Consider the following 43,591-nt stretch of genomic DNA (forward strand, 5'->3'; position numbering starts at 1 on the left):
TGCGCTCCGCGCCCTCGTTCCAGGAGAGGATGACGCTGTCGAGACCCTTGCTTATGATAGCGTCGTCGGATGACGCAACAATAGCCGCCAGATGCGCAGCGGTCGAAATGCCGGACTCGTTGGTGTTCATCGTGGTCCACTGGAGAATTTTGGCCGTTCGGGTCGAGGCTACCGGTCCGAGGGTGCGCCGCGCGATCCCTTTTTTCAAGTCGTTAGCACAGCCGATCAGAGTCAGCCTTTATGAGTTTCTTATAGGTTCGAAGGCGCCTGCATGCGCTTCATCGCCGGGCTGTGAGCGAGACCATCGTTGGGGGCCGGTCCATGCATCCCTCATGGGGAAAAACGGCGTCTCCGGCAGCTGTTCTTCGGTGGCTCAAGCCCGTTTCGAGTGTAGCCGCGAGAGTCGGACGCGGAGCGTTTATGGTCGTCGACCTTCTTGCACAGGTTTCGGAGGACATACGTCCAAGAGATGTCCTGCAAAGGGAAGAGGGCAGGGCGGGGCAGGACGGACTTCAATCGAAGGAGAACGTCATGTCCACCCAAACCAATACTGCGCTTGCGACCGTAGTCCCCGAAGACCGCCGTATTAACTTCCTGCCTGAACTTCTCAGCCGGACCTGGCTGTTGCGCGGCGAGAACGCCATCTACGACTTCATGAACCAGCTCTGCGCCGATTATAGCGGCGGCCTGTGGGTCTTCATGGAATACAACGGCCAGCCGCTCTACATGGCGCCGGACACCGACAAGCGCTTCCAGATCAGCTGGTGGGGCAATGGCTACGAGGGGGAGGTGTCGGCCGACGCTGCCGGCATCATCGCCTGCCTGTTCACGTTCTCGCACTTGTCGATGCGTTTCGGGTCCGAGCACCTTGCCCTGGCGTTCGAGCGGCTGCACGACTATGTCGCCGAGCACCCGGAAGCGTCGGCCATCTATGGCGCCATCGACTGACACAGCTTGCTTTGTACGCCGGTTTGGCGTACAAAGCTTTTTGCCATGGAGGGCACGATGCACGCATTCCACAATCCAGCCGATGCGATCGACGAGCCGAACGAGGCGCGGATGCAGTTTCGTACAAAGCCGCGCGTCAAGGACGCCATCCAGCGTGCCGCGGCCTTGTCGGGCGTGGACGATTCCGCCTTCATGATCAGCGCCGCCTATTCCTCGGCCCTGGCGACGATCGCGGCCCACGAAGAGACGCGCTTGCGCGCAGAGGACCATCAGGCCTTCTTCTCCGCCCTCGACAACCCGCCGGAGCCGACAGAGGCGCTGAAGGCCGCGTTCGATCGATACGGTCAGCGGACGCGTTCCGACGCATGACCGAGGCGACAGGTTACGTCATTGCGCCGCTCGATCCGGATAAACACGATCGGGCGGCGTTTTCGTGTGGCGTCGAGGCGGTCGACAACTTCTTCAAACGCACCGCCAACAAGCTGTCGAAGGCCGACAATCTCCGTGTCTTCGTAATGACGGACGCTACCGGGACCGTCGCTGGCTTCTATGCCATCAACGCGCACTCCATCGCGTTCGAAGATCTGCCGCCCCAGTTCGCGCGGACGCGGCCCGGACACGGACGCATCCCGGCAGCCTACATCTCGATGATAGGCGGAGACCAGCGTTTCGCCGGGTCAGGCTTAGGCGCCGATCTCCTGGTGGATTGCCTGACGCGCATCTATCGCATCTCTCGGGACCTGGGCCTGGCCGTGGCCATCCTCGACGTCCTGGACGACGGGGACGATAAGGCCGTTGCCAAGCGCAAGACGCTCTACGAAGGCTTCGGCTTCACCCCGATGCCGAGCCAGCCTTTGCGCCTCTTTATGCCGGTCGCCACGATCGCCAAGCTGTTCGGCACCTGATTTGGATGCCGCCGGTCTATTTCAAGGCGAGGCGGCCGAACATGATGATCACGGCCCCGGCAAGGCAGATCGCCGCGCCTGTGAGGTCCGCCCAGTCGGGAACCTGCTTCTCGACCAGCCACAGCCAGGCGATCGAGGCAGCAATATAGATCGCACCGTAGGCGGCGTAGGCCCGGCCGGCGTTGGAGGCTTCGACCAACGTCAGCAGATAGGCGAAAAGAACCAGGCTGATCGTCCCGGCTATGATCCACATCGCCGACCGGCCGAGTTTCAGCCACGACCAGAAGGCGTAGCAGCCGGCGATTTCCGCGGCGGCGGCCAGCGTGTAGATCAGATAGGTCTTCATGCAACCAGCCTCGCGGGGCGCGGCCTATTTGCAACCGCACTGTCCAGATGCCGCGCATGCCTGCGACTTGCAACCGCTTCCGCCCGAACGTTGGGACCTCATCTTGAGGCGCCAGGCGACGATCACGACCACGATCACAGCCACTCCGAGGCTGCAAGCGATGCGATCGATGCCCAGGGGGCCGTGGAACAGCTGCAGCCCGAACACCGAAAGGCCTGCTGCGGCGGGGATCAACAAGGGAATGCAGCACAGCCCGCACGCGGCGATCGCCCCCAGAATCCATTTGGTCATTGTCGTCTCTCCTATGCGCAGGCCCGATTGGCTTGCGTTCCCCGCTTGTGCTTCCTAAAGTAGCTTTAGGTTCAAGCCTGTTTTTTGAGAAAGGCGCCTTAGATGATTTCCATTGGAGAACTGGCGAGGCGGGCACAATGCACAGTCCCGACCGTACGCTATTACGAGTCGATCGGTCTCCTGCCGAAGGCTCAGCGCCGCGAAGGCGGACATCGCGCCTACGACCGGGCCGACCTCGCACGCCTGAATCTGATACGCCGCTGCCGGGACTGCGACATTCCGATCGAGCGGATACGTGAGCTGGTCTCGCTCAGCGAAGGACAACGTCTGTGCGGAGAAACGGTCGCCTTCTTCGAAGAGCAGCGCCGCGTCATACAGGCCCGTATCGACGCTTTGAAAGAGCTGGACCTGACCTTGTCGCTGCACCTGCAATCGTGTCGGAGCAATTGCTTGCCAAATGGAGACCCATGCGAAATCTTCGACCAGCTGCAGGCGTGATCGGCGGGGCTCGGAGGCAGTGTGAGTTCCCCCGTGTTAACCTTTCGTTAACCATGTGTAATCGCGCTGCGCGCAAGGCCCTGACTCCATTCGGAATCATTTCTGGGGACGATTTATGATGCCCTATTGTCTTGTACCGACTCGGGTTTTTGTCCGGCGCCTTGGTGTGTGAAACCCCGACGCGGGAGGAGGTCAGCTCGGATCGGGCTCGGCAATAACGACCTGCAAGTCATCCAGAACGGCAGCCAGACCAGGCGCGGCGATCAGTTTGCGCACGCGGCCAGCCTTCAGCTTCGAAATCGCGCGGTCATAAATCGCAAGGTTCGTGTGACCGTTGAGGCGGGACGGATAGATGATCCCGTCGGGCCTTGAACTATGCTGATGGAAGGCCACGGACCACTTACGGCCGAGAGTTTGCCGCGATGCCTTTGCGACGTCGGTCGGCACGCCCATGACAATGGCTGCGTCGTCGCGCAGGTCAACAAGCGTCAGCGGCGCGGTCGTCTCGATCTCCGCATAGTGACGATCGTAGAAGTCCGACATCGGAATGGTCAGCTCTCCGATAAGGCCGTCACGTCGGTCACGAAGATAGGCTTCCAGGAAGCAAACCTTCACTGTCTCGCCGAGATAGAGGACGCCAAAACGGTTGACCGGAGTGAGACGACGCGGATCGCTGAAGCGGCTGGGCGTCTTGCCGTAGCCGAGCGGATCCGGAAAACGGGCAAGATAGATCCGGCCGAACGTTTGCCCGGCCGGTATCGTATGAAGTCTCAGCTGTGCCCGGCCGAAGTCTGCGGGCGGCGTGACGGGCGACATTTATGAGAAATCTCGTCCGTCGCCATCCGCTGCCGCGAGAACCTTTTCCGTCAGGCCGCGTTGCAACGCTTCGCGTCCCGTCAAACCATCGAGAGCGCCATGCACCTGGACCATGAAGCGATAGACTCCCCACGGCCCCCCCAGAAGGTCGTGGAGCTGGGGCAGGACCGCGTAGGGTTTACCGTCGGCGCCAACCTGCCACTCCGGGAACCGGAAGCCGCGCTTCGCGCCATCGAGCCCGAGCACCTTGTTCTCCTGGCGCCAGGTGTTGACGGTCACGCGTGTCGTGCCAAGCATCTCTGAGAAGGCTTCGGCGTTCAGCATTTCGGCGCCGGCGAGAATCTCCGCGACCCGCACGCGTCCCCGTTCGCGCGCCGCTGACAGTGCCTGCTGAAGCTCCGGACTTAGCTCCCCCACTTCCTCGACTGCAGGCGCATTTACGTGGACCGGCTCGGGGATGAGCGACGTCATTCCGGCCGCGTCGATATCCAGGACGATGCGCGTCGGCTGTCCAGCCTCGGCGGCGAGTTTCACGGCATCTGCGATCTTCTTGGCGATGGCCAGGCTATAACGCTTCCGGGTGAAGCCACGGAGGGGTTGACCCTTCAGCGCCTCGACCTTTTCCTTTATCTTGGCGGCACGGCTCTTACCCTTGAGCGACGGGACGCCTTTTGTGGCGGCATTGTCGAGGAGGGCGGTCGCCGGCGATGCCCTCCTACCGGACTTCGTGGTCTCACGCGCTGGACCTTGACTTATCTTCTGGCTTGACGTCGGCATGGTCTGAACTCCTGTCGTCACTATGACAAAGTTGGATAAATCCGTCAAGTTCGTTAAGTCGTGTGCTTAGGACACCATCGCGGCATAGCAAGGCCTGCATTCGTACCCAGTCCATCCTTGGCAAGCGGTTCGATGACCTCAATCACATGCGAAATCTCGCCCCGCCGGTCCGGTCCGCAAGGGCAAGCCTCCTCCACTGCGTTACGGCCGCTACGCGGTGCGGGCCGGTCCCTGAGGCGGGGACAGGGATACGCATGATTGCGGTCGAGACCGCAAGCCCAAGGGGATGAGCCCCAAGGGTTCGAATGGAGACCATGCCATGTCCACTGCAGCTTTCACCACCCTCGTCGCCAATGTCGGCCGTATCAACGCCACCCGCACCTTCAACGATGATCGCCAACTCGCCTCCTTCTCGGTCGCCGTCAGCCGCCGCTTCAAGTCGAAAGGCGAGCAGGTCGAGGAAACCGACTGGTACGAAATCAAGGCCAACGCCCCGCACCTGATCACGATGATCGAGCAGCACATCAAGAAAGGCGACCAGCTGATCATCACCGGTGCCCAGTCGCATCGTAGCTTTGAGAAGAACGACGGCTCGAACGGTTTCTCGGTGGAGATTTTCGCCCACGATATCCGCTTCAACATCTCGAAGAAAGCCGACAACACCGCGGACGCGGCCGAGGAAGAACCCGCCTTCTGATAATCGAGGCCCCCGGCTTCGGTCGGGGGTTTTGCTTTTATGGGAGCTGCCAATGTCAACCGATCCAGGACCGGACAACGATGCCATTTTCGACGATGAGGCCTATGCCCGGGACATGCGGGGCTACTGGTCGTGGCTAGAGCGCCAGCCGGACACCGTCGAGTATCTTGCAAATCTGGCCGAGGGGCGAAATCTGGACCGGATGGAGGACGAAGGCGTCGCTTTGGCCAAACGAAAAGGCGGAGGCGGCCAGTTGCAAGATCCACGGTGAGCGGGTAAATACCGGCCATCCAGGGTCGCTGCCTCATATCTGCAGCTCAATAAGTACCGCTCGGTCCATGTGATCGAGAGCCGAACGATCCGAACCAACGGATTGCCGCTGTTCAGTTCCACGCAACGCGTGCGTGGGGCGGGATATTCGGCATGTCGGTCCCCTGAAGCTCCCGTCTCCTTTCTTTTCCTGCGGACCAGAAAAGGAGTGTCAAATGAAGAAACTGAACATCACCCGTCGCGTTCGCCGCACCTTCCACAAAGTGCTGGTGCGCGTTCGCATCCTGAAGCCAAGGCGCGCGGAAGTGCTCAACGGCGGCATGCGCACAATTGCGTCGCGTGCGGCGGGCTTTCAGGCGACCAGGGGCATGACCGACGCAAAAGCCAAGCTCGGACGGGCCCACTGCTTTGAGATCGGCAAGCCGCATCTACTGGCGCGTTTCCTGGCCGACGTCAGGCAATTGATCCGGCGCGGCGATGTCAGGATCAGCCTGAATGGTCGCGTATATAGCCCGGTCTGACGAGGTGTTGCCGATGCGTCGCGTAACGCCCAATTGATCCCGCCCTGCCTCGGCTTGGTGTAGCCTCATTTGGCACGGGGCAGGGAATGGCGTCTGACGGCGATAAACGGCAACCTCTCATAGCGGTCCATGAGCGCGGCGGTCTGGTGTTCGGACTGCGCGAGGGTAAGCTCGTGTCTATCAACGACGTCGAGAGCGGCCTGGCCTGCAACTGCGTCTGTCCGAACCCGTTATGCGGCGACCGTCTGGTGGCGCACAAAGGCCAGAAGCTCGCCTACCATTTCAAGCATCACAACCGGACGGACTGCAAGACCGGCTTCGAGACCGGCCTGCACATGCTTGCGAAAGACGCCTTGGCAGAGGCACTGGAATTTCGTCTCCCGCCCTATACCCGTGGGATCGGCCTGAAGCGCGAGGAGATCATCGGCGAGCGGATGATGAAATTCGACCGGGCGGAGCTGGAGAAGCGGACAGGGCGCCTGGTCCCCGACGTCATACTCTATGTCGACGGGCGGCCTCTGCTGGTCGAACTGGTAGTGACCCATTGGTGCGACCAGACGAAGATCGACATGATGAAGGTCGGTGACCTGAGCTGCGTCGAGGTCAATCTTGGTCCCTACCGCGACATCTGGGACATGGAGAGCCTGCGCGAGATCGTCGTCACAAAGGCCCGGCGAAGCTGGCTCAACAACAGGTATGCCGAGGACAAGGCCGACCGGATTGCAGCTGAGCGGAAGGCAAAGCACGACCAGCGGGTGGCACTTCACGTTGACAGGCTGAAGCGTTTCTACGCGTCCGTTGAAGACCGGGCCGACATCGAGGTCAGGTTCACCGATACCAGCTCTCTGAAGGCCCTTGAACTTGGCAGGGGTATCGGCCTTGAGGTGCCAGGCGATACCTGCTTTCCGGACCGGGTCGGCTGGCAGAAGCGCATTGTCGAGGGTCTGGTGCGCGAAGGTGCCGGCGCCTTTGGTGGCGGCATTCAGTTCAAGACCATCTTCGGCTGGGTGAAGGCCCTGGTCGATCGAAACTTCCCGGAATGGCCGCCCAAGGAGATCCGCGACGAGGTGTTCGCACAGGTGCCGGAGTTCAAATCGTCCTGGGATGTGGTCCGCGCTTACATGGAGAGGCTCGTCGACCTCCGGTTCGCAACGACCTTCCAAAATCGATGGGCCTTGAGTGAGCGGCTCCGGCAACGGATCGGCCAGGAACGAAAGCAAATCAGTCTGCGCGAGGGGCGTCAGGCCAAAATCTCGGGACTGGTTCACGATATTCTTGACCTGGTGCCCGAGGGCGAGAAGCGCGGCTTCGATTATGAAGCCTGGCTCGACGTTCCGTGCGAGTTGGGCCTGACACCGCGAGAGGTTATCGACGAAGACTGCATCATCGAGGCGCATGGGTTTCCCCAGGTCCAGGACAACGAATCCTATTGCGACCTGAAGACGGGCATCGAACGCGTCCACAAGATGCTGACACGTCGCGGCCGTATCGTCGATGACCTGTTCAACCTGCCCGTTGAGAGGCGCATCCCGGACATCCTGGCGGCCGAGGCATTCAAAGCGGAACAGGCGGAGCAGGCGCGTATCCAAAGGGAAATTGAAGTCGGCCTCGCCAGGCAACAGCGATTGATGGATACGCTGAAGACCCGTCATCCCGGCTACGATATCGCGGCCCTGATCGGAGACCGGCGCATCAACGGGTTGCCCGCCCTGGAGGCCGTTCGCGCTGACGAAGGTGTCTACCAGCGGGTGCTGAATGCTTTGGACCAGGAGCTGGAGACACTGGAGGACGAGGCGCGACGACGCTTCGAGGAGGCGGAGCGGAAACGCAAGGTCGAGGTCCTGAAGGCCCAGCTTCTGCAACGCTGCGACGGATTGATGGAGCCACAGCAAGCGCGGCTTTTCCTCACCAGCACCCATCCAGGCTATGGCGGCCGTCCGATCGAGAATTGCGTGGATCAGGCCAGTTTCGACGAGTTGTGGCGGACGGTCTCGAAGCTGTCGAGCCTGGGAAAGTCAGCGCGGCGACGATAGGTTTTTTGGCGTGACCGGGCACCGTCGCAGAGGGAAGGCGAGGGCGATCCCCTTCGGGGCCGGGCTCTTCGCAAGTCAGCCCCGCTTCGCAGGTCTTCGCGCTGCGCGCCTCGATCCCTATCGCGCTGGGGCACCTCCTTTGCCCGAACGACGGCCGGCCGGGACGCGTGTAGGCTTGAGGTCCTCTCGCCGGGCGAAATGTCGTGCATCGATATTGCCTTTCCATTATGACTTGTCGCAAGCCGTACGCGCGGCCCGGGTCGTAGAAAACCCAAGTAGTGCTGGTTGATGTCGGCCATTCCGACACGATCCTCCTTTGACTATGCGGTCGGGGAGCCTGTGGCGTATGCAACAGGCCTCGGCTAAAGGTCACAGGGACCGTGCACTGCCGGTTTTCTAACTCCCCGATCACCAGGATCAGAGGAGGCTCAATGCGGGGGCGTACCGCAGACCGGCCTCTCCGGGGATCACGGCTATGCCTTTCGGGGACTCACCCATCAAGCGCGAGGCGGGCGACGTGGACCGGCATATCGGCGCGCGCCTGCGTGGCCGCCGGACGATGCTGGGCATGTCGATCGAGTCCGTCGCGGTGGCGCTGGGTCTCGCTGCGGACGTTTACGAAAGATACGAGTCGGGCAGCGAACGCATTCCGGCTTCGGTCCTTTTCGAGGTGTCCAAGGTGTTGCGCGTCGCCGTTCGGTTCGTGTTCGATCGCTACGTCCCGGCGGCGGACGCGGCCAAGCTTTGGGCGGATCATCCCCTCGTACCCAGGACGGTGCCTTGATCAAAGGCAGACCAGGTTGTCAGGCCGGCTTCGACTCGTGGGCCGCCTTCATTTGGTAAAGTCGCTCGGGCGGATAGGTATCAACATCCGAATCGACGAGGCCGTGATGGTTGCGGCAGAGCAGAATGAGGTTCTCATAGGCGCGGCATTCCTCGTCGGTCTGGTTGGGGTCGAACCTCGGGCCGCGCGCGGTGGGGGAGCGGATGTGGCAGATATTGGCCATGGCGGTCTTGCCCTCATAAATGTCCTGGCCGCAGCCGTCGAACGCGCATTTATTCCTCGAATGGCTGTGAAGACGATTGGATACCGAGCGCAGAATAGGCTTGCGGTGCCGCGCCACTGACGAGGAAGCACCAGACTTCTTCCCGGTCTGCGCATCGCGGTCGCCATCGTCTGGGTCGCCAAAGGTGCCCTCGCGAACATAGTCGAGAGTCGGATCGGCGGAGAGATACATGGGAAAGTTCGTGGTCCTGAACACGGGTCTGGCGATGTGCTGGACCTTGCGGTCGTACATCACGATCACTTCTGGGTCGACTAGATCCGCCATCGGAACCGTGGCGACGAGCCGCAGCTTATTTCCATCGGATCGCAGATCAAGTTCCGAATTTGGTATCGTGACGGCAGGCCGTGGCCTCCCATGCCCCTTCTCCGAGACGGCGAGGGTGACGAGGGAATGGTCGTAGCCAGGCCTGACGCAAACCTCGATCGTCGCCACGCTCAGATGGTCGCGGAAGCGGACCAGCTGGGCCTTGGGCAGGGCGTAAAACCAAAATCCTGCTGAACCGAACTCCGATCGTAACCCATATCGCGTGACGAGATCCTCCAGCGAGCTGTGGAAGTCGGGCAACCCCTTCAAGTCGAGTTGAGCCGCGGAGTAGTCCCAGATGTCGTTATTCTGCTGCCCGAAAAACTGGAGTCGGTTCACGACGGGCCTATTCATCTCGCCCTGGTAAACGTCGCGCGTTAGGTCCGGTACATGCTGCGGCCCGCCGCCTTTTAGAAACCGGTAGGCGTGACCTTCGAGCGCGATTTCGCCGCTGTGGAGTTGTTCGATCAGGTCTGCAGGCGTCGTCTTCGTCTTGCCGAGATTGAAACGTCCTGCACGCACAGAGTCGAGATCGACCATCGGTAACGGCGCGCGGGCTGGAAGCGGATTGAAGTCCAGCCGGGCACGCAGAAGATTCCATATGCCGTCGCGCTTGACGCCTATGTAGCTTAGCCAGGCGTGCTCCATATTCCGGTCTTCGGTCGGCAGCTCACCGAAGAATTGCTCGACGCGGAGATCGCAGTCCGGATGCCTGTCGAAAGTGTCCATGTTCCCCTGGTCGGCTGTAGAGCGGCTTTCGCGATGGTCTACCCGGCTGACATCACAGTCAACCGACAATACCAGTCCAAGATGGAGTGGCGAGCTGGTCGCTCGCCACAGTCTCTTCAGCCTCATTGACCGCCGAGCGTACCAGATCACCCTGCGTGTCAACGGGCAAGCCGTTTCCCTCGCCTTCGGGCCAAAGGCCCTTCATCTCGGTGACACGCCGGGGCCCGATCTGATCCGCGGCGCGCGTCAATGACGCATCCGAGGAGATCATCATCATGTATACGGAACATCACACAGTCGCTCTGCCCTACGAACTCGATCCGAGGTTCGAGGAACTCTTCGACCTGGTCGAGGCCTTGGAAGCCAAGTGGGCAGCCGAGCGAGAGCAAGACCAGGACTGAATATCATTGTCGGCGCTGCCCGGTTCAAACGGGCGGCGCCTTTTTACTTTGCCTCGCTCCCGATCTGGTAACCTGTAGGCCGGCGCCTAGAGGTGCGATCGGGCTCTGCACAATGGCTGGAGCCAGGGTGATGGAACGGCGCCGGCCCGAGGGGAGACGCCCCAACAGGGGAGCCCTTTCGGACCCGAAAGGGCGCGAGGCACAGACCTAGATTTGCCCGGTCAAACTGGATGGCGGCAGGACCATTGCGGCAGGCCAGGACATTCCCGGGACCGACGATGGACAACAACCGATCGATCAGAAATGACCGTGTTTTTATGCACACCTTACGCCCAGCCGGCGGCGCAGATAGGTAATTGAATTAATTAGGAAAATGCACCCCAAACTATAGGCGTCAAAATAGACGCCTAGAAAGTGCCTGCCGTGCGCCGATTTTGCTTTTCTCAGCGATAACAATGACCTAAAGATTGTAACTAGGCGTCACATCTGACGCCTATAGGAGACGCCGGCCATGCCGAACAAGGACTACAATCGCAATGCCCGGTTCCAGCTGCGCATCGATCCGCGCACCCTGGAGAGCATCCGCCGTAAAGCGGACGCGCGCGGTCTGCCGCTCAACCAGTACATCGCGGAGATACTGGAGCGTGAAGCGGACGACACCAGCGCGTATCATCTTCAGATGGCGGCGAAGCAAAGCTTCATGGCCAATGCCATGCTCAACATGATCGCGTCGCGTCTCCTGCCAGGTGACACCCGCAAGGACGTCACGCGCGCAATCGGTGAACAGGCGAACCGACTCTTCGGCGCCAATCCCGACATTCCCGACGCGATCCTCGCGCGCACAAATGGTGACGACGACGCATTCGTTTCTGACCTTTTTTCGGTCTTCGAACGATATGCTCAGAGCCGCTGGAAAATCAAGGCTGAATAGGTGCTAAGTCATTGATTTTATGTTATACTTTTAGCCTCTCAACAGGTTGAAATTATAGGTGAAATCGGTGATGGACATTGGCGTGACGGCGCAGAAGAAGCGCCCTGAAAACAGCGCGGGCAGCGCGTGGCTTCGCGGCGGTCAAACGCTCGCACATACCTACGACATGATCATGGAGCTGTGGGGGAAGCTGCGGTGGATGCTGCTGTTGTGGGCCGCGTTGTGCTGGGGCATCGCAAGCAACGCGGCGCCAGACGACGATCAGATATATGCCGGCCTACACGTCGTCGCGTGGATCTACCGTACCTTCGGATCGCCCTTTCCGCAGACCTTGAGCGTTCCAGACGGTGAAGGCATCAGGCACGTCGTCACAGCGGCGACGTACGACACGATCCCTTTCATCAAGCTCTCGGTCGATCGCTACTTCGCCTACATGTGGAAAGGCGTCTGGCTGTGGCTCTTCGGTTCGGTCTGCATGGTGGCCTGGCTGTCCTATGCCTTCATCCGGTCCGGCATCCAGAAGCTCGAAAGCCACGACATTCGGGGACAGCAGATCGTCCCGCTCCATGTTCTTGTCGCGCTCATCCGGCGATACAATCTGGCAAAGGCGCGTGAGGTCAATCATGACACCTTGACGGCGCTCGGTCTGCCCAGGGCGGCGACCCGTGCGGACAGCCTCCACGGCGCCTACATGAAGCTCCGGCGTTTTTTAGACGGTGTCGCCCGCATGATCACCGGCGCCCGGATGGCGACGACGACACAGCGCGGCGGCGTCCCGGACGCGGAGAGCCGCGTCGCCGATGGAGACCGCTACGGGCGCCTGCTGACGGAGCTGCGCGCGAACTCGGACGCGCCGCATGTCCTCATCGACGACGAGCGTTGGGAAGAGGAGCGGCTGACGGATCACGAGACCGACCTGTTGGCCGTCGTGAAACAGGAGGCGGCCGGCAAGGGACTGCCGTTCTGCACCACCCCGCGCGGCTTTGTTCGACCCGCGCTCGCTCGCATACCGTACCCCGTAAAGGCGGAGTATGAGCACACCCTGATCGTCGGCGGCACGGGCTCAGGCAAGTCCGTCGCAATCCACGGGCTGATCGACACGATCAAGGCGCGCGGCGACAGTGCGATCATCTACGATCCCGAGGGCGAGTTCATCCGCGCGCATTATCGCGAAGGCATCGACCTCATCTTCAACCCGTTCGATGCGCGCAGCGTGGACTGGTCGCCCTATATGGACCTGAGCGACCTGACGCACTGGCAGTCGAGCGCGGCTGATCTGTATCCTGACCCAAAGACGGGCGATCCCTATTGGACCATCGCGACCCGCTCGATCTATTCCTACGCGGGCTGGTTGCTCGGCACGACGATGCGGGCACGTCACGGCCGTAACCCAACCATCAACGAATTGCTGAACCTCCTGGTGGGGCCGCATGATCGCCTCTATGCGCACCTGAAGGATACGCCGGCGGCGAACACCCTGGGCGAAAAGGCGGGGCCACGGTCGGACAGCTTGCGCAGCGTTCTGATCACCGGCGCGGAACGTCTGAGCCATCTGCTCGGCACCAAAGAGAACTTCTCCATACGCCAGTGGATCAACGATCCGAACCAGAAGGGATTCCTCTTTCTGAGCGCGCCCGAAGACCTGGCCACAACGATCAAGCCGATCCTCGCGCACCTCTCGTCGCTTACCATCACCGCGCTCCTGTCGCGCGACCCTGACCAATCGAAGAAGACGACCTGGATCGTGCTCGACGAGTTCACCTCGCTCGGCAAGATGGACAGCCTGGCGGACAGCCCGGCGCGCCTGCGCAAGTTCGGAGGGTGCATGGTGATCGGCATGCAGCAGGTCAGCCAGATCGAGGAGATCTATGGCGAGCCGAAGGCGCGATCCATCGTCGGGCAGCTGCGCAACAAGCTCATCCTGGCGTGCAACGATCCGCGCACCGGCGAGTTCATGAGCGACCTCATCGGCAAGCGCGAGGTGCGCCGGATCGAGGAGACGACTTCGTACGGCGCGAACAACATCCGCGACGGCGTCGGCCTGTCGCCGAAAGATACGGTCGAGCCGATCGCCATGCCGGAACAGATTCAGCGCCTCGCGACCCGTACGGGCTATGTCATGTTCAGCCCTGGACAGCAGGGCACGTCCTTCCCCGTGTCGCTGGTCACCTATCCCTATGTGATGCGCCCGTCGCTCGCACCGTCGTTCGTTTCGCACAACCGGCGCAATCCCATCGAGATCCATTATCTTCAATCGGTCGCCGCGCGCGATGAAGCGCTTGGCGGCTTGATGGCGCCTGGTGCGCAACCCTTGTCGGCGACCGGCGACGGTCAGCACGCCCTGGACAAAGAGGCGACGCATCACGACCTGGCGGACCTAGCGCCGTTGGAAACCGATGCGGTGCGCTCGGCACCCCACCAGGCGCTGGTAGAAGAGGGCAGCGTAACCGCCTTGACACCGCAGGATGCCAAGGACGCGGCCGCCATACTGAAGCCGGCCGATCCAGGCGACATCCTCGACGCGCTCAACGACCTCGTCAACGGTCCGGGCCTCGGTGAGATCTGACGATGCTGAGCGTGTCTCGTATAGGCTCTCCGGGCGCTGCCGCCGCGTACTACACGCGCGAAGACCATCTGTCGCTGGGCCCTGGCGAGCCCGGCGCTGTCGACACGATCACGATTGTCGACCCCGATGGCGTCCTCATCGACTATTACATGCTCCCAGAAGACGACGGCCAGACCAGGCTCTATTGGGCAGGTGAGGGTGCAGAATATCTTGGCCTTGAGGGCGAGGTGGATGAAAGCGAGCTGCGCGCGGTTCTTTACGGCATCAATCCCGACGCAGACGGCGAAGCGATCAGCAAACGCGAAGGCGCGCTCCGAAAGGCGGCCGACGAGAAAGGTGCCGAAGCGTCCGGTACTCCAGAGATCGAAGCTGGGACCGGTAGCGATCCGGCCAACGAAGAAGCCCAGGCGCGCGACGCGGAAGGCAAAGGCGGGTGGAGTACGCTGTCGCTCGACGAACGTATCGCGCTGGCGGTGCAAAGCAGCGACAAGCATGTGGCGGGATGGGACCTGACATTCAGCGCGCCGAAGTCCGTATCAATCGTCGCGCTGGACGTTGAAGGCGACGAACGCCTTCAAGATGCGCATCGTCAGGCGGTCGACGTGGCGCTCGGCTATGTCGAAAAGCACTTTTCGGTCTATCGGATACGGGAGGGACATGGCGAACGCCGCGAAGAGATCGCCGGCAATCTGTTGATGGCGCGCACCACCCACATGACGTCGCGCGCCGGCGATCCGAACCTTCACGACCACGTCCTCGTGATGAACGCTGTTCGAGACGAGGACGGAACCTGGCGTGCGCTGGAAAGCGAACACATCTTCAAGCATATGAAGCTGGCCGGCGGGGTATACCAGGCCGAGCTTCGCAACCTCGCGCGCGAACTCGGCCATGACGTCCGCGACGGCGACACGCTCAATACATTCGAGCTGTCAGAGGTTCCTGCCGACGCGATCCTGGCGCATTCCAGGCGCCACGCGCAGATCGAGGCCAATCGCAACGAAATGGAAGCGGCGAAGGGGCGCTCGCTCTCCAAGGCCGAAGACGAGGCCGCCGTCCTGAAGGACAGGCCCGCCAAATCAGACAGGTCGCTCGAGGAACTGCGCGCCGGGTGGAGCGCGATCAACGACGACGCGGCATTCAGCGCCGGCGATGTCGCGCGCGGAGCCCTGGCGCGCGAGACGGGCAGGGACAGGTCATTTGCCAGCCCGCCGCCGTTTCTGGACATGATCGATGCGGTGAAGGATTTCTTCCGCGGCACGTCGGCCGCCTTCGCAAAGCCGCTCGACGCGCTCAATTACGGCAAGGAGGCTGCCTTCCACACCACGACCGTGGCGACGCAGCACGATATGCTCTATCGCGCTCTGGTCGCCAACGGCAATCGACTGCGCCTGGATGAATATATCGACACCGGCTTCTTCGACCGGGATGACTTCCAACGCGCCGATAAGACGGTGCTCGCCGGCGTGACGACCGACGACATTGTTGATCGGGAGCGCGGGATCAACCGCCATATAGAAAACCGCCAAGGCAGGGCGCATGGCCTGGCGCCGGACCTCGTAGCCGAAGCCTTGCGCCCGGACGCGCTGCGGGCCCGCGGCATGACGGTCGCGCTCACGCCGGATCAGCTCGGCGCGGTGCAGACATCGCTCTCCTCCAACGACGGTGTGGTGGCGATCCAGGGCTTTGCTGGCACCGGCAAGACGACGGCCTTCGAGACGATGGAAGCAACGCTCGCCGCCGTGCAGGCCATGACCAGCGCGCAGTCCTGGCTCGGCGCTGGAGCCAAGGTGACCATGCTCTTCCAGGACCAGGCAAGGGCGGATGCGTTTGGCGAGGCGAGGGCGCAGGGGCTGAAGGGCGCGGCGCCAACCCATGCCGCCGTAAAAGAACTTGCCGACAAGAACATCGAGTCCGACACGCTTTCGGCCATGCTGTCGCGCTATGCGTTCGCGCGCGACGAGGCGCCCGGCTACATGCGCACCCTTCGCCAGGATCTGAAGGGCTCGACCCTTATCGTCGACGAGGCGTCGATGCTTGGAAACCGTCAATTGGAAACGCTCTTCCAGATGCAGTCCGACCTGAAGATCGACAAGGTTATCCTGTCGGGCGACGTCCGCCAGATCGCGGCCCTGCAGGCAGGCGCACCCTTCAAGATGGGCATGGACCACAATCCGGCCATGGCCCGGGCCGACCTGACGACGATCATGCGGCAGAACGAAAACCCGACCCTGAAGGAAGCCGTCATCGCCTTCGCCGAGGGCAAGTCCGCCGAAGCCATGCGACGGCTGGAACCGTTCATCCACGAAACCGGGCGCGGCGCCGGCGATGACGCGCTGGCGGCCAAGGCGCACGAACTGTGGCGCGACAGTGAGGGGCAGGCCAAGGTCGTCGTTGACACAAACGCCATGCGCGGCCGGATGAACGGGCTCATTCGTGCGGACCTGGTCGCCGCCAGTGTTGTCGCGCGCGACGCCTTCACCCAACCCACCTTTCGAGACGCCGGCCTTTCCAATCACGAGAAGATGGTCAGCCGCCTCTACGAAAAGGGTGAGGTCCTGTTCTTCTTCGGCGACGTGGGACGGTTCAAGGCGGGCGAATCCCTGGAGATCGACGCGCTGAACCATAAGCGCAATCTGATCCTCGGCACGACCCGCGACGGAAATGGGGCTAAGCTGGACCTCGCCCAGCATCAAAAGGGGCGCGACCTGCCGTTCGGCGTCTATTGGCGGACCGAAACCGAGTTCGCCACCGGCGACAAAGTCTTGTTCAACCGGACGGACAAGGAGCGGGGCATCCGGACGAACGACGAGTTCGTCATCAGGGGTTGGGACAAGGACCAGGTCCGCCTGCGCAACAAGGATGGCGGTGAAGATCTGTCAGTGCCGCGAAACGATCCGCAGCTCGAATTCATGACATATGCTTACGCGGTGACGGCCGACAAGGCGCAGGGCAAGTCGTTCGACCGCGTCATAGCGGTCTTGAAATCCATAGGGCAGGGCGATTTCGTCAACCATGCCCGCGCCTACATAATGGCGTCCCGCGCCAAATCCGATTTCGACCTTGTGACCGACAGCTTCCGCGACCTTATGCGGAAGGTCACCGAGCACGATGGCATCAACCTTATCGGTCTCGACAACCTGTTCGGAGGCCGGCCGAAGGCCGGCAAGGCCCTGGATCTCCCCATCGGTGCCGCGAAGGACGAGCCGGGCAACCGCTACAGCACCGACGGCAGCAAGGACATTGGCGACAAGGTCAAGGCCATGGAGCGGCCGCAACCCGAACGCGGCATGTAACCCCCATATCAAACTCAGAACGGAAAGAGAGGCAAAATGCCTGGATATATGATTTGCGGCGAATGTCAGCCGCCGAACTTGGATGAGGCGGCGATGCAGGACCTGCTTCGCCGACACTACACTGACTTCAAGGGCCAGCCTGCGCTCTGCCTATGCACAGACGTCCGCTCGCGCATGTATATTGCGCGCCTGGCCGACCAGTTCGTGCTCAAGCGGTGGCCGGGGAGCGGCCATGAGCATGCCGTCGATTGCGACCGTTACGAGCCGCCGCTCGAAGCTTCCGGTCTCGGGCGGTTGATGGGCTCAGCCATCCGGGAAGAGCGTTGACCGGCGACGTCGAGTTGCGGCTGGGCTTCCCTCTGAAGAAACAACCAAGGAATAGCGCGGCGCCGGCCGAGGCTCACCCTGAAGACACGACCGAGGACGTCCAGGATGGGAAGGTTTCGTCTTCCCGCGCCGGCTTCCGCGCCATTCTTCATTATCTATGGGACCAGGCCGAGTTGACGCACTGGAAGCCCGGGATGAAAGGTAAGCGTAACTGGTGGGTCATCCGTAGCCGGCTGCTGGGCGCGGCGGCGCGCATGACCGCCAAGGGAATGCGGCTGAACCGGCGACTCTTCATTCCCGAACCGTTCAAAGTAGAGGCCAAGGACGAAATCCGCTTGCGCCGCCGGGCCTTGCTGCAAACCGTCGCCAGCCACAAGGCCGCCCGGGAATTGATGATGTTCCTGGTTGAGGTCAAGGAAATCGCGCCGTCGACCTACGGCTACAAGGTGATTGCGAAAAACGTTCCCGACGATCCGCTCTACATGTCCGAGGAGCTTTACGGCACGATCCGCCGCCGCTTCGAGACGGAGCTTGAGATGTTCTCCAGGACCGAAGGGCACGGCCACCTACTTGCTTTCGGCACCCTATCGGTCAAACCCAGCGGAATCGTAACGATCGAAGACCTGACGCTCATGGCGACGACGGCCGAATGGATTCCGGTCTGCGACGAAACCGAGGCCGTGATCGTCGACTATTCGGTCGCGACCGGCCGCGCCTTCGTCAAGCCCCTGAAATACAACATGGGGCCGGGCAGGGCGCTCGCGGCCGTTCTCTTTACCGACAGCCCCGAAAAGCCGACCGCCTTCTACGTGGTCCGGCCGGACGAGACCGAAACGCTGATCAAAGCGCGAGAAGAATTGCTGCAGAGCGCGGCCACCCTTCCAGTCCTGTGGCGCCTGGCTGACGATCCGATACCCAGCTCAGTGATCGACGGAATTCCGACCGTCGGTCGACGGACGGTAGCCGCCGCCTCTTAAGCGAAAGGTCCGTATTGACTCCTGCGGTAATCGAGAACACATATAGAACGTGTTTCCGTGGAGAGTATCATGCAGCCACTTCGGTTCAGGGTGAAAAGCGTCGACGGCGATATCCGCGCCGAAATCGAGCGCGAAGTCTGTCCGTCCGTCGGGCAGTCCCTGCTTGTCTTCGACTACCCATACGTGGCCAGGTTTGTCGTTGAGCAGCTGGAGCCGAGGAAAGACGTTCTGCCGTTCGATCTGCTGGAACCGGCAACGATCGTCCTGCGCAGGGCGGAAGTCATCGAGCAGTCGAACCGTGCCAAGCGCGGTATCGGTATCGACCTGGCGAATGACCTTGTGGCGCGGGTCGAAAAGATTGGCGAACTTGCCCGAACCTACATCACTGAAAAGCTGGCCCTCGAAATCTGCCATGCGGATCTTGTTGAGCTGTGCGCCGGCAGCGGTCTGACGTCAGACATAGCGTCCATCGACCTGTTCCTTTTCCGGGGCATTCCCATGACGGTGGGCGAGCGGGATTGCGACTGGAATGCGTATACGGCCTTCTGTGGCTTCAACGACGATATGTGCGTGCTCTACGTCACCCTGCCGGGTGGCCAGCCATTCGTCATGGAACCGCGCTACCTTGAGCTGATGCGCAAGATCGGCCGCGGCGAAGTCATGGAAGACGAAGCGGTCGAGGATGTCTGCCTCGGCCTGGTCGAGAAGGGGCTCCCGATCACCGACACGGTTCTGCAACGGATCAAGAATGCGGTATCCCTGGCGGTCGAAGGGATTATGCCGCCCTACGATGCAGCCCAGGAGCTGGTGCGCGTAACACAGCCAGCGCATTGTTCAGAGGCGTTGGCCGATACGACAGTGCAATGCGGTTCTAGATAAAGCAGTTGTTCCAGTAGCTGAGTAGAGTGAGCGTATGTGTGGACGTTATGGCGGCCCCAAAGAACATGAGGTCTTTTCCGGCTATCTGGCGGTTCCGCCGCCGTTTCGAAATCTGAAATTACAAGAGACGGAGATGTTGGCGGCGAGAACCGTCCAAGTGTATGCCCGAAATCAGGCCGGCGAACACGTATTGAAGGAGATGCGGTGGGGATTGATCCCGCCTAGCCATGTCTTGGCGCCGGAACTTTACGACGGCAACACCTTCCACGCCCGGCTTGAAACCGTACATGAAAAGCCTGCCTACCGGGAGGCGTGGCTCAAGAAACGGCGCTGCCTGTTTCCGATGGCGCACTTCCAACAAAAGGTCAAAGCGGGTTCCGACTTATTTGGCCGGACGGACAAGACGGTGAAGCTGAACATCACCCGCGCCGATGACAGGCCGATGGGCGTGGCAGGCATCTACAGCGCCATCAAAACGCCGGCGGGCCTTGTCCTGTCGGTCGCCATGCTGACGCGGGCGCCCGGGCCGCGCATGTTAAAGATACATGACCGCGAACCGGTCGTGATCGAGCCCGAGCAGTTTTCCGCCTGGCTCGACGGGGAGGACGATATCGGTCTGGCCGAGCCTTGGGCGGACAATGCCTTCGACTACAAACTGGTTGCTTAGAACAGATCGAGCTGGGGTTTTGGCGTAGGCGCAAAGGCCGGATGGCGCGGTTCAGCCCATGGAGGGTCGAATTTCTGGCCTCGTGCGACCACCTGTAAAGTGCCATTCGCCAAAGGTCTCTGCAGGTCGAGTGCGTCATCGACATCGGCGGAGAGCCAGTAGTCTATGGACGCCGGCGTGCGCAGGATCACCGGCATGGCCTTTGGATGGAAGGTACCGACATCCTTATTCGCCTCCGTTGTCAGAAAGGCATAGAGATCGTCGGTCGATTCACCTTCGGACACTTTCCGCACGCTCGTCCAACTGGGAAGCCATATGCCGGCAAAGAAAAAGAGTGGCCGGTCTTCGGTCAAGGCGAACCATATATTTTCCTTCGATCCGCTGGCCTGATCAGGCTCGCAAAACGAAGTTACCGGTACGACGCAGCGGTTTTCGACGTCCAGCCATTGCCGCCAATGCCAAGAATCCGTTTCCCGGACATTCGTGACCCCATTGTCGTAGTTTTTCCCTTCGAGCGCCTTCGCACTCTTCGGCATCCCCCATCGCGACAGGGCGAGTTCGCGGCCATCGAGGGTATTGCGGACGATTGGTGCATATTCGTTTGGAAATACGTCAGGATGACTGCCGAGATTGTCCGCGTTGACGGCGACGCGCAAATACCTGGCAAACTCACGGATCGCTTCTTTGTTCGACGTCATGGAATAGAGATTGCACATGGCGTCGCCTGTAAGCGTGGTCTGAAGCGCCTATCATCAAGTAATTCAAGGGTCGGGTCAAATGAACCGTGCATTTGGCGCTCAAGGGTGCCGCACGTTCCCAAACCTTAGCCAAAGCGCTTCTTCCACGCCTTCTTTTGATCGGCATAGCCGGAATTGGCTTCGGCGGCTCGCCACTTGTCGTAAAAAATTCTGGCGCTCTCCGCTTTCACGGGATCGCCCGTACCGCGATCAAGGGCGGCATGGCCGTGCTCGGCATCATACTTCTTTCCGCCCTTGTAATTGGCGTAGCGCCGGGCACGCGTATATCCCATCTGCAGAAACTTTCGCGCCATGTCGGCGCCCACGAAGTCCCCATCTTTCAGATAGGTCTCGAAGCGTTCGAAGATCGCAGTACTGGAGGCTTCAGCTATATCCGGCGTCTTGAAACGCCAGAGTGGCACCAGCTCGCTCTTATAAGGCTCGACAATCAAGACGCCCTGTTCCCCTTTGCCGACCTGATAAGCCTCGGGATGCTTACGATAGTCAATGTCCGGCTTCCAGGCATAGCTGGCCTTGTCGAAGTCCAGATAGGAGGGCTTCTGCGTCGAGTCAGGCATCGCTGATCTCGATCCAGGTTGGCGCATGGTCCGATGTCTTCTCCCAGCCGCGGACCTCCCGATCCACGCCCGCCTGGCGCAGTCGCGGAGCCAGCACCGGGCTGCACAAAAGGTGGTCGATCCGCAGGCCGGAATTGCGTTCCCAGCGATTCCGGAAATAGTCCCAGTAGGTGAAAATCTGCGCGTCGGGATGCAGGTGACGCAGGCTATCTGTCCAGCCTTGCGCAACCAGGTTCGCATAGGCTGCCTTGCTTTCTGGCTGGAAAAGAGCGTCGCGAACCCAGCTCTTGGGGTTCAAGGCGTCCAGGTCGGTTGGAATGACGTTGTAGTCGCCGGCCAAAACGACCGGTATATCCGCTGCAAGCAGCTCTTCAGCATGCGCCTGCAACCGCGCAAACCAGGCCAGCTTGTAGTCAAATTTCGGGCCGGGTATCGGATTTCCGTTGGGCAGGTAAAGACATCCGACGAGAACCCCGTTGACGGCAGCCTCGATATAACGGCTCTGACTGTCGTTCTCATCACCCGGCAAACCTCGGCGGGTTTCGTGCGGTTCACCGTCGCGGCTTAGGATCGCAACGCCGTTCCAGCTTTTTTGACCAAGCCAGATGGCGCCATAGCCAGCCTTCTCCAATTCCTTCCGGGGAAATTTGTCGTCGGTCGCCTTAAGCTCTTGCAGGCACACCACGTCAGGCTGCGTCTCTTCGAGCCAGCGAAGGAGGACGGCAAAATGCGAATGGATCCCGTTGATGTTGTAGGTGGCGATTTTCATTGGAATCCAAGCGTGAAGCTAAGGGAAGTACGTTCGTTCACTTCGGATCGATCTTTAGCGCTTTGAGGATTTCGGGTCTGATCTGCTGCCTGACTTCAAAATAGTCCGCCCAAGGATCGGCTTTCTGTTTGTCCAGCCTCTTGACGATCGTCTCGATATTATAGTCGCTCGGCCTCAGCTTCGGGCTGAGTTCTTTCCAGAAGAGGGGAGTAGAAACGCCGGCGCCGGAACGGGCTCGCACAGAAAACGCCGACGCAGCGGTCGACGTCAGATCGTTACGCAGATAGTCCACGAAGATCCGGCCCTTGCGCTTGGCCTTGCTCATATTGGCGATGAAGCGCATTGGGCTGTCCTGCGCCATCGACTCCGCGATCGCCTTGGTAAAGGCCTTGATTGCCGGCCAACCATATTTGCGCTCAATCGGCACCACGACGTGAAGACCTTTTCCGCCGGTCGTTTTCAGAAAGCTTTCCAGGCCAAGCTCCGTCATACGATCGCGGATTTCCGCCGCACCGTCGGTGACGCTTTCCCACGGCGCTTCCGGATCGGGATCGAGATCAAAGATCATGCGGTCGGGGAGAGTAGGCCGGTCAGCCCGACTGCCCCAGGGATGGAATTCGATACCGCCCCATTGGACCAGAGACAGAAGGCCAAGTCGGTCCTCGATCTGCATATATTCTTCGGTCCGGTCCTTCACAGGCACGTCGACGGCCTTGACGTTGTGCAGGCCGCCGCGTTCCGGCAGGTGGCGCTGGAAGAATTGCTGGCCGTCGACATTCTCCGGCACGCGCACGAGCGACAATGGCCGGTGGGCGACATGCGGCAGGATGCGCTCGGCGACGCTCGCGTAATAGCGGGCCAGTTCGAGTTTGGTGACACCGAGTGCTGGGAACACGACGCGGTTCGGATGCGATATGCCGATGCCTGAAACATCGATCCGATCGGAACTTTTGAGCGGTGCAGCCGGGTGCCGAGCTTTTGCAGGTTTTGCGGGCTCGGTAGTTACCTCGGCCGCTGCGGCCCTGACGGCTGTCGCGACGGGCAACGCCGTGTCGCGGGCTATCGCCTTCGCCGGCTTGTCTTCACGAAGACCTTGGAACGACGGATGACGCAGCCGCCCTTCCGGCGTCCACTCGGTAAATTCGACTTCGCAGACGAGCTTCGGCTCGATCCACGTACCTTTACCGACATCGGGCGGCAGCTTGCTGAAGGGCTTCGGGATCACCTTAATCTGGTCAAGCTTCTTACGAATTTCCCGGAGGGTGTCGTCATTGAAGCCTGTGCCGACCTTGCCGGCAAACTTTAACGTCGGGCCGTCGTAATAGCCCAACAGCAAAGATCGAAAACCTCGACCAACGTGGCTGGACTCGGTAAATCCAACGACGACAAATTCCTGGCGCTTATGGCATTTGACCTTCAGCCAGGCCTTACCGCGTTTGCCGGAATAGGGTGAGTCCACGCGCTTCGAGATGATGCCTTCCATGTCGAGGCTGCACAGGTGCGGCAGGAAGTTGGCGTTTTCTTGGAAGTGTTCGCTGTAGATGACGTGGTTGCCGAAATCGACGCCTGAGAAGAGAGCCTCCAGCTTGGCTTTACGCTGCAGCAGGGTTTGCCGGGAAACGTCCTCGCCGTTCAGAACGAGGAGATCGAAGACGTAATATTGCAGTTCGTCGCTACGGCCGGCCGTCAGTTCAGCCTTGAGCCGTGAAAAGCTCGACGCGCCGTGTTCATTGAGAGCGACGATCTCACCGTCGAGAATGGCATTGTCGACCTTGAACGCTTTCAGGCGCCGGGCGATATCGCGATACTTCGACGTCCAGTCGAGGCCGGACCTTGAATACATGGTGACCTGCCCGCCATCGATGACGGTTAGGGTGCGGTAGCCATCGAACTTGACCTCGTGCACCCAGTCCGGCCCTTCAGGCACGGCATCGGCCAGTGTAGCCAGTTCAAGATCTCGGAACTGCAGGTTTGCCTTGGCGGTCTTCGCCGGCGAGGGTTTTGCCGAACGAGGCCGGTAGGTGAGGTCGTCCATGGTCAGCCGGCCTTTCTTGCAGTCGCGGCTTTTGGCTTTGCTTTAGCGGTTGACTTAGGCTTGGACTTATCCGGGCTGTCATTGGCGGCGGCCGGTTCCTTCAAGCTGGCGCGTAGCGCGTCCATCAAGTTGACGACCTTGGCTGTCGGGCGCTCCTCAGGAATGACGGGTTCGCGGTTTTCGATACGGGAATCGACCAATTCCTTCAGCGCGTCGGTATAGCGGTCGTGGAACTCTTCCGGGACGAACTCGCCAATTTTGCGCTTGATCAACTGGGTCGCCAGATCTTTTTCGTCGGCATCGACCTTCGCTTCCTTGATGTCACCGAAAACGTAGCCGCTTTTCTTGATCTCGTCGGCATAGTGCAGGGTCTCAAGAAGCAGGCCAGGCCCACACGGTTTCACGGCGCACAAGCGCTCGCTGCCGGAGATAACGATCTGGCCCAGCCCCATCACCTTGGCCTCACGCATGGCATCGCGGATAACCGCGAATGTGGCCAGGTCGCCCTTGCCTGATGGTGCTAGATAGTAGGGGGTGTCGAAATATACGGCGTCGACCGCGTCGTAAGGGACGAAGCGCACGAGTTCCATTGTCTTGCTGGACGGGATCTTCAAGTCCTTGATCTCGTCGGGATCGAACAGGACGTATTCGCCCTTGTCGACCTCATAGCCTTTCACGATATCGGCGCGGTCAACTTCGACGTCGCCGGCTACGAGCTTTTGTCGGACCCGCTCGCCGGTGGGCTTGTAAATCTGGTGGAAGGCGATCTTGCCCTTGGCGTCGATCGCCGTGAACATGTCGACGGTCAATGAAACGAGCGACACGCGAATGGTGCCGCTCCAATAAGGACGTACTGCCATAACTAGCCTCGAATTTTGCGAGGTGAATACCGACTCAAACGGCTAGCAAACCGGCAGTAAGTTTTCAGTCCGGAAAGGACTAAACCTGCGCGGAAACCTGCGAAATCAAATTCCCGCCCTTATGTTGTATAGCTTCATTGGGCTTTATGGGCCGCACGAGCCGATCACCCCAACACGATCAAACGCCTAGTCGAGTATATCTGCTGCGGAGTTTGTTCTGAATCTCCTCAAAATACCCAAGGTCGCCGGGGCTCGCCGAAAGTACAACATCACATTGTTGTCGTTGGTTGCTGGCGACCGGGGCCAACAGGGCCTGCAACCGGCCGGCTTCCTGGTTGCCGTTGACCGCGACGAGCGCCGCTTTCGCGGCCCAGTCGGCCGTGGCCAGGCATTCAATGACACGCCGCTGCTCCGACTCGACGGGTTCGACGTGCAAATTGCGGACGACATTCAGCCTCGACAAAGCGGCAATAGTCCGTCCCAGCAAGCGTGGCCAATCATGGCCTTCGCGAATATATGCCGGAAGGACCTCTCGTTCCCGAGCGGCGCCGCCGATGGGTTGCGCGTGGTCGAGGATGACTTGAAGCAGTAGCCTGGCGCGAACGGTCTCAGACGTCGAGATTGTCTCGACCGTACGTGAACGGCACCGCTTTTCGAAGGCCGTCACGGCGTCCTGGATTTTCTTTGCCGTCAAAAGACCCTGATTTTTCCGGGCCTCTTGTTTCGGCGTTCGTGGAACGTCCGGCGGCTGGTCAGGGAGGACCTCGGCATCTTGGTCAGTGGGTTCCGTGGTCTCGATGTTGGCCAGGGTTTGACGCGCAAGCTCTGCTTCCTCGGCCGCGTCCAGATCCTCGCCGACCAGATTGATCAATTGGTTCAAGCAGTCGGCAAGGTACGACCCTGCGCGTCCCAGCGATCCCAAGTAAGGGCTCTCGATCACGCCGGCGAGGCGAGCCTCCGTCCTGGCGCGCACAAATTCGTCGTAAGGCAGCACCCGTGATTGCGGACCGGCCGCCTGGTCGCCTGAGACAACTCGGAGCCGGGTTAGATCCGCTGCTTCTTCCGCTTGGTCCGATAGGTCGAGTTGCTCCAGCTCATTCAGGATTTCGAGAAGACTGAGGTCGGCATCTTCAGCGGTCTGCAAGGCGTCTATCAGTTTACCCTTGCGACCGCCTTGGGACGGCAATGTCGAGGCCTCCAGCGTATCCAGATCGATCACCGAAACCGGTGCTGAAACGGCACCGTTGGGAAATTGGACGAGGCCGTACCGAGGGCGGGCGCTCTCCGGTTCAACCACCCAGGGACCGGTTGATGCAGAGGGCTGATCCTCCTGCCGAAACAAGAGCGCGTCGTCACGGTCGTACAACGCGATCTTTGCTTCGAGATAGTCCGGCCCGACCGGCGGTCTCCATGTCAGGACGCGGTCGAGAATGACCAATCGCCCACCATCGAGAGCGGTCGAAGACGATATATCGATGGACAGAGCATTCGAGAGGGGGGCCATGTCAGCCGGCACCAGTGGGAAGTCTTCGTAACCCGCGAGGCCGAGGATCTCAAACGCCGTACCCGCCGGAAGCCGCCGGTAAATTCCGGCCTCAGCATTTCCACTGGCGGCCCTTCGCCCAAGGAGAGCGGCAAACGTACAGTTCATGCTGCCCGAAATCACATGATCCCATGATTTGCCTTGGGCGATGATCAGCTTGGCATGCAGGAAGCGCGTGCCGAGAAATTTCCCGCCCTTGAAGGCTTTCAGATCGAAGAGTTTTGTTCCTGCGACACGGTCCAAGGCCTCGATCGGAAAAGGTTGGCCGGCGGTGGAGAGAATATGGATAGGCGGGTTAGCCATGGCGCCGCGAAGCCGGACTAGCCCTTCCAGTCCTGCGTCCCAGTAGGGCGACACGACGGTCAGTCGCTCGATCTCGTCGGATGCAATCAGGGTTTCAATTTGGTCGACGATTGTCCTGTCGGGCTCATCCATAAGCAGGCTCAGCTCGGCGCTCTCATGGCGCTCTGACGAAATCACCGCTTGCCGCAGCCAAGGCGTGTTTTTTAACAGCCTGTCGATGGCCATTTCAAAGCCGGGGAAATTCGCGGGGGCATAGCTGCGAATATAGTCCAAGGCGGCGGCGAACAGCCCCGCGGTCTCCGGCTCGTCCTCACCCCATTCGATTGTGGTGACCAGCTCCTTGTTACCTGCCAGGCCGAGAGCCGTCAGGTTGGCGGAGCCGACCATTAATCGGCCTTTGCTTTTGCCGACCAGCATCGCGATTTTGGGATGGAATGCCTGGGGCGCGTCGACCGGAATGAGGTGATAGGAGCTGCCAGCAAAGCGAGGGGGGCCGAATTCCGAAGAGGCTTGATTGGCCATGACGCGATCGGCAAGGACGAGGATATTCCGGCATCCGGCGCCCCTCAAGCGCGGCAACGGAATGTCCTCGAACGCCAATGATCCGAAAGCGAATGTGGTTAGAAATGCAGAATGGAATCCGCTCTGGCCGAAGGCGTCATAATATTTCACGACGGCGCCAACTCCCTCTGTCCAAAGGCGGTGAGCCCTCGTTCGTCGATGAGCTTTGCATCCGACAGGAAATTTAAGGCCTGGTCCAATCGCGGGCTGCTGGGAGAGAGGGTGATGTCGTCCCGGTATCGAAGGAGCCCGTCAGCCGGTTCCATCAGGTAGGTATAGGCTCTTTGGTTCCTGAATTTCCGCGAGGCGACCCAGAGGTGTCGTTTGATAACCCGGTCGCGGATGATGAGGGTCCCCACGGCTTCGGCCGATGCTTGCGAATGTGCAGCGAGGAATTTCAGTTCGCTACGCAGGGATTGAAAGTAATCCGCCGCCGGCAGCACGTCGTCGATCAAGGTTTGGAGATCTGTGGCTCGCCTGACGAGCTTCGCTATCAGCGCAAAAGCGGATGAGACCTGGTCGCCCAAATTGCCATCCGCTTTCGCCTGGACCATGCCGGCATAGAGTTGGCGTACAGGCTTCTCCGCACTTCCATCCATGCAGAATTGAGACCAGCTTAGGTCGTTCGGCAAAGACGCGGACTGGACGAGTTGTGTGACAAGGGCTCCCAGCGACAAATGCCTGGACGGTTCTATTGCCAGGAGCTTGAGCCCTGCATCCATTATGTACTCGTACGCCAACCTCAGGAGATCGGATAGCTGATACAGGGTCCAGAGGCTCTGGACGCGACCCTCGTTTCCGGGTTCGGCTTCCGCTTCGAGCCATGTCCATTTCGCGTCGTCGGCTCGCGGCTTCGCGCCTCTGCTTGCGGTCAGCTGCAGCAGCATTTTCATTGTGTCGCGGCGGCGCAAGTCGGCGCCTGAACCGTCTGGAGAGAGACCTAGCAAAAGCTGGATCAGCAGCCGGCATTCCGCGCCCTCTGGATTTAAGGCGCCGGGCTTGAGGCGCCCCAACGCATCTAGTGTCGCCATGGACACCTTGCCGCTGGCGACCGCATCGAGAATGGTCTCTGAGGCGTCTCCCAGGATTTCCGCGAAGGCCTTGGCTAAAGCGAGACCACGCTCCGTGCAAACCGGCACAGGGTTTTCAGTTGTGCCCAATAGGACAAGTCCGATGTCTTGCATTTGGGTCGAATAAATTGCCCCAAAGGCTCCGGCCTTGTTTTTCAGGTAACGGTCGCCGCTGGTGTCTGGGTGTGCCCCATCCGCAAAGGCAATCTCAACATTCGGATCGCCGGCCCCTTGGATTTTTGCAACCTGCTTTTGTGCCCATTCAATACCCGTAACCCCAGTCTCATAGGGCCCGCGAGCAGCTATCAATGCGTAGAGAAGTTCGCAGCGCCGATGGAATATCCGGAATTCCTGCGGATCGGTGTTCCCAATTTTTGACGCGTAGGCTTCGAGCATCCAGCAAAAAAAGGAGTAGTACCTGAGGCGCAGCGTGATGGTGCTGATTCCAGGAATTAAGGCCTGATAGATCACTTCGATCGGGCGCTGCATGCCGAGCGGGTCAAGTCCACCTTCTTGTCCAAGTTCCGTCCATTCAGGTACGGCGGCCACGCCTCCATCCATTTAGCTCCCCCCGGCAACAATTTAGGCGTGGTTCTCGTTGGCGGTCGAATGAAATTCGGCAGCACATTGGTAACCTGCGGCATAGGCTTCAGCTATCGTCCGAATGCCTCTGGCTTCAATATCAATGAGATATTCTAGGCCGGCGGTCGACAGCGTGACAACACCGCGCTCGTCCTCAAACAGAAAGCCCAGCCGCTTGCATTCCTCTTCGCCGAGGATGTCTGTCAGCCTTTGAATCTGCTGCATGTTTTGAAAGTCGAGGACGGGCATGGCGCCAACATATCACGGATATTCGGACCGCCAAGTCTTGGCTTTGGCTACGTTCCTCGCGATTATCGTTGCTTGGGAAAGAGCGCAGTGGACGTTCCCGGTCGGTTGAGCAAAATTACGGTCCACCGGGCGTCGACGTCGAGAATGCCGACCTAGTCTTTAGGTCTGCGGGGGGGCATTATTCGTACGGCAGCTCTCCAAATAGTCCAATCATCAAGTCTCCGCTGTACATTGAAAATGGGATTTCGACGTAGTGGTCCGGATGTCTTGGAAAGGCCTTGCCGTCACCCGGAGCATTTTTTGTATGGCCTCGAACACGCTCTCCGTTCTCCTTTATGAAAGGCAGAATAACGAGACGGCCGTGATTAGTGGAAAGGATCGTTCCCTCCCGCCATATGCTCTCACCGTCTTTGCCGTCCGAACTCGCAACCTCCTTTACCTGCCAACCGATGCTACCATCCGGTTCATACCAGAAGACGATGCCGTTTGAGACAAGCACGCGTTCTCCGCGCGCAAAAGCTTCGGCCAGCAAGCGCTGAACACTGGCCAGTTGCAGGAGTTGGTTTGCGCGAGGTAACAAGATTTTTCGTATTCGGCCTTTGGTCGTCGCCCAATTTGCGCCGCCGTCCAGCTCAAAACCGTTGGCAATCTTGGCACGCTCGCTCATGACGGCAGCTCGTTTGTTTGCGTAATACGGTTCCGACCAGGTGTTTTTTGCGGAGCGAAAAAGTAGCTTGTGTTCCCGCCAACGCCCGTCTTTCCAACCTACCTGGGCGACCCTTAGATAGGGCATTGCGGCTAGCTGTGTGGCCAGATCGTCTCTGTACTGCTCGGCTTTGGGGTCGAGCTGAAGGGAGGCTGCATCCGGCCTTGGCATCGTGCTGTGACGGCGCAGCGCTTCCGCAAGCATCAAGGTCTCCTCGTCTTGCAGGCGTTGCTTCGACTGCAACGCTTTGTCTCGCTTGAGTTCGAGCGCACGTCGAGATTCGGGGTCCATGGGCTGCTGGAGTAGAACGTTCCGCAAAATCGGATTCAAGGCCGTGGCGGCGGCGACAGCTGCGTCCCGATCTGGATAATGATCGATGAGGACCGTGTCGTCGTCTCCGCCAATAAGACGGTCGCGCCAAGCCGGGGCCTCGTCTCCCTTAGAGATTAGCTCGCGCATAAACCATCGACCGAAAAGAGGTCTATACTCCGGCCAGACCGCCAGAGGCGTGTCAGACGAACGCTTCATTTCGGACCATCGGAGCATCTTGATCTTCCTGTTCGACTGTAAGTGGAGTGGTCAGCATACGGCACGTTTTCCCCAAGAAAATCCAAAATTATTTTGATCGATCGGAACGAGGTAAGGCGTTGCGTCCATTGGACAATCGACCAGGCGCAAACCGGGCGATACGTGCGGGACACAAGAGCTTCATGTTCATGACGCTTGACGGGCTTCGCAAAAAAGAACAAATATAGAACAAATATATTAATTACTGCCATTTGGTGTCAGCAATAGCGCGCTCCAGAAAGGAACATTCATGCTATGTCACGACGAGATGCCGTCCGCATTGCCGAGCTGCGTGACCAGATCGAACGGATCAGCTGTATTGCCTCGCGTACCCGCTCTGTCCTTCCGTTTGGTATTTCCGAGATCGACCGCCGTCTTCCGAAAGGTGGGCTTGCCCTGGGCGCTCTTCATGAGATCGCCGGCGGCGCCAATGGAGCGGTAGACGGCGCAGCGGCAATTGCATTCGCAGCCGGCATTGTTGCGCGGACGGGGGGACAGGTGCTTTGGTGCTTCAGCCAAGCAGACCTTTTCAGCCCCGCACTCGCGCAATCGGGTTTGACCGAGGATCGCGTCGTATTCTTCGAGGCCCCGGATGACGAGACCATTCTGGGATGCTGCGAAGAGGCGCTGCGCCATGGAGGCCTGACGGCCGTCGTTGGCGAGGTCGCAAAGCTTTCCCGCACCTCTTCACAGCGCCTGCAAATGGCTGCCGAAACAACCGGCACCATGGCAATCGCCGTGCGCCGCTGGAAACGCCAGGTGGACGCGCGGGATTTCGGCAATCCAACGGCGGCCTATACGCGTTGGCGGGTAACGGAAACACAATCTGCCTCTCTACCGGTCCGCGGCGTCGGCCGGTCACGATGGTTATTGGAGTTGATGCGGTGCAGGGGAGGGGATTGCGCCGATTTTGAAGTCGAGGCGTGTGATGCCAAGGGTCTTATCGCTTTTCCTTCCAACGTGGCCGACCGATCGGCTTCGGCGGGCGAACAGCGACGCGCCGCCTCGTGATGTGCCGCTCGCTCTAAAATCGAAGGTCGGCTCGAAGCGGATCATATCCGCCGTCGATGATCTTGCGCGTCAGGCGGGGCTGTATCGTGGCATGCCTGTTGCCAAAGCGCAGGTACTGGTGTCCGGGCTACAGATCCTCGATGCCGATCCAGAGGCAGATGCACTTGCCCTTGAAAAGTTGGCCCGCTGGGCTTTGCGGCATTATTCGCCAATAGTCGCGGCCGACCCGCGCGATGGGCTGGTTTTGGACATCGCCGGCTGCGAACATTTACATGGCGACGAAGCCGGTCTCGTGGCGGACATGCGTCGCAGGCTGGACGAGGTCGGCGTGGCCACATATGCCGCCCTTGCCGATACTTGGGGCGCCGCGCATGGTTTGGCGCGGTATGGCGGAAAAACGGTCTGTATCGTCGCGCCTGGCGAGACATCGAAGACAATCGCAGCCCTGCCCATCGGCGCCTTGCGGCTAGATCCTGAACTGGTCCAGGAGCTGTTGCTTCTCGGGATCGACACCGTCGGCGAACTGGCGGCAAAACCGCGGGCGCCGCTGGCGCGGCGATATGGTCCAAGCATGTTCCGGCGGGTCGACCAGGCATTCGGCCGAACGGCCGAGCCGATTATTCCGGTGGAGTGTCCTGAGCTGATATCCGTTTCGAAGGTATTCGCCGAGCCCATCGGTGCGCCTGAAACCCTGGAAAAGTACACACGTCGTCTGGTCGCCCAGATTTGCCAACGACTTGAAGAGGCCAGCCGGGGCGCCCGGCGCCTGGACCTGCAGTTTATCCGGGTGGACAATCGCATTGAGGTCGTAAGCGTGGCCACGGCAAAGCCGGTACGCGATCAGCGGCGCCTAGCCAAATTATTATGCGATAAGATTGAGACTGTCGATCCTGGCTTCGGCATAGAAAAAATGGTGATGACCGCCATTCACGCAGAACCTTTGGCGTATAGCCAGATTGCAAGCAGTTTTGCAGAGGCCTCCCGAACCGAAGTCGAGGATCTATGGGATACGCTGGCCAACCGCTACGGCGAGGGACGTCTATTCCGTGCCGTGTCCGTTGCGACAGACATACCCGAGCGGGCGGTGAGACGCTTGCCGCCGACGGCAACGGATCTCGGATCGGTTCGGAACGCAAAGTTCCGGCGTCCGTTGCGGCTTTACAGGCCCGAGTCCATCCAAGCGCTGTCGGTCTTGCCGGACCACCCACCCAAGGCTTTTACCTGGCGCGGCCAGCGCTACGCGGTCGCACGTGCCGACGGGCCTGAACGTGTGAAGGGCGAATGGTGGCGGACAGACGGCGAAGCCGGCAAGGTCCGCGATTACTTCGTCCTGGAAGTGGAGAGCGGTGAGCGGTTTTGGGTTTTCCGGGCAGGCGACGGACAGCATAGCGATACCGGTTCACTGCACTGGTACCTTCACGGCAAGTTCGGTTAGCGAATATGGCTTATGTCGAACTGCAATGCGCCTCGCACTTCTCATTCCTGCAGGGCTGTAGCTCACCTGATGAGCTGTTTTTTCAGGCGCAGGCGCTGGGCATGGACGCCCTGGCGATCGCCGACCGCAATACTCTTGCTGGCCTGGTGCGAGCGCACGTGGCTTCGCAAGCCACTGGGGTCCGGCTGATCATTGGCTGTTGGCTGGACCTCAACGATGGCATGTCGCTTCTTGTCTATCCGACCGATCGCGCGGCCTACGGTAGGCTTTGCCGTATATTGTCGGTTGGCAAAGGCCGAGCCGGGAAGGGGAAGTGCGATCTTAGCTGGGCGGATGTCGAGGATTTTCATGAGGGCCTGATCGCGGTTCTGGTTTCGGACGAAGCCGACGAGCTTTGCGCGCAACGCCTGCGCAAACTCAAGGCGCTATTTGCTGATCGCGCCTACATGTCGTTAAGTCTGCGCCGCCGGCAGGGTGATCATTTGCGTTTGCACGCTTTATCACAGCTGGCCTTCCGACACCGGGTGCCGACCGTGGTGACCAATGACGTTCTCTACCATGTCCATGACCGCGACATGCTCCATGACGTCGTCACCTGCATCCGGCATAACTGTACGATCGACACCATGGGGAACCTCCGCCACCTCTATGCTGACCGATATCTGAAGGACGGTGCCGAGATGGCGCGGCTATTCGCCGACTACCGCGAGGCCTTAGCGCGCACCCAGGAAATAGTCGACCGATGCCGGTTTTCGCTCGACGAGCTCAGGTACCAATATCCAGAAGAAAGACTGATGCCCGGTCTGTCGGCCGACGAGGCCTTGCGCCGCCTGACATGGCAGGGCGCGAAATGGCGCTACCCCGAGGGTGTGCCCGACAAGGTCATCAGCCTTTTGAAACACGAGCTCGACCTGATCCGGCGCCTTGAATACGCGCCCTATTTTCTGACCGTGAATTCCATCGTCCAGTTCGCCCGGTCGAAGGACATCCTGTGCCAAGGACGCGGCTCAGCTGCCAATAGCTGCGTATGTTTCGTGCTTGGAATCACTTCGATCGATCCGGATCGCAATGATTTGCTGTTCGAGCGGTTCATTTCCGAAGAGCGGCGCGAACCGCCAGACATCGACGTCGACTTTGAACACCAGAGGCGGGAAGAAGTCCTGCAGTGGGTTTATGAGACCTATGGTCGAAACCACGCCGCCCTGACGGCCGTGGTCACTCGTTTCCGCACGCGCGGAGCCATCCGCGCGGTGCTGAAGGTGATGGGATATCCCGAAGACACGATCAAGACCTTATCGAGTCAAATCCATCATTGGCACCGCGGTGGCTTCAGCGAAGCCGACGCCGAGGGCCTAAGCATCAATCTGAAGGACCGGCGCCTGCAATTGGCCATCGCCCTGCATCGCGATCTGCTCAATGTGCCGCGCCATCTGTCACAGCACCCTGGCGGCTTCGTCCTGACGCACGACCGGCTCGACGAACTGGTGCCGATTGAACCAGCCGCAATGAAGGACCGCCAGGTCATCGAATGGGACAAGGATGACATCGACGCTCTGAAGTTCATGAAGGTGGATTGTTTGGCGTTGGGCATGATGAGTTGCATGAAACGCTCGTTCGATATGCTGGCGGACCACAAGGGCGTTCAGCTCGATATTGCCACCATGCCGGCTGAAGACCCGAAAACCTACGCCATGATCCGCAGGGCTGACACGCTCGGCACCTTCCAGATCGAGAGCCGCGCCCAGATGGCCATGTTACCGCGGATCAAACCCCGGACGTTCTACGACTTGGTCATTGAGGTCGCCATCGTCCGGCCAGGTCCGATCCAGGGCGACATGGTCCATCCCTACCTACGGCGCCGGGAGGGCAAGGAACCGGTCTCATTTCCGAAGCCCGAACTCGAAGCGATCCTCGGCAAGACGTTGGGTGTGCCACTTTTTCAGGAGCAGGCGATGCGTGTCGTCGTCGAATGTGCCGGCTTTAGCCCAGGCAAGGCCGATCTGGTCCGGCGGGCCATGGCGACGTTCAAGCACACCGGCGGCGTCTCGAAATTCCACGACGAGATCATCGAGGGGATGATGGCCAATGGCTATTCTGAGGATTACGCCAAGCAGCTGTTCGCCCAACTCGAGGGGTTCGGATCGTATGGCTTCCCTGAGAGCCACGCCGCGAGCTTCGCCTTGATCGCCTATGCGTCCGCCTGGATGAAATGCCATCATCCCGAGGTATTCTGCGCCAGCCTGCTCAACAGCCAGCCCATGGGCTTTTATGCGCCGGCGCAAATTGTCAGGAACGCTATCGAGCACGGTGTCGAAGTACGGCCGATCTGCGTCAACCGTTCGCGTTGGGACTGCACCTTGGAGCCAACGGACAGGGAAGGGCGCTTCGCCGTTCGCCTGGGTTTCCGCATGGTCAGCGGCGTCCGCAGCCACGACATCGCCGAAATGGTTCTTCATCGCGACGACATGCCGTTCAAATCGATACCAGAACTTTGGCGGCGAGCGCGAACATCGACCGCGACATTGCAGCGCCTGGCCAAGGCCGACGCTTTTAAACCGGCTTTCAGTTTGGCGCGACGCGACGCCCTGTTCGCGATCCGCGCGCTGGGGGACGGTGAACTGCCTTTGTTCGACCGTCTAATTGTTGGCGCCGGCCACAGTGCGCCAGGCGTGACAGAGCCCCCCATGGACCTAAAGCCAATGACGGCCGGCGCCGAGGTTGTAGAAGACTATAATCATGTCGGCCTGACCCTGGGCCCGCATCCTCTCAGCTTCTTGCGCGATGATCTAACGAAGCGCGGTATCATCACCTGCAAGGACGCCATGCGCTCAAAGGACAAGCGCTACGTCCAAGTCGCCGGGATGGTCCTTGTCCGTCAGCGACCGGGCTCGGCCAATGGCGTCATCTTCATGACAATCGAGGATGAAAGCGGTGACGCCAATATCGTAGTCTGGGAAAAGACCGGCGATGAATACAAGTCGGTGCTCTACGGCTCCAGCATGTTGCTCGTCAGCGGCTACATCCAGAGGGAAGGGGAAGTGGTGCATCTGATCACACGGTCGATGGCCGATCTATCGCCGATGCTTGCTAGCGTCGGTCGGAGGGATGTAACGCTCAAAGCGCCGCGCCAGCCCGGCGACGAATTCCGCAACGGTGGGCCGAACTGGGATCACCGAGTGCCGGGCTTCGTGCAGGATGGCAGCCTGAGACATTCGAGCCGGGATTTCAGGTAGCTCGTTGGTCCCCCTGTGCTGCTTCCTCTATAAACAGTAAACTGAAGTGCGCGGGAGCAGAAACCAATGACTGATGAAAACAGATTTCGCTCTGCTCTATCGGAGCTCTGGCGAGCGGGTCCACTTCACTGGGACAAACTCTACGCGATGCCAGAATTCGAAGCGCTACGTCATATATGTCTTCAGCGCTTCGGCCTTCGCGATGATCGCATTGGTACCCAGTCTGCATTGGGTGACGCACTCCAGTCAGCCGGGGCACCGTTCTGGATTTCACGCGACGCCGGTGTCTGGAACAGCGACATTGAGGCAGCCACTGAAATAATAGACACGGCTTTCACGCAAACTAGGGTCCAACTCCAATATCTTTGTCCTCTTAACTTAGCTGACGAGCTTCCCGCTCTCTCCTTTGGCAGTGCTACAATCCGTACCTTTGACGCCGCGGAGCTCAAAGACCTCTTCCAAGAAGCACGACTTCGGCACTACCCATGGATTAATTCGGTCGATTGGGCCAAGTATTCTGAATTCCAGTGGCTTGTTGTCTCCGACGAGCACGCCCTTCCAATGGAACCTGGCGAACGATCGGTCCCAATCCTGTATCAGCGCTTCGATAAAGACTTCGGTGAAATAGATCCTCATACACCGCAATTCCCAAATGCTTTAAACGAAGCAATATTTTTCCTCGCCTCGGCGCCTTGGCAGGACTGGGTGTCTTGGAAAGACTTCGACTGGCATCCGTTCAAAATTCCTTGGTACTATACCGCGTCCAACGACCTTCTGTCCCGGCCTTTGCAGCCTCAATCGCACGATACCCTTTCGTGGGAGCCATTCGTTTTTGAAGATCGCTATGGTGAGCAAGTTGAGATCGAGCGCCCTATCGTGCACCCTTTGGAAAACACCAGCACGATTGCCTCGACAATTTCAGAAGCCGCTTGGAATAACTGCGAACTGGCTAGACGTTCTCCCGTGTTCGCTCCACCGGTCACACATTTCCTGATCAAAGGCTTTACGGGGGAAGGAATAGAGGAATTTCTTGCTCACATTACGACTATTGAAGCCGGGCTAGGCGCAGCGCTGGACCATGTTATGAGCGGGCGAAAGGGCCAACGTCACAAGGACCTTCGAGCGACAGCTCGAGTCGCGGCCCGAGTTAGCGGATTGTTGGGTTCGGCCGCCGCGGGAGATGCCTACAAGACCCTGTTCAAAATTCGAAGTGAGTACCTCCACGGGTCCTGGACAGGTCCGATTCCGAGCGAAAAACGGGTACTGGCGAGGCGGATAGCACAGCAAGTTGTATGGAAACTGATTGAGCATGGAGCGTCATCAAATGGCGCAGTACCAAGGGATCAATTTCTGTCCGACGTCCTGGACCAGGGCAGCCCCAATACCTGAGTTCTTTAGACTTCTTGCCGCCGGAACTCGGATGACTACATACACGTTTTCGACGCAAAATTGGCAGGGGGCAGGGTGACACAAACCGGCATTCTCATTTCAGGCATCGTTAGCACTCTATCCACGCGCTGGACCCACGAAGTCCTCAGCCGGGACGCGCTATTAGAATTCGGCTTCGAAGTGCCGAATGGAGAGGGCATGTCCAAAGCTGAGCGCGTTCGGGCCGCAGTCGGCGAGATGACAAATGATCAGATCGCCGCTACCGCAATTGCAGTCGGCCAACGCTTCAATAACTTCGAACTCGAGGAGCTTGGCCAAAAGGAGGTTGAAGCCGCAGACCGCCAAATTAGCGCGATCACTCGTCGCGAAATTGGCAAATGTTTCGGCGACGATTTAATGGGGCAGGGAGACTTAATTAAAATATTGGCAGATTTGTTCCCGGATCGAATTATCGTCGAGGGCTTTGGCTACACGAACTTGGTCGATGAAATTGAGCGCCACATGCTGACGTTCCGCGGAGACTGGGAGGTCGACTATCTATTCAATGTCGTAGGGGCCGACCAATGTTCAACTAAGCGATTTTGCAGATTGCTTGAGGCCGCCCTGCATCCAATCGCTCGCGCCGGTCCAGAGCAAAAAGCATTGGCGGAGGAAATCAATATCCACCTTCGTCGTGACGGGTTCACGCTTACTCCATCTCAAGAAGTTTCCGGATATCCGATCTACAGCGTCGAACCAATAGGAAGGGGCGTCAAGGGCGCTGCCAAAAACCTAATTTTCGCTAGCGCAGGGCCCAAGCCTGAAATTGGCTTTGCAGACGCAATTAATAACGACATCATCGTGCTGTCGCATTGCGAAAGCTGCCTGGTGTACGACCAGCCTCTAAAAGTCGAGGGACTGCTGTGGGCGGACTTAGTTTCCTGGTGGACAGTAGTAAACCTGGATTCTGCGCCTGATCCCGCAAAAACCCTGGGCGAAAGGCTTCGATTGTCACTTCAGTCTGACGCGGAACGGAATCTGTTTGGCCAATATTTTAAGACATACAAAGCACGTTTTGGCTCCAGACTCCCCGCATTGATTCCGCAAGTCTACCTGCACTACGACCCAGCAATTGTCCGACGATTAACACACCGCGAAGGCCTTTTCCGTCAGCGCATGGACTTTCTAATGCTTTTGCCAAACGCCCAACGCGTTGTGATCGAAGTCGATGGATCACACCATTTTGCCGAGGGCGACCGGCCCTCCCTTCCTGCTTACGCAAATATGGTGCGGGCTGACCGAGAGCTGCGACTCCTTGGGTACGAAGTCTATCGCTTTGGCGCCAACGAGTTGGTGGGCAGAGGTTCGGAACAGGTTATTACAGCTTTCTTCGATGGGCTATGGAAGGCACATCGGCTCAGCTAGGCCCGCCACAGTCGGCTGTGGAAATTTCCTAATTGTGATCTAGCCCATTGACCCAGCCCCCTGAATTCCGGCCAGCAATTTGCAGAGTCGTCGATGAAGAGGATGGCCAATGCGCAAGAGCCGCTTTACGGAACAGCAGATCATATCGATGATCAGGGAACACGACGCCGGAGTTTCGGCGGCGGATTTGTGCCGCCGGCATGGTTTGTCGGAGGCGACATTTTACAAATACAAAGCCAAATTCGGCGGCATGACGGTGTCCGATGCGCAGAAGCTTCGAACCCTGGAGCAGGAAAACGGTCGGCTGAAGCGCTTGCTCGCCGAGGCGATGCTGGACAATGCTGCGCTGAAGGACCTGGCGACAAAAAACTACTGACGCCCGATGTGAAGCGACGGGCCGTACAGTCGATCATGACTGAGCATGGCTTGAGCGAACGTCGGGCGTGTCGCCTGGCTGAACTGGACCGGTCAACGTTTCAGTACGAGAAGCAAGTTGGCGGTGACGACACCCTGCGCACGCGCTTGCGTGAACTGGCCGGTGAACGCCGTCGGTTTGGCTATCGGCGCCTTGGCATCCTGTTGGCCCGCGAGGGCTTGGGCGCCAACCACAAGAAACTCTACCGGATCTATGCGGAGGAGAAGCTTGCCGTCCGCCGCCGTAGGGGCCGCAAGCGTGCGCTGGGAACGCGCCGTCCTATGACGTTACCGACAAGGCCGAATGAGCGCTGGAGCCTCGACTTCGTCTCTGACGCCTTGACCAACGGCCGACGGTTCCGCGTCTTGTGCGTGGTCGACGACTACAGCCGCGAGGCCTTGGCTACGCTGCCGGAGTTCTCGATCTCGGGCCTGCGGCTGGCTCGTGAACTCGATCGGCTTATCGCCGCTCGCGGCCGGCCGAAAACCATCGTCTCCGACAACGGCACCGAGATGACCAGCCATGCCGTCTTCAAATGGGCCCAGGATCGCCGCGTCGAATGGCACTACATCGCCCCTGGCAAACCCACCCAGAACGCCTTCATTGAAAGCTTCAACGGCCGCCTGCGGGACGAATGCCTCAACGAGCATCTGTTCGACAGGCTCTGCGAGGCCCGCCAGATTATCGAGGCCTGGCGTATCGACTACAATCTCAACCGGCCGCACACTTCGCTCGGCGGGCTGGCGCCGAGCCAGTTTGCTCAAAAATACCACCCACGACGGCCCGCTGCGCTTGAGCTCCGCAAGGGCTCCGCTCCGCGGGCCTTGACCCCGAACCAACAAACAGAAAGAAAGGCGAACGGACTCTCAGAATGAACGGCCCGGATCAAGGGGCTGGGTCACAACCCGCGTCGCAGCAGAGAGTCTGCAAAACTTCCACATACATTTTGTCTGCGTCCCAATACCGTCTGCTGGTGAGTTCCGACGTCAATTTCTAAAACTGCTTGGAGTTGAAAATGACGATTGACGAGCTTCGAAGCTGGCTTCTATCGACGGACGGACTAAAGGATGAATTGGAATTGTTGGCGAGACTGTCAGCAGCGAAAAGTCTACAAATCTCGTCACTTCGCCTTCCATTAGATATTTCTGAGTTTGAACCCAATTGGCAACGCCTTCTCCTTGGCGCAAGTATTTTAGCTCAGGGACAAGATACACTCGCCAATGACGCCGCTTTATTGATATCACACGCGGGCCTTCTCTGCTCCAATCGACCAGAAGTGCGGGATGCGTGCGGCCTAATTTTAGGTCAGCTCTCGAACTCCCGAGCCGTTAAATTAGCTGAAAATCGCGGCTTAATTGCAGATGGCCTTGAAGATCGTGTGGGCACCATAGAGCAAATGCTCACTGCACGCCGCGAAATTACCCAATCAATTTATTTAACAAACGCCGAAACCATCAAAGCAAACACGTTTCAAAGGGCGTTTTGGGACGGGCTCGAGCAGGCGCAATGGACGTCCGCTTCGGCACCTACTGCATCGGGCAAAACCTATCTAGTTTTGCAATGGCTTTTGAAGGAATTCGCGTATCGGCGAGCAACCTTAGCCGTGTTTATTGCACCGACGCGCGCCCTCGTCGGGGAAATTGAGCGTGAGTTATTGGATTTAGCTAACGCGCAAAATCTACACGACATTCGTGTCTCTTCCTTACCGCTCGCAGCACTCGGCGATCGACAAAAGCCTACAATATTAGTTTTCACTCAGGAACGACTTCACATATTTCTCAACGGGCTTAGTACCCCGCCCGGATTTGACATCGTCGTAGTTGACGAGGCGCAGAAAATAGGCGACGGTCTACGCGGCGTTATACTACAAGACGCAATTGAACGCCTAGAACGACTTAGCGACCGGACTAGGTTCATATTCTTAAGTCCTCTGACCGAAAATCCGGAACATCTCCTTTCAGATGCGCCCGATGGATCGGTCGTATCCGTAGTTCCAAGTGACACTTCAACAGTGACCCAAAATCTCATTGTTGCCGAACAACGCCCAAGAAAATCAGATGAGTGGCGACTATTACTTTACCGGGACGCTATTGTTTCACCTGTGGGTGAGTTTTATCTTCATGACCGCCCAGATAACATAAGAAAGAGAATTTCATATGTTGCGCTGGCAATAGGACGAGAGCAATCCGGCACACTTGTTTACGCAAACGGAGCTGATGAAGCAGAAAAGCTTGCCTGGCAGATTTATGATGGACTTGGCGACTCGTTCGCACTAGGCGACGAAGCAAAGACTGAACTTTTAGAGCTTTCCAGCTTCGCGCGTGATACCGTTCACCCGGATTTCCAGTTGGTTGATCTAGTAAAGCGCGGCGTTGCTTTCCATTACGGGAATATGCCCTCCCTACTTCGCTCTGAGATCGAACGGCTTTTTACCAAAGGAACCATACGGTTTCTAGTTTGCACGTCCACTTTAATCGAAGGGGTAAATCTAGCGTGCCGAACAATAATTGTCCGAGGTCCTCGCAAAGGCAATAACAAGCCAATGGGGGCACATGATTTTTGGAACCTTGCCGGACGAGCCGGACGATGGGGTAAAGATTTTCACGGTAATATCGTCTGTATTGATGTCAACCGGGCGGATGCCTGGCCAACCGGAACGCCTCGAAAAGTTCGCTATCCAATCAAGCGTGAGACTGAACAGGTTCTCGCCGCAAACAACGAGCTGTTACCCTATCTGGAAAATCGCTTAGACTTGTCCGTAGCCGGTCTAAATCCCCGTCTGGAACAAGTGGTTGCATACTTGTTGTCTTGGCATATTCGAACAGGCTCGTTCCTTAACTCACCCTCCGCGACTCGGCTGGAGGTGGAATATGCAACACAGCTGAATACTGCTCTTACGCAAATAGCGGCGACTATAGACTTGCCCATGGAAATACTTACACGCCATTCAGGCGTCAGCGCGATCGCGCTGCAAACCTTACTGAACTCATTTCGAGCCTACGAAGGTCCAGTCGAAAATCTTCTTCCATCCGATCCAGGCAGTGACGACGCTGTCGATCAGTTTGCCATTGTTTTCGATCGGATAGAACGCTTCTTATTTCCTGCGTTTAGTCCGCCAATTCTGCTACACGCGCTTGTTACAGTCGAATGGATACGCGGCCTACCGTTAGGCCAGATAATAAAAAATCGAATTTCCTACGCTGCTAGACATTCTCGAGCAGACAATATCCCAAAAATTATTAGGGACACGATGAAGGAAGTTGAGGAATTCGCGCGCTTCCGCGTTCCCAAATATCTTTCGGCATACCTAGATGTTATTCGCTTCCACATGCACGAGGTGGGCAAAGCGGAACTGTTTCCTGCTGACTTAAAATTCGATCTTTACCTTGAGTACGGCGTTGCGACCAAAACCTTATTGTCGCTCATAGGAATTGGCCTTTCACGAACAAGCGCAATTGCCATCAACGAGTACTTGGCATCCAACGACTTGGACGAGACAGCCGTAATCGAACGGCTGATTGACCGACGATGGCGAACTTTGGCAATTCCGTCCGTGGTGAAGAGAGAAATCGAACGTGTGCTGGCGCAGCGGTCCCGAATTCAACTTGCCGGCTGATTTTGCGTGCAGTTGGTTTGATAATTTCACAACTATGATGGCCACCTCGTCTTCTCGCGGTCTTTTTACGATGGTGCGCTCTTGCAATTAATTGCACGACGCGCTGATAGGCTTATTGCCGCTGGAAGGGGGCCACACGCAGCCTCGATCAGACTTAATTTAAGTCGTGATAATAGGGAGTTATCGCGAGTTAGAGCAGATTCCGATCACGTAGCATCGTATCCGGCTGCGGCGAACATGTTGGCGCATTCGGCTGGTGTGAAGATGTCGATAGCCTTGGCTATTG

39 protein-coding genes (1 of these 39 running past the window's edge) are annotated in these 43,591 nt (G+C 59.0%); 24 read left to right on the forward strand and 15 right to left on the reverse strand.

From position 1 onward, the window contains the following. Positions 1 to 130 carry the start of a PAS domain S-box protein gene (locus J2X24_RS22520; RefSeq protein WP_245344543.1) on the reverse strand. Its footprint begins 3,131 nt before the window's first position, so the window shows 130 of its 3,261 coding nt (coding positions 1-130); its start codon is at positions 128 to 130; the stop codon falls past the left edge of the window. Positions 131 to 531: 401 nt separating this feature from the next. Between J2X24_RS22520 and J2X24_RS08240 the strand changes: the two genes are divergently transcribed. The 3 genes from J2X24_RS08240 to J2X24_RS08250 are packed head-to-tail and all read left to right on the forward strand — an operon-like array spanning position 532 to position 1,853. After that, positions 532 to 948: an antirestriction protein gene (locus tag J2X24_RS08240; protein ID WP_209719329.1), complete on the forward strand. Its 417-nt coding sequence runs from the start codon at positions 532 to 534 to the stop codon at positions 946 to 948. Positions 949 to 1,005: 57 nt separating this feature from the next. Further along, the gene (locus tag J2X24_RS08245) at positions 1,006 to 1,317 is read left to right on the forward strand and encodes a type II toxin-antitoxin system TacA family antitoxin (RefSeq protein ID WP_245344544.1); all 312 of its coding nucleotides are present in this window, start codon (positions 1,006 to 1,008) and stop codon (positions 1,315 to 1,317) included. Then, entirely contained in the window at positions 1,314 to 1,853 is a 540-nt protein-coding gene (locus J2X24_RS08250; RefSeq protein WP_209719334.1) for a GNAT family N-acetyltransferase, read from the forward strand. Before J2X24_RS08245 ends, J2X24_RS08250 begins: the two co-directional genes overlap by 4 nt. A gap of 16 nt (positions 1,854 to 1,869) precedes the next feature. On the opposite strand, the gene J2X24_RS08255 is transcribed toward J2X24_RS08250, so the two are convergent. After that, the gene (locus tag J2X24_RS08255) at positions 1,870 to 2,199 is read right to left on the reverse strand and encodes a YnfA family protein (protein ID WP_209719337.1); all 330 of its coding nucleotides are present in this window, start codon (positions 2,197 to 2,199) and stop codon (positions 1,870 to 1,872) included. A gap of 24 nt (positions 2,200 to 2,223) precedes the next feature. Continuing rightward, positions 2,224 to 2,490 carry a hypothetical protein gene (locus tag J2X24_RS08260; RefSeq protein ID WP_209719342.1) on the reverse strand — a complete coding sequence of 89 codons (267 nt, stop codon included), beginning with the start codon at positions 2,488 to 2,490 and terminating at the stop codon, positions 2,224 to 2,226. A gap of 102 nt (positions 2,491 to 2,592) precedes the next feature. Here J2X24_RS08260 and J2X24_RS08265 point away from each other — a divergent pair, with 102 nt between their 5' ends. After that, positions 2,593 to 2,988 carry a MerR family transcriptional regulator gene (locus J2X24_RS08265; RefSeq protein ID WP_209719345.1) on the forward strand — a complete coding sequence of 132 codons (396 nt, stop codon included), beginning with the start codon at positions 2,593 to 2,595 and terminating at the stop codon, positions 2,986 to 2,988. 192 nt (positions 2,989 to 3,180) lie between these two features. Here J2X24_RS08265 and J2X24_RS08270 read toward each other — a convergent pair whose 3' ends face one another. Both J2X24_RS08270 and J2X24_RS08275 read right to left on the reverse strand, forming a co-directional pair. Next, positions 3,181 to 3,804, reverse strand: a complete 624-nt coding sequence (locus J2X24_RS08270; RefSeq protein ID WP_209719348.1) for an RES family NAD+ phosphorylase — start codon at positions 3,802 to 3,804, stop codon at positions 3,181 to 3,183. Then, positions 3,805 to 4,581 carry a hypothetical protein gene (locus J2X24_RS08275; RefSeq protein ID WP_209719351.1) on the reverse strand — a complete coding sequence of 259 codons (777 nt, stop codon included), beginning with the start codon at positions 4,579 to 4,581 and terminating at the stop codon, positions 3,805 to 3,807. It abuts the gene before it with no gap. Positions 4,582 to 4,900: 319 nt separating this feature from the next. Between J2X24_RS08275 and J2X24_RS08280 the strand changes: the two genes are divergently transcribed. The 5 genes from J2X24_RS08280 to J2X24_RS08300 all read left to right on the forward strand — a co-directional run bounded on the left by J2X24_RS08280 (position 4,901) and on the right by J2X24_RS08300 (position 8,886). After that, positions 4,901 to 5,278 carry a single-stranded DNA-binding protein gene (locus J2X24_RS08280; RefSeq protein ID WP_209719354.1) on the forward strand — a complete coding sequence of 126 codons (378 nt, stop codon included), beginning with the start codon at positions 4,901 to 4,903 and terminating at the stop codon, positions 5,276 to 5,278. Positions 5,279 to 5,330: 52 nt separating this feature from the next. Continuing rightward, positions 5,331 to 5,549, forward strand: a complete 219-nt coding sequence (locus J2X24_RS08285; protein WP_209719356.1) for a hypothetical protein — start codon at positions 5,331 to 5,333, stop codon at positions 5,547 to 5,549. A 214-nt stretch (positions 5,550 to 5,763) separates the two neighbouring features. Further along, positions 5,764 to 6,069 carry a hypothetical protein gene (locus tag J2X24_RS08290; protein WP_209719358.1) on the forward strand — a complete coding sequence of 102 codons (306 nt, stop codon included), beginning with the start codon at positions 5,764 to 5,766 and terminating at the stop codon, positions 6,067 to 6,069. Between the two features lie 86 nt (positions 6,070 to 6,155). Further along, the gene (locus J2X24_RS08295) at positions 6,156 to 8,102 is read left to right on the forward strand and encodes a hypothetical protein (RefSeq protein WP_209719361.1); all 1,947 of its coding nucleotides are present in this window, start codon (positions 6,156 to 6,158) and stop codon (positions 8,100 to 8,102) included. Between the two features lie 475 nt (positions 8,103 to 8,577). After that, positions 8,578 to 8,886 (forward strand): helix-turn-helix domain-containing protein, encoded by a 309-nt coding sequence (locus J2X24_RS08300; RefSeq protein WP_209719365.1) that lies wholly within the window; start codon positions 8,578 to 8,580, stop codon positions 8,884 to 8,886. A gap of 19 nt (positions 8,887 to 8,905) precedes the next feature. Here the strand turns inward: J2X24_RS08300 and J2X24_RS08305 are convergent, their stop codons facing one another. Beyond that, complete coding sequence (locus J2X24_RS08305; protein ID WP_209719368.1) at positions 8,906 to 10,201, reverse strand: hypothetical protein; 1,296 nt, start codon at positions 10,199 to 10,201, stop codon at positions 8,906 to 8,908. 275 nt (positions 10,202 to 10,476) lie between these two features. Here J2X24_RS08305 and J2X24_RS22740 point away from each other — a divergent pair, with 275 nt between their 5' ends. From J2X24_RS22740 to J2X24_RS08340, 8 genes are all read left to right on the forward strand, one after another. Further along, complete coding sequence (locus J2X24_RS22740; RefSeq protein WP_281064933.1) at positions 10,477 to 10,602, forward strand: hypothetical protein; 126 nt, start codon at positions 10,477 to 10,479, stop codon at positions 10,600 to 10,602. 511 nt (positions 10,603 to 11,113) lie between these two features. Then, the gene (locus tag J2X24_RS08310; protein ID WP_209719371.1) at positions 11,114 to 11,533 is read left to right on the forward strand and encodes a toxin-antitoxin system HicB family antitoxin; all 420 of its coding nucleotides are present in this window, start codon (positions 11,114 to 11,116) and stop codon (positions 11,531 to 11,533) included. A gap of 58 nt (positions 11,534 to 11,591) precedes the next feature. Beyond that, on the forward strand, positions 11,592 to 14,099 hold the full coding sequence (locus J2X24_RS08315) for a type IV secretion system DNA-binding domain-containing protein (RefSeq protein WP_209719375.1): 2,508 nt from the start codon (positions 11,592 to 11,594) through the stop codon (positions 14,097 to 14,099). Between the two features lie 2 nt (positions 14,100 to 14,101). Then, positions 14,102 to 17,392, forward strand: coding sequence for a MobF family relaxase (mobF, locus tag J2X24_RS08320; protein WP_209719378.1), 3,291 nt, complete (start codon positions 14,102 to 14,104; stop codon positions 17,390 to 17,392). A gap of 36 nt (positions 17,393 to 17,428) precedes the next feature. Then, positions 17,429 to 17,719 (forward strand): DUF1173 family protein, encoded by a 291-nt coding sequence (locus tag J2X24_RS22745; RefSeq protein ID WP_209719381.1) that lies wholly within the window; start codon positions 17,429 to 17,431, stop codon positions 17,717 to 17,719. After that, complete coding sequence (locus tag J2X24_RS08330) at positions 17,716 to 18,696, forward strand: DUF1173 family protein (protein WP_209719385.1); 981 nt, start codon at positions 17,716 to 17,718, stop codon at positions 18,694 to 18,696. The genes J2X24_RS22745 and J2X24_RS08330 overlap by 4 nt, the downstream gene beginning before the upstream one ends. A 69-nt stretch (positions 18,697 to 18,765) precedes the next feature. After that, a complete protein-coding gene (locus J2X24_RS08335; protein WP_209719387.1) occupies positions 18,766 to 19,575 on the forward strand; it encodes a hypothetical protein in 810 nt (269 codons plus the stop codon). A gap of 34 nt (positions 19,576 to 19,609) precedes the next feature. Further along, positions 19,610 to 20,242, forward strand: coding sequence for an SOS response-associated peptidase (locus J2X24_RS08340; protein ID WP_209719390.1), 633 nt, complete (start codon positions 19,610 to 19,612; stop codon positions 20,240 to 20,242). On the opposite strand, the gene J2X24_RS08345 is transcribed toward J2X24_RS08340, so the two are convergent. From J2X24_RS08345 to J2X24_RS08385, 9 genes are all read right to left on the reverse strand, one after another. Continuing rightward, the gene (locus tag J2X24_RS08345) at positions 20,239 to 20,958 is read right to left on the reverse strand and encodes an SOS response-associated peptidase (RefSeq protein WP_209719392.1); all 720 of its coding nucleotides are present in this window, start codon (positions 20,956 to 20,958) and stop codon (positions 20,239 to 20,241) included. The two genes, J2X24_RS08340 and J2X24_RS08345, sit on opposite strands and share 4 nt — an antisense overlap. 107 nt (positions 20,959 to 21,065) lie before the next feature. Further along, on the reverse strand, positions 21,066 to 21,557 hold the full coding sequence (locus J2X24_RS08350) for a DUF4385 domain-containing protein (protein ID WP_209719395.1): 492 nt from the start codon (positions 21,555 to 21,557) through the stop codon (positions 21,066 to 21,068). Then, positions 21,550 to 22,326 (reverse strand): exodeoxyribonuclease III, encoded by a 777-nt coding sequence (xth, locus tag J2X24_RS08355; RefSeq protein ID WP_209719398.1) that lies wholly within the window; start codon positions 22,324 to 22,326, stop codon positions 21,550 to 21,552. Before xth ends, J2X24_RS08350 begins: the two co-directional genes overlap by 8 nt. A gap of 37 nt (positions 22,327 to 22,363) precedes the next feature. Continuing rightward, the gene (ligD, locus tag J2X24_RS08360; RefSeq protein WP_209719401.1) at positions 22,364 to 24,361 is read right to left on the reverse strand and encodes a DNA ligase D; all 1,998 of its coding nucleotides are present in this window, start codon (positions 24,359 to 24,361) and stop codon (positions 22,364 to 22,366) included. Positions 24,362 to 24,363: 2 nt separating this feature from the next. Further along, positions 24,364 to 25,221, reverse strand: coding sequence for a non-homologous end joining protein Ku (ku, locus tag J2X24_RS08365; protein WP_209719404.1), 858 nt, complete (start codon positions 25,219 to 25,221; stop codon positions 24,364 to 24,366). A 178-nt stretch (positions 25,222 to 25,399) separates the two neighbouring features. Further along, entirely contained in the window at positions 25,400 to 27,739 is a 2,340-nt protein-coding gene (locus J2X24_RS08370; RefSeq protein WP_209719407.1) for a phospholipase D-like domain-containing protein, read from the reverse strand. Then, positions 27,736 to 29,247 carry a hypothetical protein gene (locus tag J2X24_RS08375; protein WP_209719410.1) on the reverse strand — a complete coding sequence of 504 codons (1,512 nt, stop codon included), beginning with the start codon at positions 29,245 to 29,247 and terminating at the stop codon, positions 27,736 to 27,738. Before J2X24_RS08375 ends, J2X24_RS08370 begins: the two co-directional genes overlap by 4 nt. 33 nt (positions 29,248 to 29,280) lie before the next feature. After that, a complete protein-coding gene (locus J2X24_RS08380) occupies positions 29,281 to 29,529 on the reverse strand; it encodes a hypothetical protein (RefSeq protein WP_209719413.1) in 249 nt (82 codons plus the stop codon). Positions 29,530 to 29,707: 178 nt separating this feature from the next. Beyond that, entirely contained in the window at positions 29,708 to 30,694 is a 987-nt protein-coding gene (locus tag J2X24_RS08385) for a hypothetical protein (protein ID WP_209719417.1), read from the reverse strand. A gap of 363 nt (positions 30,695 to 31,057) precedes the next feature. Between J2X24_RS08385 and J2X24_RS08390 the strand changes: the two genes are divergently transcribed. The 7 genes from J2X24_RS08390 (at position 31,058) to J2X24_RS08420 (ending at position 43,305) form a co-directional block, all read left to right on the forward strand. Continuing rightward, positions 31,058 to 31,813 (forward strand): ImuA family protein, encoded by a 756-nt coding sequence (locus J2X24_RS08390; protein ID WP_209719420.1) that lies wholly within the window; start codon positions 31,058 to 31,060, stop codon positions 31,811 to 31,813. A gap of 1 nt (position 31,814) precedes the next feature. Beyond that, positions 31,815 to 33,248, forward strand: a complete 1,434-nt coding sequence (locus J2X24_RS08395; protein WP_310002931.1) for a DUF6504 family protein — start codon at positions 31,815 to 31,817, stop codon at positions 33,246 to 33,248. A 5-nt stretch (positions 33,249 to 33,253) separates the two neighbouring features. Continuing rightward, the gene (locus tag J2X24_RS08400; RefSeq protein WP_209719426.1) at positions 33,254 to 36,481 is read left to right on the forward strand and encodes an error-prone DNA polymerase; all 3,228 of its coding nucleotides are present in this window, start codon (positions 33,254 to 33,256) and stop codon (positions 36,479 to 36,481) included. A 66-nt stretch (positions 36,482 to 36,547) separates the two neighbouring features. Beyond that, positions 36,548 to 37,870, forward strand: coding sequence for a hypothetical protein (locus J2X24_RS08405; RefSeq protein ID WP_209719429.1), 1,323 nt, complete (start codon positions 36,548 to 36,550; stop codon positions 37,868 to 37,870). A 75-nt stretch (positions 37,871 to 37,945) separates the two neighbouring features. Next, entirely contained in the window at positions 37,946 to 39,274 is a 1,329-nt protein-coding gene (locus tag J2X24_RS08410) for an AbiJ-related protein (RefSeq protein WP_209719431.1), read from the forward strand. Positions 39,275 to 39,383: 109 nt separating this feature from the next. Next, positions 39,384 to 40,564 (forward strand): IS3 family transposase gene (locus J2X24_RS08415; protein WP_245344528.1). Its coding sequence is split into 2 segments (ribosomal slippage): positions 39,384 to 39,633 and positions 39,633 to 40,564, totalling 1,182 coding nucleotides; the frame shifts between segments, so codons are not numbered across the junction. 140 nt (positions 40,565 to 40,704) lie between these two features. After that, positions 40,705 to 43,305 carry a DEAD/DEAH box helicase gene (locus J2X24_RS08420; protein ID WP_209719433.1) on the forward strand — a complete coding sequence of 867 codons (2,601 nt, stop codon included), beginning with the start codon at positions 40,705 to 40,707 and terminating at the stop codon, positions 43,303 to 43,305. Positions 43,306 to 43,591: the final 286 nt, after the last annotated feature.

This window comes from Asticcacaulis solisilvae, from assembly GCF_017875235.1.
GTDB classification, from domain to species: domain Bacteria; phylum Pseudomonadota; class Alphaproteobacteria; order Caulobacterales; family Caulobacteraceae; genus Asticcacaulis; species Asticcacaulis solisilvae_A.

Excerpts from the sequence above, each read along its gene's own strand:
- J2X24_RS08240 (WP_209719329.1), top strand. The coding sequence starts at position 532 with ATGTCCACCCAAACCAATACTGCGCTTGCGACCGTAGTCCCCGAAGAC.
- J2X24_RS08245 (WP_245344544.1), top strand. The coding sequence starts at position 1,006 with ATGCACGCATTCCACAATCCAGCCGATGCGATCGACGAGCCGAACGAG.
- J2X24_RS08250 (WP_209719334.1), top strand. The coding sequence starts at position 1,314 with ATGACCGAGGCGACAGGTTACGTCATTGCGCCGCTCGATCCGGATAAA.
- J2X24_RS08255 (WP_209719337.1), bottom strand. The coding sequence starts at position 2,199 with ATGAAGACCTATCTGATCTACACGCTGGCCGCCGCCGCGGAAATCGCC.
- J2X24_RS08260 (WP_209719342.1), bottom strand. The coding sequence starts at position 2,490 with ATGACCAAATGGATTCTGGGGGCGATCGCCGCGTGCGGGCTGTGCTGC.
- J2X24_RS08265 (WP_209719345.1), top strand. The coding sequence starts at position 2,593 with ATGATTTCCATTGGAGAACTGGCGAGGCGGGCACAATGCACAGTCCCG.
- J2X24_RS08270 (WP_209719348.1), bottom strand. The coding sequence starts at position 3,804 with ATGTCGCCCGTCACGCCGCCCGCAGACTTCGGCCGGGCACAGCTGAGA.
- J2X24_RS08275 (WP_209719351.1), bottom strand. The coding sequence starts at position 4,581 with ATGCCGACGTCAAGCCAGAAGATAAGTCAAGGTCCAGCGCGTGAGACC.
- J2X24_RS08280 (WP_209719354.1), top strand. The coding sequence starts at position 4,901 with ATGTCCACTGCAGCTTTCACCACCCTCGTCGCCAATGTCGGCCGTATC.
- J2X24_RS08285 (WP_209719356.1), top strand. The coding sequence starts at position 5,331 with ATGTCAACCGATCCAGGACCGGACAACGATGCCATTTTCGACGATGAG.
- J2X24_RS08290 (WP_209719358.1), top strand. The coding sequence starts at position 5,764 with ATGAAGAAACTGAACATCACCCGTCGCGTTCGCCGCACCTTCCACAAA.
- J2X24_RS08295 (WP_209719361.1), top strand. The coding sequence starts at position 6,156 with ATGGCGTCTGACGGCGATAAACGGCAACCTCTCATAGCGGTCCATGAG.
- J2X24_RS08300 (WP_209719365.1), top strand. The coding sequence starts at position 8,578 with ATGCCTTTCGGGGACTCACCCATCAAGCGCGAGGCGGGCGACGTGGAC.
- J2X24_RS08305 (WP_209719368.1), bottom strand. The coding sequence starts at position 10,201 with ATGGACACTTTCGACAGGCATCCGGACTGCGATCTCCGCGTCGAGCAA.
- J2X24_RS22740 (WP_281064933.1), top strand. The coding sequence starts at position 10,477 with ATGTATACGGAACATCACACAGTCGCTCTGCCCTACGAACTCGATCCG.
- J2X24_RS08310 (WP_209719371.1), top strand. The coding sequence starts at position 11,114 with ATGCCGAACAAGGACTACAATCGCAATGCCCGGTTCCAGCTGCGCATC.
- mobF (WP_209719378.1), top strand. The coding sequence starts at position 14,102 with ATGCTGAGCGTGTCTCGTATAGGCTCTCCGGGCGCTGCCGCCGCGTAC.
- J2X24_RS22745 (WP_209719381.1), top strand. The coding sequence starts at position 17,429 with ATGCCTGGATATATGATTTGCGGCGAATGTCAGCCGCCGAACTTGGAT.
- J2X24_RS08335 (WP_209719387.1), top strand. The coding sequence starts at position 18,766 with ATGCAGCCACTTCGGTTCAGGGTGAAAAGCGTCGACGGCGATATCCGC.
- J2X24_RS08340 (WP_209719390.1), top strand. The coding sequence starts at position 19,610 with ATGTGTGGACGTTATGGCGGCCCCAAAGAACATGAGGTCTTTTCCGGC.
- J2X24_RS08345 (WP_209719392.1), bottom strand. The coding sequence starts at position 20,958 with ATGTGCAATCTCTATTCCATGACGTCGAACAAAGAAGCGATCCGTGAG.
- J2X24_RS08350 (WP_209719395.1), bottom strand. The coding sequence starts at position 21,557 with ATGCCTGACTCGACGCAGAAGCCCTCCTATCTGGACTTCGACAAGGCC.
- xth (WP_209719398.1), bottom strand. The coding sequence starts at position 22,326 with ATGAAAATCGCCACCTACAACATCAACGGGATCCATTCGCATTTTGCC.
- ligD (WP_209719401.1), bottom strand. The coding sequence starts at position 24,361 with ATGGACGACCTCACCTACCGGCCTCGTTCGGCAAAACCCTCGCCGGCG.
- ku (WP_209719404.1), bottom strand. The coding sequence starts at position 25,221 with ATGGCAGTACGTCCTTATTGGAGCGGCACCATTCGCGTGTCGCTCGTT.
- J2X24_RS08380 (WP_209719413.1), bottom strand. The coding sequence starts at position 29,529 with ATGCCCGTCCTCGACTTTCAAAACATGCAGCAGATTCAAAGGCTGACA.
- J2X24_RS08385 (WP_209719417.1), bottom strand. The coding sequence starts at position 30,694 with ATGCGCGAGCTAATCTCTAAGGGAGACGAGGCCCCGGCTTGGCGCGAC.
- J2X24_RS08390 (WP_209719420.1), top strand. The coding sequence starts at position 31,058 with ATGTCACGACGAGATGCCGTCCGCATTGCCGAGCTGCGTGACCAGATC.
- J2X24_RS08400 (WP_209719426.1), top strand. The coding sequence starts at position 33,254 with ATGGCTTATGTCGAACTGCAATGCGCCTCGCACTTCTCATTCCTGCAG.
- J2X24_RS08405 (WP_209719429.1), top strand. The coding sequence starts at position 36,548 with ATGACTGATGAAAACAGATTTCGCTCTGCTCTATCGGAGCTCTGGCGA.
- J2X24_RS08420 (WP_209719433.1), top strand. The coding sequence starts at position 40,705 with ATGACGATTGACGAGCTTCGAAGCTGGCTTCTATCGACGGACGGACTA.